General features: G+C 64.7%; 54 protein-coding genes and 1 tRNA gene (1 of these 55 only partly in view). 28 read left to right on the top strand and 27 right to left on the bottom strand.

Translation table 11 applies throughout. From position 1 onward, the window contains the following. Positions 1-336: 336 nt before the first annotated feature. Complete coding sequence (locus JQ617_RS34810) at positions 337-1,182, bottom strand: PDDEXK family nuclease (protein ID WP_212030310.1); 846 nt, start codon at positions 1,180-1,182, stop codon at positions 337-339. Positions 1,183-1,399: 217 nt separating this feature from the next. After that, positions 1,400-1,711 (bottom strand): 50S ribosomal protein L28, encoded by a 312-nt coding sequence (gene rpmB / locus JQ617_RS34805; RefSeq protein WP_063692908.1) that lies wholly within the window; start codon positions 1,709-1,711, stop codon positions 1,400-1,402. 484 nt (positions 1,712-2,195) lie between these two features. Here rpmB and JQ617_RS34800 point away from each other — a divergent pair, with 484 nt between their 5' ends. From JQ617_RS34800 to JQ617_RS34780, 5 genes are all read left to right on the top strand, one after another. Further along, positions 2,196-3,056 (top strand): DUF3108 domain-containing protein, encoded by an 861-nt coding sequence (locus JQ617_RS34800; RefSeq protein WP_430643687.1) that lies wholly within the window; start codon positions 2,196-2,198, stop codon positions 3,054-3,056. 837 nt (positions 3,057-3,893) lie between these two features. Then, complete coding sequence (locus JQ617_RS34795) at positions 3,894-7,283, top strand: helicase-related protein (protein WP_212030309.1); 3,390 nt, start codon at positions 3,894-3,896, stop codon at positions 7,281-7,283. A gap of 22 nt (positions 7,284-7,305) precedes the next feature. Then, on the top strand, positions 7,306-7,563 hold the full coding sequence (locus JQ617_RS34790; protein WP_212030331.1) for an RNA-binding S4 domain-containing protein: 258 nt from the start codon (positions 7,306-7,308) through the stop codon (positions 7,561-7,563). A gap of 132 nt (positions 7,564-7,695) precedes the next feature. Continuing rightward, entirely contained in the window at positions 7,696-8,034 is a 339-nt protein-coding gene (gene fdxA, locus JQ617_RS34785; protein ID WP_014490375.1) for a ferredoxin FdxA, read from the top strand. Between the two features lie 347 nt (positions 8,035-8,381). Further along, the gene (locus JQ617_RS34780; protein ID WP_212030308.1) at positions 8,382-9,179 is read left to right on the top strand and encodes a CarD family transcriptional regulator; all 798 of its coding nucleotides are present in this window, start codon (positions 8,382-8,384) and stop codon (positions 9,177-9,179) included. A gap of 97 nt (positions 9,180-9,276) precedes the next feature. Here JQ617_RS34780 and JQ617_RS34775 read toward each other — a convergent pair whose 3' ends face one another. Further along, on the bottom strand, positions 9,277-11,082 hold the full coding sequence (locus tag JQ617_RS34775; RefSeq protein ID WP_212030307.1) for a DUF4231 domain-containing protein: 1,806 nt from the start codon (positions 11,080-11,082) through the stop codon (positions 9,277-9,279). A gap of 242 nt (positions 11,083-11,324) precedes the next feature. On the opposite strand from JQ617_RS34775, the gene JQ617_RS34770 reads away from it, so the two are divergent. After that, positions 11,325-12,851, top strand: a complete 1,527-nt coding sequence (locus JQ617_RS34770) for a toll/interleukin-1 receptor domain-containing protein (RefSeq protein ID WP_212030306.1) — start codon at positions 11,325-11,327, stop codon at positions 12,849-12,851. Then, positions 12,844-15,702: an nSTAND1 domain-containing NTPase gene (locus tag JQ617_RS34765; RefSeq protein WP_349630669.1), complete on the top strand. Its 2,859-nt coding sequence runs from the start codon at positions 12,844-12,846 to the stop codon at positions 15,700-15,702. Before JQ617_RS34770 ends, JQ617_RS34765 begins: the two co-directional genes overlap by 8 nt. A gap of 9 nt (positions 15,703-15,711) precedes the next feature. Here JQ617_RS34765 and JQ617_RS34760 read toward each other — a convergent pair whose 3' ends face one another. From JQ617_RS34760 to cyoA, 7 genes are read right to left on the bottom strand one after another with little or no spacing between them, the layout of a single operon-like run. Then, a complete protein-coding gene (locus JQ617_RS34760) occupies positions 15,712-16,245 on the bottom strand; it encodes a response regulator transcription factor (protein ID WP_212030304.1) in 534 nt (177 codons plus the stop codon). Continuing rightward, positions 16,235-17,635: an ATP-binding protein gene (locus JQ617_RS34755; protein WP_212030303.1), complete on the bottom strand. Its 1,401-nt coding sequence runs from the start codon at positions 17,633-17,635 to the stop codon at positions 16,235-16,237. The genes JQ617_RS34760 and JQ617_RS34755 overlap by 11 nt, the downstream gene beginning before the upstream one ends. Then, positions 17,607-18,479 (bottom strand): SURF1 family protein, encoded by an 873-nt coding sequence (locus JQ617_RS34750; protein ID WP_212030302.1) that lies wholly within the window; start codon positions 18,477-18,479, stop codon positions 17,607-17,609. The genes JQ617_RS34755 and JQ617_RS34750 overlap by 29 nt, the downstream gene beginning before the upstream one ends. Continuing rightward, complete coding sequence (gene cyoD / locus JQ617_RS34745; RefSeq protein WP_212030301.1) at positions 18,476-18,856, bottom strand: cytochrome o ubiquinol oxidase subunit IV; 381 nt, start codon at positions 18,854-18,856, stop codon at positions 18,476-18,478. The genes JQ617_RS34750 and cyoD overlap by 4 nt, the downstream gene beginning before the upstream one ends. After that, on the bottom strand, positions 18,853-19,482 hold the full coding sequence (gene cyoC, locus JQ617_RS34740) for a cytochrome o ubiquinol oxidase subunit III (RefSeq protein ID WP_063692927.1): 630 nt from the start codon (positions 19,480-19,482) through the stop codon (positions 18,853-18,855). Before cyoC ends, cyoD begins: the two co-directional genes overlap by 4 nt. Continuing rightward, complete coding sequence (cyoB, locus tag JQ617_RS34735; protein ID WP_145669221.1) at positions 19,483-21,480, bottom strand: cytochrome o ubiquinol oxidase subunit I; 1,998 nt, start codon at positions 21,478-21,480, stop codon at positions 19,483-19,485. Positions 21,481-21,491: 11 nt separating this feature from the next. After that, positions 21,492-22,652, bottom strand: a complete 1,161-nt coding sequence (gene cyoA / locus JQ617_RS34730; RefSeq protein WP_212030300.1) for a ubiquinol oxidase subunit II — start codon at positions 22,650-22,652, stop codon at positions 21,492-21,494. Positions 22,653-22,833: 181 nt separating this feature from the next. On the opposite strand from cyoA, the gene JQ617_RS34725 reads away from it, so the two are divergent. Then, positions 22,834-24,171: an MFS transporter gene (locus tag JQ617_RS34725; RefSeq protein ID WP_063692933.1), complete on the top strand. Its 1,338-nt coding sequence runs from the start codon at positions 22,834-22,836 to the stop codon at positions 24,169-24,171. 9 nt (positions 24,172-24,180) lie between these two features. Here the strand turns inward: JQ617_RS34725 and JQ617_RS34720 are convergent, their stop codons facing one another. Further along, entirely contained in the window at positions 24,181-25,035 is an 855-nt protein-coding gene (locus tag JQ617_RS34720) for a LysR family transcriptional regulator (RefSeq protein ID WP_283842103.1), read from the bottom strand. Between the two features lie 298 nt (positions 25,036-25,333). On the opposite strand from JQ617_RS34720, the gene JQ617_RS34715 reads away from it, so the two are divergent. Both JQ617_RS34715 and JQ617_RS34710 read left to right on the top strand, forming a co-directional pair. Then, complete coding sequence (locus JQ617_RS34715; RefSeq protein WP_212030298.1) at positions 25,334-25,744, top strand: TadE/TadG family type IV pilus assembly protein; 411 nt, start codon at positions 25,334-25,336, stop codon at positions 25,742-25,744. 1 nt (position 25,745) lies between these two features. Continuing rightward, positions 25,746-27,407, top strand: coding sequence for a pilus assembly protein TadG-related protein (locus JQ617_RS34710; RefSeq protein WP_212030297.1), 1,662 nt, complete (start codon positions 25,746-25,748; stop codon positions 27,405-27,407). A gap of 58 nt (positions 27,408-27,465) precedes the next feature. On the opposite strand, the gene JQ617_RS34705 is transcribed toward JQ617_RS34710, so the two are convergent. Genes JQ617_RS34705 through JQ617_RS34695 form a run of 3 tightly spaced genes read right to left on the bottom strand, consistent with a single transcriptional unit; the run spans position 27,466 to position 30,099 of the window. Beyond that, complete coding sequence (locus tag JQ617_RS34705; RefSeq protein ID WP_063692940.1) at positions 27,466-28,956, bottom strand: M48 family metalloprotease; 1,491 nt, start codon at positions 28,954-28,956, stop codon at positions 27,466-27,468. Between the two features lie 32 nt (positions 28,957-28,988). Further along, entirely contained in the window at positions 28,989-29,840 is an 852-nt protein-coding gene (locus tag JQ617_RS34700; RefSeq protein ID WP_212030296.1) for a thermonuclease family protein, read from the bottom strand. Then, positions 29,827-30,099 carry a hypothetical protein gene (locus tag JQ617_RS34695; RefSeq protein ID WP_212030295.1) on the bottom strand — a complete coding sequence of 91 codons (273 nt, stop codon included), beginning with the start codon at positions 30,097-30,099 and terminating at the stop codon, positions 29,827-29,829. Before JQ617_RS34695 ends, JQ617_RS34700 begins: the two co-directional genes overlap by 14 nt. On the opposite strand from JQ617_RS34695, the gene JQ617_RS34690 reads away from it, so the two are divergent. The 3 genes from JQ617_RS34690 (at position 30,098) to JQ617_RS34680 (ending at position 32,980) form a co-directional block, all read left to right on the top strand. Continuing rightward, positions 30,098-31,306, top strand: coding sequence for an ABC transporter substrate-binding protein (locus tag JQ617_RS34690; protein WP_212030294.1), 1,209 nt, complete (start codon positions 30,098-30,100; stop codon positions 31,304-31,306). The two genes, JQ617_RS34695 and JQ617_RS34690, sit on opposite strands and share 2 nt — an antisense overlap. A 136-nt stretch (positions 31,307-31,442) precedes the next feature. Beyond that, positions 31,443-32,231: an enoyl-CoA hydratase gene (locus tag JQ617_RS34685; protein ID WP_212030293.1), complete on the top strand. Its 789-nt coding sequence runs from the start codon at positions 31,443-31,445 to the stop codon at positions 32,229-32,231. Positions 32,232-32,233: 2 nt separating this feature from the next. Beyond that, a complete protein-coding gene (locus tag JQ617_RS34680) occupies positions 32,234-32,980 on the top strand; it encodes a VOC family protein (protein WP_212030292.1) in 747 nt (248 codons plus the stop codon). Positions 32,981-33,167: 187 nt separating this feature from the next. On the opposite strand, the gene JQ617_RS34675 is transcribed toward JQ617_RS34680, so the two are convergent. The 3 genes from JQ617_RS34675 to JQ617_RS34665 are packed head-to-tail and all read right to left on the bottom strand — an operon-like array spanning position 33,168 to position 36,236. After that, complete coding sequence (locus tag JQ617_RS34675) at positions 33,168-33,980, bottom strand: enoyl-CoA hydratase/isomerase family protein (RefSeq protein ID WP_212030291.1); 813 nt, start codon at positions 33,978-33,980, stop codon at positions 33,168-33,170. A gap of 15 nt (positions 33,981-33,995) precedes the next feature. Beyond that, positions 33,996-35,156, bottom strand: coding sequence for an acyl-CoA dehydrogenase family protein (locus JQ617_RS34670; protein WP_018316466.1), 1,161 nt, complete (start codon positions 35,154-35,156; stop codon positions 33,996-33,998). A gap of 15 nt (positions 35,157-35,171) precedes the next feature. Further along, positions 35,172-36,236 carry an acyl-CoA dehydrogenase family protein gene (locus tag JQ617_RS34665; protein WP_212030290.1) on the bottom strand — a complete coding sequence of 355 codons (1,065 nt, stop codon included), beginning with the start codon at positions 36,234-36,236 and terminating at the stop codon, positions 35,172-35,174. A gap of 248 nt (positions 36,237-36,484) precedes the next feature. On the opposite strand from JQ617_RS34665, the gene JQ617_RS34660 reads away from it, so the two are divergent. Beyond that, positions 36,485-37,270, top strand: coding sequence for an SDR family NAD(P)-dependent oxidoreductase (locus tag JQ617_RS34660; RefSeq protein ID WP_063692951.1), 786 nt, complete (start codon positions 36,485-36,487; stop codon positions 37,268-37,270). Positions 37,271-37,360: 90 nt separating this feature from the next. Here JQ617_RS34660 and JQ617_RS34655 read toward each other — a convergent pair whose 3' ends face one another. After that, the gene (locus tag JQ617_RS34655; protein WP_212030289.1) at positions 37,361-37,633 is read right to left on the bottom strand and encodes a GlsB/YeaQ/YmgE family stress response membrane protein; all 273 of its coding nucleotides are present in this window, start codon (positions 37,631-37,633) and stop codon (positions 37,361-37,363) included. A 42-nt stretch (positions 37,634-37,675) separates the two neighbouring features. Continuing rightward, positions 37,676-38,278, bottom strand: coding sequence for a YidB family protein (locus JQ617_RS34650; protein ID WP_212030288.1), 603 nt, complete (start codon positions 38,276-38,278; stop codon positions 37,676-37,678). A 162-nt stretch (positions 38,279-38,440) separates the two neighbouring features. On the opposite strand from JQ617_RS34650, the gene JQ617_RS34645 reads away from it, so the two are divergent. Further along, a complete protein-coding gene (locus JQ617_RS34645) occupies positions 38,441-39,448 on the top strand; it encodes a 2-dehydropantoate 2-reductase (protein WP_212030330.1) in 1,008 nt (335 codons plus the stop codon). 17 nt (positions 39,449-39,465) lie between these two features. Continuing rightward, positions 39,466-39,678, top strand: coding sequence for a hypothetical protein (locus JQ617_RS34640; RefSeq protein WP_212030287.1), 213 nt, complete (start codon positions 39,466-39,468; stop codon positions 39,676-39,678). A gap of 175 nt (positions 39,679-39,853) precedes the next feature. On the opposite strand, the gene JQ617_RS34635 is transcribed toward JQ617_RS34640, so the two are convergent. Then, a complete protein-coding gene (locus JQ617_RS34635; RefSeq protein ID WP_063692957.1) occupies positions 39,854-40,471 on the bottom strand; it encodes a hypothetical protein in 618 nt (205 codons plus the stop codon). Between the two features lie 209 nt (positions 40,472-40,680). On the opposite strand from JQ617_RS34635, the gene JQ617_RS34630 reads away from it, so the two are divergent. The 7 genes from JQ617_RS34630 to JQ617_RS34600 all read left to right on the top strand — a co-directional run bounded on the left by JQ617_RS34630 (position 40,681) and on the right by JQ617_RS34600 (position 46,523). Next, positions 40,681-41,709, top strand: coding sequence for an alpha/beta hydrolase (locus JQ617_RS34630; RefSeq protein ID WP_063692963.1), 1,029 nt, complete (start codon positions 40,681-40,683; stop codon positions 41,707-41,709). Between the two features lie 90 nt (positions 41,710-41,799). After that, complete coding sequence (locus JQ617_RS34625; protein ID WP_212030286.1) at positions 41,800-43,317, top strand: AMP-binding protein; 1,518 nt, start codon at positions 41,800-41,802, stop codon at positions 43,315-43,317. A gap of 27 nt (positions 43,318-43,344) precedes the next feature. Next, complete coding sequence (locus JQ617_RS34620; protein ID WP_212030285.1) at positions 43,345-43,983, top strand: RraA family protein; 639 nt, start codon at positions 43,345-43,347, stop codon at positions 43,981-43,983. A gap of 103 nt (positions 43,984-44,086) precedes the next feature. Further along, positions 44,087-44,944: a hypothetical protein gene (locus JQ617_RS34615; RefSeq protein ID WP_212030284.1), complete on the top strand. Its 858-nt coding sequence runs from the start codon at positions 44,087-44,089 to the stop codon at positions 44,942-44,944. A gap of 21 nt (positions 44,945-44,965) precedes the next feature. Next, positions 44,966-45,337: a dimethylsulfonioproprionate lyase family protein gene (locus JQ617_RS34610; RefSeq protein ID WP_063692969.1), complete on the top strand. Its 372-nt coding sequence runs from the start codon at positions 44,966-44,968 to the stop codon at positions 45,335-45,337. A gap of 50 nt (positions 45,338-45,387) precedes the next feature. Further along, positions 45,388-46,344 (top strand): tripartite tricarboxylate transporter substrate-binding protein, encoded by a 957-nt coding sequence (locus JQ617_RS34605; RefSeq protein ID WP_145667456.1) that lies wholly within the window; start codon positions 45,388-45,390, stop codon positions 46,342-46,344. A 102-nt stretch (positions 46,345-46,446) separates the two neighbouring features. Beyond that, positions 46,447-46,523, top strand: a tRNA-Arg gene (locus JQ617_RS34600). Positions 46,524-46,548: 25 nt separating this feature from the next. Here the strand turns inward: JQ617_RS34600 and JQ617_RS34595 are convergent. Next, the gene (locus JQ617_RS34595) at positions 46,549-47,565 is read right to left on the bottom strand and encodes a TRM11 family methyltransferase (RefSeq protein WP_212030283.1); all 1,017 of its coding nucleotides are present in this window, start codon (positions 47,563-47,565) and stop codon (positions 46,549-46,551) included. A gap of 228 nt (positions 47,566-47,793) precedes the next feature. Next, positions 47,794-48,786, bottom strand: a complete 993-nt coding sequence (locus JQ617_RS34590) for a GlxA family transcriptional regulator (protein ID WP_212030282.1) — start codon at positions 48,784-48,786, stop codon at positions 47,794-47,796. 118 nt (positions 48,787-48,904) lie between these two features. On the opposite strand from JQ617_RS34590, the gene JQ617_RS34585 reads away from it, so the two are divergent. From JQ617_RS34585 to JQ617_RS34575, 3 genes are all read left to right on the top strand, one after another. Further along, a complete protein-coding gene (locus JQ617_RS34585; protein WP_212030281.1) occupies positions 48,905-49,546 on the top strand; it encodes an HD domain-containing protein in 642 nt (213 codons plus the stop codon). A gap of 111 nt (positions 49,547-49,657) precedes the next feature. Next, a complete protein-coding gene (locus JQ617_RS34580) occupies positions 49,658-50,356 on the top strand; it encodes a DUF2569 family protein (protein ID WP_212030280.1) in 699 nt (232 codons plus the stop codon). A gap of 248 nt (positions 50,357-50,604) precedes the next feature. After that, positions 50,605-51,744, top strand: coding sequence for an amidohydrolase/deacetylase family metallohydrolase (locus tag JQ617_RS34575; protein WP_212030279.1), 1,140 nt, complete (start codon positions 50,605-50,607; stop codon positions 51,742-51,744). A gap of 1 nt (position 51,745) precedes the next feature. On the opposite strand, the gene JQ617_RS34570 is transcribed toward JQ617_RS34575, so the two are convergent. Genes JQ617_RS34570 through JQ617_RS34560 form a run of 3 tightly spaced genes read right to left on the bottom strand, consistent with a single transcriptional unit; the run spans position 51,746 to position 53,243 of the window. Beyond that, positions 51,746-52,339: a TlpA family protein disulfide reductase gene (locus JQ617_RS34570; RefSeq protein WP_212030278.1), complete on the bottom strand. Its 594-nt coding sequence runs from the start codon at positions 52,337-52,339 to the stop codon at positions 51,746-51,748. Continuing rightward, positions 52,332-52,793 carry a DsrE family protein gene (locus JQ617_RS34565; protein ID WP_212030277.1) on the bottom strand — a complete coding sequence of 154 codons (462 nt, stop codon included), beginning with the start codon at positions 52,791-52,793 and terminating at the stop codon, positions 52,332-52,334. Before JQ617_RS34565 ends, JQ617_RS34570 begins: the two co-directional genes overlap by 8 nt. 21 nt (positions 52,794-52,814) lie before the next feature. After that, positions 52,815-53,243: a DoxX family protein gene (locus JQ617_RS34560; RefSeq protein WP_212030276.1), complete on the bottom strand. Its 429-nt coding sequence runs from the start codon at positions 53,241-53,243 to the stop codon at positions 52,815-52,817. Positions 53,244-53,347: 104 nt separating this feature from the next. Here JQ617_RS34560 and JQ617_RS34555 point away from each other — a divergent pair, with 104 nt between their 5' ends. Further along, a complete protein-coding gene (locus tag JQ617_RS34555; protein WP_212030275.1) occupies positions 53,348-54,232 on the top strand; it encodes a LysR family transcriptional regulator in 885 nt (294 codons plus the stop codon). Positions 54,233-54,236: 4 nt separating this feature from the next. Here the strand turns inward: JQ617_RS34555 and JQ617_RS34550 are convergent, their stop codons facing one another. After that, the gene (locus JQ617_RS34550; RefSeq protein WP_212030274.1) at positions 54,237-55,382 is read right to left on the bottom strand and encodes an acyl-CoA dehydrogenase family protein; all 1,146 of its coding nucleotides are present in this window, start codon (positions 55,380-55,382) and stop codon (positions 54,237-54,239) included. Between the two features lie 126 nt (positions 55,383-55,508). On the opposite strand from JQ617_RS34550, the gene JQ617_RS34545 reads away from it, so the two are divergent. After that, entirely contained in the window at positions 55,509-56,186 is a 678-nt protein-coding gene (locus tag JQ617_RS34545) for an alpha/beta hydrolase family protein (RefSeq protein ID WP_212030273.1), read from the top strand. Between the two features lie 3 nt (positions 56,187-56,189). Here JQ617_RS34545 and JQ617_RS34540 read toward each other — a convergent pair whose 3' ends face one another. After that, positions 56,190-56,228, bottom strand: partial view of a ketopantoate reductase family protein gene (locus JQ617_RS34540; RefSeq protein ID WP_063692997.1) — the 3' portion only. 936 nt of this gene lie beyond the right edge of the window; only the last 39 of its 975 coding nucleotides appear in the window; its start codon lies off the right edge, out of view; its stop codon occupies positions 56,190-56,192.

Genomic DNA, 56,228 nt, shown 5'->3' with positions numbered 1-56,228 from the left:
CGGGTGATGCTACCGGGGCGAGTATAGCGGAATTGGAGCGCGATTAACCAGTTTGCTTAGGGAATCCCTTTCGCAGCTTAAGCGTGGCGGGGGACTGGGAGGGTTTAGTCGTTATTGCTTCGCGCCGTTCCGCTTGGAGCGAATTCCTTTCAGCTGAGTGATCCGACAAAACTTGCGACAGTTTAGAAATTGCTTCATCGAGCCTATCGATTGTCTGATCGTCTTCGCTTGAGCTCCGCTCTTGTAGTCGATTTTCAATCGGAGCTAATAAGTCGGAGATGAGACCTAGGCGGGCGCCCAAGCGAGCCTTTGCTATGTCTTTCCTCTCGGCGGCGACTATATGCGCGAGCGATCAAATAGGCGTGTGTAGCTCGCATGATCTGCGAAATCTGAAGCACTAGCGACCTTTGCGCCTAGTGCTTCGCCGATTACCTCGTAAAGTTGGGTAACGTACTCTGTTTCACCAGCGGCAACAGCGGATGGTGGCGCTGGTGGAGGAGGTCGTTCGATGAGTGGAGCGCCGAAGACGGTTAGATGATATCGTGTCTGCGAATGCTCTTTGATCAAATCCAGTGGTTGTTTTGCGCGAAAGATTGAGAAATCGAACGCATCAATGTGCTGCTTGAACGCGTCATCGAGAGGCACTTTCTGCTTTCCGATTTTATTGGCGCACCGCTCGTTCCAATTCGTCAGGATATACTCGCGCAGCCGAGAAGGATCGTCGAGCATGTCTTGGAAGTCAGAAGTCACTCCAAGATGGGTCACAAACCAATATTCTACGGGCGCGGTGTAATCTCCAATGTAAGTGTAATGAAGGACTTTCCCGATCTCCGCCGCCGCCGTGCCGGCTCCGAGGCGGGTTTCATAGTGCTTACATTGGTAGAGTGACCATCGTCGTGGTTTCACCGACGGAGGGTCGAACCACACGATGACATCGCGTCCCTTGTCGCCTGCTCCGCCGCGCTGCTGGGCTTCATAGAACCCTTGTACCTTCGGTAGAAAGTCCGAAGCCCACTCCAAAGTGAACCGCTCAAATTCTTTCGGGCTGAATTGAGCTAAACGATCCAGCGGTTGGACCGGAAGGCCAACGCCCAGTCCTAAAAGTCGAGCGTTTGCATTCGGCCAAGGCGTTGGCGCGGACAAGTTCTCGATGGTTTGGTGTTTGACTGTTACTTTGGTCACGTCTCCCCCGAGGGGACATTATGGCAATCTTGGGATGCGCAGCAAATGCAATGCGCGTCTATGCGCTTATCATGTAGTCGAATGGGTGCTGCTCAGCGCAACCACGCCCCACAACAAAAACGGCCGGATCTTCCGATCCGGCCGTTGACGCAAAACTCTACTGGCTAAGCCTACGCCACGCGACGCAACCTAGCCCCCGCCCAACTCTTCAAATTCTTTAGCTGGCCTTCTTCGCCGGCGCCGTGGTCGGGCCGACCTTCTTCTGGATGGCGCGCTTCAGCTCGAGGGCGCGCGGCGACAGGGCGTCGGCGTTGGCCTTGAGCAGGAAGGCGTCCAGGCCGCCGTTGTGGTCCACGCTCTTGACCGCGTTGGTCGAGACGCGCAGGCGCACGTTGCGCTCCAGGGCTTCCGAGATGAACGTCACGTTGACGAGGTTCGGCAGGAAGCGGCGCTTGGTCTTGATGTTGGAGTGGCTGACCTTGTGGCCGACGAGGGGGCCCTTGGCCGTCAGTTCGCAGCGGCGAGACATGGTATCAATCCTTTAGTTCGAACCCCCAACGAGTGCGGCCGCCATTCTGGGCGCCACGGGGGCAAATTCATTGTCCTTGCAGGGAGCGGGCGGACGTATAGGGGGGAAGGGGCGGGACGTCAAGGTTTTGGGTGGGGTTTCATGCCCGCCCAGACGGTGCTGTGCTCGCTCCCCCGCCTGCGGGGGAGGGGTGGGGAGAGGGTGTCTCTACGGTAGGGCGCTCGTTAGCACGGAAGATGCCTCCCAGCGGAGAAAGCCCTTACCCGCGCCTTCGGCGCGACCTCTCCCGCATGCGGAGAGGTAACGGAGCCCGCGGGCCCCCGATCACCAAAACGGCAATGTTTGTCGCGCCTTACCATCACATAAAGGGCGCATTCACCGCCGAAATATCAGGGGGAGTTCCGCTGCCTTGCGGCCCGGACACATTGTTTGCTGCGGTTTTTGGCTTAAGTAACAACCGTTCGCGCCCCGATTGGACCGTTTCGTGCTCAAAACCTCCCGACGACTGCCCCGGCTTCGCGCCGGCCGGCTGGCCTTCGCCGCCTGTTGCGGCCTGGCGCTGGCGTGGGGGGCCGATCCCGTGGCGGCGCAGGGCAAGCTCGAGGCGCAGTATGAGGCGACGCTGGCGGGCATTCCCGTCGGCCGGGGCGCCTGGAACATCGACATCCAGGACGACGTGTTCGCAGCCGCAGCCTCCGGCGGCACCACGGGGCTGCTGAAATCCTTCGCGGGCGGGTCCGGCACCGGCGCCAGCCAGGGGCGCGTCGTCAACGGCGCGCTGGTTGCGACCGGCTACCAGGCCTCCACCACCACCTCGAAGAAGACGGAAAACATCCACATCACCCTCGACAAGGGCAATGTGAAGGAGTTCGGCATCGAGCCGGAGCCGCCGGTCGATCCTGACCGCATCGTCGTCACCGACGCGCATCGCCGCGGCGTGTTCGACCCGATGACGGCCTCGCTGCTGCGCGTGCCCGGCACCGGCGATCCGCTCACCGCGGACGCCTGCCACGCCAGCGCGCCGGTGTTCGACGGCCGCATGCGCTACGAGCTCAAGCTCGATTTCAAGCGCATGGAGACGGTGAAGGCCGAGAAGGGCTATCACGGCCCCGTCGTGGTCTGCGCGCTCTATTTCGTGCCTGTGGCCGGCTACATCCCCGACCGCCCCGTGATCAAATACCTCGCCGCCCAGCGCAACATCGAGATCGCCTTCGCCCCGGTCGCCGGCACGCGCATCCTGGTTCCGTTCTGGCTGAAGGTCCCGACGCCCTTGGGGCCGGCGATGCTGGAAGCGACGAGCTTCATCACCGCCCCCCAGCCGCCACGCGTGGCGAAGACGCAGTAGGGGCTTGGGCCGCAGACCCTCCTCTCAAACCGTCACCCCCGCGCAACGGCGAAGCCGTTGTCGCTGGAGGCGGCCGCTCCTTCAGCGGCCCTCGAAGGGCGACAGCCCCGCTGTTCCCGCGAGGATGGCCGCTACATCCGGGCCGTTCATCCTTCGAGGCTCCCGGCGCGATGCGCAGCATCGCGCCACTCGCACCTCAGGATGACGGGTTTGTAGATTTATGCTCGTTATATCAATGTCTTATGTAGCATGTGCACGTCATTCCCCCACCACCCACCTCTACTGTGCATGGGGTTGTTTTCGCACTTTTTGTTTTGGCGCTCGCAATCCGGGAATCCATTTGACTCCTCCCCGATTCTGATTCGACTCCGCGCCGTCCCCAATTTTAAGGAACGCGCCATCGAAACGTCGCTTGTGCGGCAGTCCAAAACTCCATCTAGTGCGAGTGAAAACGGACTCCCGCGACATGTTGCGTGAACGTAACAGGACTCAACGGGGAGTCAGCGATTCGGCCGCGATTCGTTCTAGAGTCGTTCCGAAGCTTAAAGAGAACGGGAAAAGCGTCGCAAAGTGAGACAGTTGCGCGGGATTTTTGGGGACGCCTCCACACACTCCGCTGTCATGCCCCGGCTTGACCGGGGCATCCAGTACGCCGCGGCTTCTCGGCCCTGCCACAACTGCCGCGGCATACTGGATCGCCCGGTCAAGCCGGGCGATGACAGCAGTGGCTGCGGCTGCCCTGGAGCATTAGGAGACATGGCCGACACCTCCGAGCCCCGGCCCCGCCCCATCCGGCACTGACATTCGCCCAAATCGCCATTACCTAATCCGATAGACATGGCCTTCTCTTCCTCCCCCTTCGCTTCCGAGCGCGCCGTTCACGACCGAGTGCCTGGCGCGGGCGTCACTGCGGTGCTCGGGCCGACCAACACCGGCAAGACCCATCTCGCCATCGAGCGGATGCTGGCGCATCCCTCGGGGATGATCGGGCTGCCGCTGCGCCTGCTGGCGCGCGAGGTCTACAACAAGATCGCCGACCGCGCGGGCGTCGAGAGCGTTGCGCTGGTCACCGGCGAGGAGAAGATCAAGCCGAGAAACCCGCGCTACTGGGTCTCCACCGTCGAGGCGATGCCGAGGGATCTCGACGTTTCCTTCCTCGCCGTGGACGAGATCCAGATCGCCAGCGATCTCGAGCGCGGTCACGTCTTCACCGACCGCATCCTTAACCGCCGCGGCCGCGACGAGACGCTGCTGCTGGGCGCCGCCACGATGCGCCCGATCATCGAGCGCCTGTTGCCGGGCGTGTCCATGATCACGCGGCCACGGCTGTCGCAGCTGGAATTTGCCGGCGACCGCAAGATCACGCGCCAGCCGCGCCGCACCGCCATCGTCGCGTTCTCCGCCGACGAGGTCTACGCCATCGCCGAGCTGATCCGCCGCCAGCATGGCGGCGCTGCCGTCGTGCTCGGCTCGCTGTCGCCGCGCACGCGTAATGCGCAAGTGGCGATGTTCCAGAACGGCGACGTCGATTACCTCGTCGCCACCGACGCCGTCGGCATGGGCCTCAACCTCGACGTCGACCACGTCGCGTTCGCCTCCGACCGCAAGTTCGACGGCTACCAGTTCCGCCGCCTGACGCCGGCCGAATTCGCGCAAGTCGCGGGCCGCGCCGGCCGTGCCACGCGCAACGGCACCTTCGGCACCACGGGCCGCTGCGCGCCGTTCGAGCCCGAGCTCGTCAACGCGCTGCAGAACCACACCTTCGATCCCGTGAAGATGCTGCAATGGCGCAACACGAAGCTGGATTTCTCCTCGCTCGGTGCGCTCCAGGTGTCCCTGAACCTCGCCCCCGGCCATGAGGCGCTGACGCGCGCGCCCGTTGCCGAGGACATGCGCGTGCTCGACCACGCCGCCCGCGACGGCGAGGTGCGCGATATCGCGCATGGCAAGGCCGCCGTGGAACGGCTCTGGGAGGCCTGCCAGGTCCCCGATTACCGAAAGCTGTCGCCGGCCGCCCATGCCGAGCTGGTGACCACGCTGTACGGCTTCCTGATGCAGAAGGGCTGCATCCCCGATTCCTGGTTCGAGGCCCAGATCACACAGGCCGACCGCATCGACGGCGATATCGACACGCTGTCGGCCCGGATCGCGCAGATCCGCACCTGGACCTTCGTCGCCAACCGCCCGGACTGGCTGAGAGACCCGGAACGCTGGCAGGGGATCGCGCGGGAGGTCGAAAATAAATTATCGGATGCGCTCCACGAACGCTTGACTGAGCGTTTCGTTGATCGCCGGACCAGTGTATTGATGCGCCGCCTGCGGGAGAACACGAGCTTGAATACTGAAATCGGCAAGACCGGCGAAGTCATCGTCGAAGGCCATGTCATCGGCCGCCTCGACGGCTTCACCTTTGCACCGGATGCGGCGGAGGCCGGCTCCGATGCGAAAGCCTTGCAGGCTGCGGCGCAAGCGGTGCTCGCCGGCGAGATCAACGCGCGCGCCGAAAAGCTGGGCAATGCGCCGGACGACCAGTTCGTGCTGACCTCGGAAGGCATCATCCGCTGGACCGGCGATGCCGTGGCGCGGCTGTCTGCCGCAGACGACGCGCTGCATCCGCGCATCCGCATCATCTCCGACGAGCGCCTGACCGGGGCGCCGCGCGAGAAGGTGCAGGCGCGGCTCGAGCTCTGGCTCAAGACCCACATCGAAAAGCTGCTCGGGCCGATGTTCGAGCTGTCGAAGGCCGAGGACGTCACCGGCATTGCCCGCGGCATCGCCTATCAGCTGGTCGAGGCGCTCGGCGTTCTGGAGCGGCCGAAGATCGCCAACGAGCTGAAGGATCTCGACCAGCCCTCGCGCGCGACGCTGCGCAAATACGGCGTCCGCTTCGGCGCCTACCACATCTATTTCCCCGGCCTGCTCAAGCCCGCCGCGCGTGCGCTCGCCGCGCTGCTCTGGGCGCTGAAGCAGGACAATGTCGATCTGTCCTCGCTCTCGGGCGCGCAGCATCTGGCATCGTCGGGCCGCACCTCGTTCCCGGTCGACAAGGCGCTGCCGCGCGATGCCTATCGCGTGCTCGGCTACAAGCAGGCCGGCGAGCGCGCCGTGCGCGTCGACATCCTGGAGCGCCTGGCCGACCTGATCCGCCCGGCGCTGGCCTGGCGCGAGAACTCGCCCGGCGAAAAGCCCGCCGGCGCCTTCGACGGCCGCAGCTTCGTGGTGACGCAGGCGATGACCTCGCTGACCGGCTCGGCCGGCGAGGACTTTGCCTCGGTGCTGCGCGCGCTCGGCTATCGCATGGAGAAGCGTCCGCCGCGTCCGGCGAAGCCCGCCGCGCCTGCCGCCGAGACGCCGGCCGCTGAGGCTTCCGCCGATACGCCCGCCTCCGACGAGGCTGTTGCCTCCGCAGAGACGGCGATCGAAGCCGCCGGCGAGCCTGTCACCGTCGAAGACGCGCCCGGCATGGAGCAGCACGACGAGGGCGCGCAGGAAGAGCCGGCGCTCGAGGCCTCGCCCGAAGCGCCCGTTACGCCCGAGGATGCCCCCGGCATCGCGCCGCCGGCCGAAGAGCCCGCTGCGCCCGCGGAGGCTGCTGTTGAAGCTGCTCCCGCCGAGACGGCTGCGACTGAAGCTGCTGCATCGCCCGATGCGGCTGCACCTGTCGAAGCTGCGGCAGCGCCCGCTGAGCCGGAACTCGTCGAGGTCTGGCGTCCCGGCGGCCGTCACGAGGACCGCAAGCCGCGCCACGAGCGCCATCGTCACCAGCGTCACAACAACCAGCCGCGTCCGCAGGCCGGTGCGGAAGCGGGCGCTGCGCCCGCCGAGGGCGAGGCCGCGCAGTCCGCCGACGGCGAGAAGCGCGGTGAGCGTCATCGCCATGGCGGCGGTCATCGCCGCGACGGCGGCCGCGACTTCCGCAAGCCGCGTGAAGGCGGCGAGGGCGGTGAGCGACGCGACGACCGCAATCGCAGCTTCCAGGGCAAGGGAGACCGCGACAAGGATCGCGATCGCAACCGCGATAACAAGAAGTTCGGCGGAGATCGCGACAAGGGCCGCGACAATCGTGGCCGCGACCGCGACAAGGGCCGTGACCGCCAGGGCGGTCCGTCGCTGCGTCCGTACGCATCGAGTGCGAACCCGCGCGAGCGCGATCGTCCCGCCGATCCGAACTCGCCCTTCGCCAAGCTCGCGGCGCTGAAGGAACAGCTGTCCGGTCGGAAGGAGTGATCCCACGACCGAGCGGCAGCGCATCGACAAATGGCTGTGGCACGCGCGGGTGGTGAAGGCGCGCACCTCCGCGGCCGAGCTCGTCGAGTCCGGCCATGTCCGCGTCAACGGCACGCGTGAGAAATCGCCGGGCCATGCGATCAAGATCGGCGACGTTATCACCGTCGCGCTCGATCGCACCGTGCGGGTGCTGAAAGTGACCGGCTTCAACGAGCGCCGCGGCGATGCTGCCTCGGCCCGCGTGCTCTACGAGGAGCTCAGCGAAGCAAATCGCAATTAATTGCGCTTCGTATTCATTTCTTGGTCGATCAAACACATAAAGCCGTCATGATCGCCCCTTCCCGACCTTGCGGCGCCGGGCCATCCGCGCTACGCAAGCCGCGACTTCTAAAAGAGCTTTTCGGAGCGTTGGATGACTTACGTCGTCACTGAAAACTGCATCAAGTGCAAGTACACCGACTGCGTCGAGGTCTGCCCGGTCGACTGCTTCTACGAGGGCGACAACATGCTCGTCATTCATCCTGACGAGTGCATCGACTGCGGCGTGTGCGAGCCGGAATGCCCCGCCGACGCCATCAAGCCGGACACGGAACCGGGCCTCGAGAAGTGGCTCCAGGTCAACGCCGACTACGCCAAGAGCTGGCCGAACATCACCCAGAAGAAAGAATCACCCCCCGACGCGAAGGAATTCGACGGTCAGGAAGGCAAGTTCGAGAAATATTTTTCTCCGAACCCCGGCTCCGGTGACTAAATTCTGGCGCAAACTTAACCCTAATACCTTCGTCAGCGCCGAAAACCAGCCCTGAAGACCCCTAAATCATTGATTTTTGCGGGAAATGTGCTATATTGGGCACATTAAGCTGAACCCCCGTCAGCCCAGTTGGCCCCGTTGGGTTCCCGTGAAACCAAATGTCGAAACAGGGGCGTGGCAGTTTCCGCGCGCAGGCTGTGTCACAGAAAACGCGTAAAAAGAGTACTTCAGCGAGGGCTTCCCATAAGGAGGCCAAAAAAGTCGCCGCGGCCAGCCGTAGCGCATCCAAGGGTCGGACCACGACTAAGGCACCGGCTGCAAAGTCCTCGAAGAACAAAAGAAGCGCAATGCCTAACAAGACTGCCAAACCGGCCGCGAAAGCGACCGTTGCCAAGCCTGTTGCTGCCAAAGCTCCTGCTGCCAAGCCCGCCGCGCCGAAGGCTCCTGTTGCTGCTGCGCCTGCCAAGACCCCTGTCGCTGCCAAGCCGGCCGCCAAGCCCGCTGCTGCGCCGAAGGTCGAGGAAAAGAAGGTCGTGACCCAGCGCCAGGGCTTCAAGGCCAACGAATTCGTCGTCTATCCCGCTCACGGCGTCGGCCAGATCCTGGCCATCGAGGAGCAGGAGATCGCCGGCGCGAAGCTCGAGCTGTTCGTCATCAACTTCATCAAGGACAAGATGACGCTGCGCGTTCCGACCGCCAAGGTCGCCAACGTCGGCATGCGCAAGCTGTCCGAGCCCGCCCTCGTCAAGAAGGCGCTCGAGACGCTGAAGGGCCGCGCCCGCGTCAAGCGCACCATGTGGTCGCGCCGCGCCCAGGAATACGAAGCGAAGATCAATTCGGGCGACATCGTCGCGATCGCCGAGGTCGTGCGCGACCTCTATCGCTCGGAGTCGCAGCCGGAGCAGTCCTACAGCGAACGCCAGCTCTATGAAGCGGCGCTCGACCGTCTGTCCCGCGAGATCGCGGTGGTGCAGCACTCGACCGAGACCGAAGCGGTCAAGGAGATCGAGGCCCAGCTCGCCAAGAGCCCGCGCCGCGCCAACGCCAAGGCGGAAGCCGCCGATGGCGAGGCCGATAGCGATGCGGACGGCGATACCGATGATACCGATGGCGACGACACCACCGTCGCCGACGAGGCCGCCTAAGCGTCTCGCCTCGATCGCAAGAGATCGAAAGCCCGGCCGTTCGGCCGGGCTTTTTGTTTGCGCGGGGAGGCGAAGCCCGAGGGCTCCCGCCCCATCGTTAGCCCGGCAGCGTCAGGGGCTTTCGGCTGTAGAGCGATGTCCAGCCACTGATGTCGGCAGCCATGATGCGGGCGCTTTCGAACAGAACGCCGGCGCTCAGATCGAAGTCGAGGCGCTCCAGAGCGATGTCGTAGGTCTCCTGCAGCAAATCGAGCTGGGCCCCCGTTCGCGCCGATCGCTCAGCCGCCCCCTCGAACTCGCCGGTAAACCTGATACCGGTCACCGCGGCTCCCAGCGAAGGAAGAAAGGCAGTGGCTGCGGCGATCCAGCGGGCCGCACTCGTGAGAAATCCGGTCCACACCGCAAATTGCTTGCCGATCAACAGAGCGACGAGAAATCCGAGCAGCAGGGCGAGCGCGAGTGCGAAGCAGACGTTGCCCGACCGGTGCAGGATGTGTTCCCAAACTCTGTGCATCCTGAGATTGGCCGCATGATACCTGATCTGGGGCTCCAGCTCGGCCGCGACGGTCGCGCTCAAGATCTTGCGCTGATATTCCGGACCGAGAGTGCCTGACGGCAGGCCGAGCTCGCGCATGGTCGCGCGGAAGTACCAGAGCAGCCAGTCGGCACCCGGTCGTGCCGCAGCCTCGACGTAGGAGCTTTTCTCGTACTGACCGACGAGGCTGAGAAAACGCAGGTGCCGAAGGATTTCCGCCAGCGCGCGATAGTCGAGCCAGCGATCGTGCCAGCGTTGCGCTTGTCCCCGCCAGACGATCGCGACGATCGAAGCGACGATCAGGAACTCGATACCAACGAGACAGAGCTCGCTCCACGGAATGTGGTCATGTGCGTTGTCGTGCAGCAGGAAGCCGGACAGTGCGACCGCGACGGCCAGCGACGACAGCAGATAGACCGACACATAGGCGAGGCGATAGCGCCGGCCGTACCGCCGTGCCAGCGCGTCGGTCGCAAGGCAGCGCGGCAACAGCACGTCGACCAGCCGCGACTTGAATTTGTTCTCGGGAAGCTCCGACAAAAAGCGATCCCAGGATTGTCTCTTCCCCTTGTCGATCGCGGGGATCGATTCCGACAGGAAATCGTTGAGCCTGTCGGCTGCATCCGAGGCGTGATGCTTGATGTCCCAGGGTTCGCGTGCGCGATGGGAGCTCTTGCTGATCGCGAGGGCCTGGCGGACGAGATCCGCGATGGGCCCGGAGGTTGCGTCTGCCATGGGTGTGTCGCGCTCGACATCGCCGACACGGCTGATGACCCAGGGCCGTTGCGGTCGATCGGCCGCAATCCAGATCACCGGGATACCGGTCTCGGTCGCATGCTCCACGGTATCGGCAGTGCCGCCCGGAAGGCCGACATGCGGGCTGCCATCCCACACCGCGACCAGCACATCAATCTGGCGCAACAGCACGTCGCGCGAGCGAACCAATCCCTTGTCGTCGTCCAAGAGCGGCCGTGGCAGGATCGTAAGCCCGCCGCAACGCCGTAACGCCTTCGCGAATTCGCCGGTCGCACGCTCCCCGCAACCCGCGGGCGCCGTGGTCTTCAGCGCGTGTTCGTACTCGTCCTGGGGGGAGGGCAGCAGACCCGCGATCGCCCAGGTTTCGGGGCACTGCTCCACCGCCAGCGCGTCGGTGCCGTCGGCAAGGCTCGACAACAGCACCATTTGCGGTCGGGTCGGTGCATAGAGATCAGGCTGCTGTTCCAGTTGCTTGCGGCACTCGTCCTCGATGGCACGAAAGACATCCGAGAGCTGATCCTGGAGGCGTTTCTTGTGCTCCTCCTTCAGGCGCGCAGAGCGATGACCAGTCACGCCGACAACGAAGGTCAGGGCCGGTCTCGCAACCGTCATGGTGCACTCTTCCCCCAATATGCGCGCCGCGCATCAGTAAAGCGGCCGTGCCCTGGATGTGCAATCGAAATCCAACACGCCGGGGTGGTGGCGGGGCCGCGCGCCCGTTGGGAGTCCAATCGGCCTCGGTGCCAGCCTGTCGCAGGCACCGATACAGCTTGACGTTGTGGCGCGTCCGCAGCTAACCTGACCACTGCCGGCCGCCTGCGGGTTACCGTGGAGATTAGCGGAGATTAATTGGCATGACGGATAATCGCGTCCAATTTTTTTTGTCATACGCCTGGAATGACAACCGGCTGCCGCCGGGTGAGCATTCTGACAAGCGACCCTTCGTATCTGCCCTGACCGGACAGATCGAGTATCACTTCAACGACGCCAAACCCAATAACCCGTCGCTCTGGTGGGACCGCGACAACATTGATGACGGGACCCAATTCCGTCCCGCGATCCGCGCCGCCATCGAGGCTTCGTCATTTCTCGTCATCGTGCTGTCCGAGCATTGGCTTGCAAGCGAATACTGCCAGCTGGAGCTGCAGATGTTTCGCGAACGCTGGCGGCACGAGGGTGACTTCGAATTCAAGCATCGCATCATCCTGGCGCACAAGAGCGAAGTGCCGAGGGAACGATGGCCTTTACTGCTGCCGGAGCAGCGCGGTTATCAGTTCTTTTCGAAGGCGGGTCCCTTCTACAGGCTTGGGCGGGTCAGCGACGAATTCTATGATGTCGCCGAGGAACTCGCCCAGGTCCTGATCCGACGTGCCAAGCATGCGGTCTTCGAACCTCCTCCTCCACCGGACCCTCCACCGCCGCCCCCCAAAGGATTGAAGGTCTATCTCGCGAAGCCCGCGCCCGACATGCGTGATCAATATTTGCGCGTGCATCGCGAATTGGTGCGTGACGGCTTCAACGTCGTTCCGGCGGTTGCCGACGAAATTCCGCTCGATGCCGGCGCGATTGGCTTCATCGATCGCGAGCTGGGGGACGCCAGGGTTTCGATCCACCTGCTGGGGCGCAGCGCAGGACCGGCGCCGACCGATCTCGAACACATCGTCAAGCTGCAGCTCAGCAAGGCCGCGGAACGTATCCCCGCAGCGGGCGCCGCAGACAACGCGGCTTTCCATCGCCTGATCTGGGCGCCAAAGAACTTCGACGATAGCTCGGGTCATGCAGCCGAGCGCGACCCGATTGATACTCTGAAGAGCTTTGGCGCTCAACGATCCGGGGATCGCACCGAAGGGAATAGTCTCAGTCCTTTCATCGACTTTCTTCGAGTCCATCTGGGGGATATCAAACCCCCGCCACCGCCAGATGAGCCAGTTTCGTTTGATCATATCTATCTGTGTCACGACGAGTCGGACACAGAATACGCGGCCGAGGTCGCGTCGCTATTCGAAGAGCATGAGATCAACTACATCATGCCGGCGTACTTCAACACGACCGATCTCGAGCGCCGACAGTTTCATCGCGAGCGTCTGGCCGAGTGTACGGCGGTGGTCATGTGCTGGGCCAAGGCCTCGGAGATGTGGGCAAGAGCGCAGTCCAAGGAACTGCGAAGCTGGCAGACGCTTGGCCGCACGCAACGGTTCGTCTGCCGGGGGCTGATCGCAGGGCCGCCGCCGCATCTTCGCAAGGATGACAACATGCTCCGTCATCTCTTCCCTTCGAAGGAAATCGATCTCGTCCTGAACTGGGCGCAGACCGAGAAACCCAGCATCGAGGCGCTGAAACGCATCTTCAACCAGAACGCCGAGCAGCGCGCCCATGAGTGAACCGGTCGCCGCAGCTCCGAACCAGCCGATCGCAATGGCTGCACCTTTTCCGGGTCTGAGACCCTTCGCCAAGCGGGATCACAAATATTTCTTCGGACGTGAAGACCAGACTTTCGCCCTCTACCGGCTGCTGCGGACCAACCATTTCATCGCGGTGGTCGGCAGCTCGGGAAGCGGCAAGTCGTCGATCGTGCGTGCCGGGTTGCTGCCGCTTCTCGAGCAGGAGAATGACGAATCAAGCCGGAAGGTGTGGCAGTACGCGGCAATGAGGCCCGGGCGGGCGCCCATCGATCGATTGGCGATCGGGCTCGCCAAGGTCGTCGGCGCCAACGACGAATTCTTCGAGGCCCGGCGCGATCGCATCGCGGCCCTGCTGTTCGCCTCCAGCCACGGCCTGACGGACGCGCTGCCCTACGTTGCCGCCGATCCCGATACGCAGCTCGTCGTGCTGGTCGACCAGTTCGAGGAGCTGTTCCGCTACATGTCGGCCGGTGCCCAGACCGACACGCGCCTCGAGCTGTCCCGGCGGCGCGAAGAGGCGATCAATTTCATTCAGCTCCTGCTCGCCGCGACCCGCAGTCACGATAGCAGGATACGCGTCGTGATCACGATGCGCTCCGATTTCATCGGCGATTGCGCCCGCTTTCAGGGGCTGCCTGAGGCCGTGTCGTCGGCGCAATTTCTCGTGCCGTCGCTATCCCGCGACCAGCGCGAGGAGGCGATCCGAGGGCCGGTCGAATTGTCGGGCGCGACCATCTCGTCCGAACTGGTGGAGCGGCTGCTCAACGACAGCAGCGAAGAGCTCGATCAGCTGCCGATCCTCCAGCATTGCCTGGCTCGGCTTTGGATCAAGGCCAGCGCAACCGCGGGAGAAGCCGTCGATGGCGGCGCCATTCCGGGACCCGCCACGCGGCATTTGACTGAGCAGGACTACAGGGACATCGGCGGGCTGTCGGGCGCCATCTCCAATCATGCGGAGGAGATATTCTCATCCCTGCCCGGCCGGGAGAAGATCGTCGAACAGGTCTTCCGTGCGCTCGCCGAGATCGACAGCGAAGGGCGGGCCGTGCGCCGCGCGCGATCGCTCGGACAGCTGATCGCGGAGACCGGCGCCACGCGCGAAGATGTCTGCGCCGTGCTCGACCAGTTTCGAGCGGACGAATGCTCGTTCCTGGTTCCGCCCCTGTCGTCGTCACCGACCACCGGCCTGCCGGATGAAACCATCATCGACGTCGGCCACGAGGCGCTGCTGCGCCGCTGGACCCGCGTTTCAGGCGACCCCGATGCGACCGGCGAACGCGGCGACAAGCGCGAAGTCGGCTGGCTGCGGCAGGAGCAGCGGGATGGCGAGCGATATCGCTTCCTCCATTCCTGCGTCGATTCCCGGAGCCTCAACGAATCCCGGCTGTCCGACGATCAGGCAAGGCGCTATTGGGGCTGGTGGGACAAGTGGAAGCCCAATGCGGCATGGGCGGCCCGGTATGGCGGCGGCTACAACGAAGTCGAGCGGCTTGTGCGCGACTCCTATGCCGCGAGCGGTCGTAGCCGAAAGCTCAAGAACGCGACATATGCGGGCGTGGGCGTCGCGTTGATCCTGCTGGCGGTCGGCGGCACGGCGCTGTACCGGGCAAGCGAGACCTTCAACCACGTGGCGCGATCTACGCAAAGTCTCTCGAGTGCGGTGCTGGAATCCTTCAACTCCGGCCAGACATCGCTCGATTCGGCGATGAAGTACCGCGACATTGTGAAGGAACTGTACGATCGTTTCGACGACCTTCCCAATACAGCGCAAGTGGCACAGCTGAAGACGTCCTGGCTGCTGACGTCGTCTGATCTGAACCTCGCGCTCGATGACAAGGCAACCGCGAGACGAGACGCGGCGAGAGCCGAGGAGATTGCGCGTTCCTATCTGAACAGCAGCGCCGACGATAAGGGATGGCTGCGCCTGCGCTATGGAGCACTCTTCAGGCTTGGCGACCTCGATCTCGAGGACTCCGCCGTTTACGACGGCGCGGGGAATGTGGTTGCACGTCGTGAGGGGCCAATCGCCGCGGCGCTGGCCAACTACAAGGAAAGCGAGCGCATTGCCGCCAGATTGCTCGACTTCGACGTTGCGAACCCGACGAGCATCAACGAGGTGAGCGTAGACCACCTCGCGCTACAGCGGTTCGAGCTGGCGTTCGCAATCAACAAGACCGGCGAGGCGCTTCAGGTCAAAAAGGACTTTGCCGGCGCTACCTCGAAGTTCACGCAAGCTTTCGAGTACGCGACCATGATCCAGGGGGCTTCGCGGATGGAATGGAAGCTCCAGGCCGCCGCTACCCAGGTCAAGATCGGGCGCGTGCTCAAGGATTCGGTCGATATCGACGGTGCGTTGCTGCGCTACTCGGATGCCGTCGATCGTCAGGAACTTCTATTCCGGGCCTATCCCGGCGACAAGATCCTCCGCGCCAACCTCGCGGCCTCCTATGAAGACCGTGGGGTCCTCTACGGCACGAAGAAGGATCACGATGCTGCGCGTCGGGAGCTCGACAAGGCCGCCCAGATCTTGACTGCGCTCAACGAGGAGGATCCGCGGAACGTGAGGATTCTGGACAGCCTCGGCAGAGTCTATGGGAGGGCCGGGGCGGTCGAGCAGGACAGGGCGGCGTCGCAAGGCCTGTCCATGGATCCGGCCATCGCGCAATACCGCAAGGAGGTGGGCGCTCGCGAGAGGCTTGCGCAGCGCCGTGCAGGCGACAAGGCCTATCAGGACCGCCTGCTTCAGAGTCAGGACAGGCTCAAGCGGGTCGAAGCGCAGGCGACAGGGTCCTTCAAGGAGGCGACCGAGAAATCGACCGAGGCGAAGTAAGGCGCCAGCCTACTTCACCGGCCGTTTCTCGAGCTTCCGCGCTAGCGTGCGCCGGTGCATCCCCAGCCGTCTTGCCGCTTCCGAGATGTTGAAATCCGTCTCGATCAGGGTCTGGTGAATGCGTTCCCATTCCAGCGTCTTGATCGAGGTCGGCCGCGCATCGAGCGCGACCTCGGCGTTGCCATCGGCCTTTTGGAAGGCGGCTTCGATGTCGTCGGTGTTCGATGGTTTCGCGAGGTAGTGGCAGGCGCCGAGCTTGATCGCCTCGACCGCGGTGGAGATGCTGGCAAAGCCGGTGAGCACCACGATCAGCATATCGGGGTCGTGCGTGTGCAGCAGCTCGACGCAGGCGAGCCCCGAGGCGCCGCCGAGCTTGAGGTCGACCACGGCGTGGCCGAAGGAGCGCCCCTCCAGGACTTGCCGGACCTCCTCGATCGAGGCGGCGAGCACGACCTCGTAGCCGCGGCGCTCGAAGGAGCGCTTCAGCGTACGTGCGAAGCCGGCATCGTCCTCGACGACGATGAGCGAACGGTCAGGCGTCAAAGCTGCCTCCGATCGCGAGCGCGGCGAGCGGCAGCGTCAGGCGCACCGTGGCGCCGCGCTTCCTGTGGTTCTCGGCGGTCACGGTGCCCCCGAGTTTTCGCACCACGTTCACCACCAGGAACAGGCCGAGCCCGCCGCCGGCGCGGCCCTTGCTGGAGTGATAGGGCTTTCCGAGCTGCGCCAGCATTTCCGGCGCAAAGCCCGGGCCGCGATCGGAGATCGACAGCACGAGATTGTCGCCTTCGCGTTCGGCCAGCAGCTCGACCCATTCGCGCGAGACTTCATAGGCGTTGTCGAGCACGTTGAAGATCACCTGCTTCAGCGCGATGTCCGAGACGATCGCGACATCCTCGCCAAACGTGTTGACGAAATAGAGCGTGCGCGCCGAACGGGCGTTGCGCCATTCGTCGACCAGGTCTGTGACGAAAGCCGTCACCGTGGTCGGCGATGAGCCCTCGCCGCGCGCTTCGCCTGCCGAGACCAGGATGCCCGTGACGATCGACTTGCAGCGCTGCAGCGAGGTCTCCATCTCTGCGAGGTCCTCGGCGAGCTCCTGATCGGCGGCGAGGTCCGGCATGCGGCGCCAGTCGCTGAGGATGACCGAGAGCGAGGCCAGCGGCGTGCCGAGCTCATGCGCCGCGCCGGAGGCGAGCAGGCCCATGCGGACGATGTGGTCCTGCTCGGCCGCATGCTGGCGCAGCGCCGCCAGATGCGCATCGCGATCGCGCAAATTCCTGTTGATGCGGGTGACGAACACGACCAGCAGCACGGCGTTGAGCGCGAAGCCCAAGAGCATGCCGGCGACGGTGAGCGTGTAGGTCTCGCTGAGCGGGTTCGGCGGCAGCTCGAGCGGGCGGTAGGCCAGTGTCAGCCAGACGAAGCAGGCGCAGGTCAGCGCCACCAGCGACCAGGTCGAGCGAGCATCGAGCAGCACGGCGGCCAGCGTCACCTGGAGCAGGAACAGCGAGGTGAAGGGATTGGTGGCGCCGCCGCTGAGGTAGAGCTGCGCGGTCAGCGCGGCGACGTCGAGCATCAGGGCGACCAGCAGCTCGTTGCTGGAGATCGCGGCGCGATGGCGCACCCAGACCAGGCTGGAGACGTTGAGCAGCACCAGCGCGCCGATCACCGCGCCCATCCGTTCCAGCGGCAAGGGGATGCCGAGCCAGAAATGCACGCCGCCGATGGTCACGATCTGGCCGACCACCGCGGTCCAGCGCAGCTGGATCAGCAGCGCCATGTTCTTGCGGTTGGTCTCGTCGTCGGTGGGGGCAGCCCCGATCAGCTCGCTGCGCGTATCCGCCTGCGATTGCAGAGTGACAGCCAGCCCGCCGCCATGGGCGAGCGTCTGTGGTCTTCCGTCGTCAGGCCTGTTCGACGATCGTTCCAGCATCTGATCCCGTCCTGCGCGCGGCGGCATCGGGGCCGCCAGCCGGTTCGTGGACGAAGCCCTTCCGGGCTTTCTTGCGGCGGAACAGCCCGCCGCCGAACGTGACGAAAAATTTACCGGCCAGCATGAAAGCCAGGGCAAACCACGTCAGCGCATAGATCAGGTGGTTATTGGGAAAGCGGATCACGGTCAATCCGCCGATGGGCCCCTGGACGGGGCCTTGGGCGCTTTGTGATCCGGCATCGGCATCGACGAAAAAGGGCGCGACATCGTGCAGGCCACGCGCCGTCGCGATCGCGGCGACGTCTCGCGAGTACCAGCGGTTGTGCTGGGGCACGTTGTTGCGGAGGAATCCGCCCTTCGGCTCGGTGATGCGCAGGAGGCCGGTGATTTCGACCTCGCCCTCGGGATTGCCGCCCTGGCGCGTCGATGCGTCGCGCCGCTCGGTCGGCACGAAGCCGCGGTTGACCAGGACCTGCGTGCCGTCACGGCGCTGAAGCGGCGTCAGCACCCAATAGCCAGGGCCTTCCTCGGTGACGGCCTGAACCAGCGTTTCCCGGTCGTGCAGGAAGCGGCCCTCGAGGCTGACATGCCTGTATTCATCGTTCGCGGCGGTCACCGCGGGCCAGGCCGCCGGCGCGGGGATCGGCTGGGCCGGGGCATGGACGCGCTGCTCGACGCGGTCGATCAGCGCCAGCTTCCAGGCGTGGCGCTCGATCTGCCAGACGCCGAGCGCGATCAGAATTGCAAAGGCGGTGAGCGAGAGGACCGTGACCCACAGGCGCGGACGCGCAGCCTTGCCGCGCGTCCGGTCTGCCTTGCTGGTCACGGTCCCGCTATCGCTCACTTCATTCCGCTCATCTGGTGGATGGGCATCATGTTGCTGTTGAGGTGGTTCATCACCCACAGCGAACCGGACAGCGCGATCACGACCATGACGATGGTGAAGATCAGCGCCATCATGCTCCAGCCGTTCTCGGACTTGGGGCTCATGTGCAGGAAGTAGATCATGTGCACGACGATCTGCACGACCGCGAAGGCCATGATGACCAGCGCAGTGATCTGCTTGCTCGGCAGCGCGCCGCTCATCACCAGCCAGAACGGGATCGCGGTGAGCACGACCGAGAGCACGAAGCCGAGCATGTAGCCCGAGAACGTGCTGTGGGCGTGGCCGTCGTCGTGATGATGGTCGTGCGCGCCGGCTGCGTGAGTATCGGTGTTCATCGCAGAACTCCCAGGAGATAGACGAAGGTGAAGACGCCGATCCAGACCACGTCGAGGAAGTGCCAGAACATCGACAGGCACATCAGGCGGCGGCGGTTGGCCTCGATCAGGCCGAATTTCCCGACCTGCACCATCAGGGTCACCAGCCAGATCAGGCCGCAGGAGACGTGCAGACCGTGGGTGCCGACCAGGGTGAAGAAGGCGGACAGGAAGGCGCTGCGCTGGGGCGTGGCGCCTTCGTGGATCATGTGGGCGAACTCGGTGAGCTCGATGCCGATGAAGGCGAGGCCGAACAGGCCGGTGATCGCCAGCCAGATCTGCGTCTGCGCGACCTTGTTCTGCTGCATCGTCAGCATCGCAAAGCCGTAGGTGATCGACGACAGCAGCAGCATCGAGGTGTTCACCGCGACCAGGTTCAGGTCGAACAGGTCCTTCGGCGCGGGACCGGCGGCGTAGTTGGCGCCGAGCACGCCGAAGGTGGCGAACAGGATCGCGAAGATGAGGCAGTCGCTCATCAGGTAGATCCAGAAGCCAAGCGAGGTGCTGTAGCCTTCCGGATGCGGGTGTTCGTCGGCGAGATAGAACAGCGGCTCGCCGGTTTGCGTGGGATTGACAGCGACAGTCATTTACTTGGCTCCGGCGAGCAGTTTGGTACGCGCGTCCTCGGTCCGGATGACGTCTTCAGCCGGAATGTCGAAGTCGCGGTGATAGTTGAAGGTGTGACCGATGCCGACGACAAGCATCGCAACGAAGCTCACGGCCGCCAGCCACCAGATGTACCAGATCAGGCCGAAACCCATCGCGGTGGCGAGGCCGGCGAGGATGACGCCGGTGCCGGTGCTGCTGGGCATGTGGATCGGCCTGAACCCGGTGAGCGGGCGCTGGTAGCCGCGCCGCTTCATGTCCCACCACGCGTCATTGTCGTGAACGACGGGGGTGAAGGCGAAGTTGTAGTCCGGCGGAGGCGAGGAGGTCGCCCATTCCAGCGTGCGCGCATCCCAGGGATCGCCGGTGACGTCCTTGAGCTGCTCGCGCTTGAGCAGGCTCACCGCGAACTGCATCAGCATCGAGAGAATGCCGATGAAGACGAACAGCGCACCGATTGCGGCGATGACGAACCAGATCTGCAGGGACGGATCGTCGAACACGCGCAGGCGGCGGGTCACGCCCATCAGGCCGAGCACGTAGAGCGGCATGAAGGCCAGGTAGAAGCCGGTGACCCAGAACCAGAACGACATCTTGCCCCAGAACGGGTCGAGCTTGAAGCCGAACGCCTTCGGGAACCAGTAGTTGATGCCGGCGAACGCGCCGAACACCACGCCGCCGATGATCACGTTGTGGAAGTGCGCGATCAGGAACAGGCTGTTGTGCAGGACGAAGTCGGCCGGTGGCACCGCGAGCAGCACGCCGGTCATGCCGCCGACCACGAAGGTCAGCATGAAGGCGATCGTCCACATCATCGGCAGCTCGTAGCGGATGCGGCCGCGATACATCGTGAACAGCCAGTTGAACATCTTCGCGCCCGTCGGGATCGAGATGATCATCGTGGTGATGCCGAAGAACGAGTTGACGCTGGCGCCCGATCCCATCGTGAAGAAGTGGTGCAGCCACACCAGGTACGACAGGATGGTGATGACGACCGTGGCGTAGACCATCGAGGTGTAGCCGAACAGCCGCTTGCCGGAGAAGGTCGAGGTGACTTCCGAGAAGATGCCGAAGGCGGGGAGAACCAGGATGTAGACCTCGGGATGGCCCCAGATCCAGATCAGGTTCACGTACATCATCGGGCTGCCGCCGAAATCGTTCGTGAAGAAGTTGGTGCCGACGTAGCGGTCGAGCGAGAGCAGCGCGAGCACGACGGTCAGGACGGGGAAGGACGCCACGATCAGGATGTTGGTGCAGAGCGAGGTCCAGGTGAACACCGGCATCTTCATCATGGTCATGCCGGGGCAGCGCAGCTTGACGATCGTGCAGATCAGGTTGATGCCGGATAACGTCGTTCCGACGCCGGCGACCTGCAGCGCCCAGATGTAATAGTCGACGCCGACGTCGGGACTGTAGCCGATGTTGGACAGCGGCGGATAAGCCAGCCAGCCGGTGCGGGCGAACTCGCCGATGAACAGCGAGGCCATCACCAGCACCGCGCCGCCGACCGTCATCCAGAAGCTGAAATTGTTCAGGAACGGGAACGACACGTCGCGGGCGCCGATCTGCAGCGGTACGACGTAGTTCATCAGGCCGGTCACCAGCGGCATCGCCACGAAGAAGATCATGATCACGCCGTGGGCGGTGAAGACCTGGTCGTAGTGATGGGCGTTGAGATAGCCTTCGGAGCCGCCAAACGCGAGCATCTGCTGGCCGCGCATCATCAGCGCGTCGGCAAAGCCGCGCAGCAGCATCACGATGCCGAGGATCATGTACATGATGCCGATGCGCTTGTGGTCCACCGTGGTGAACCATTCGCGCCAGAGGTAGCCCCAGAGGCGGAAATAGGTGAGGCCGCCGAGCAGCGCGGCGCCGCCGAGCGCCACCACTGCGAAGGTGCCGACGACGATCGGCTCGTGCAGCGGCAGCGATTCGAAGCCGAGCCGGCCGAAGATGAGCTTGAGAAGATCAGGAGACATGCGCGTTCTCTTTAGGAGTCTGACTTCGGACGCTGTCCGAGGAAGAAGGACGAGGACTTCAGCGGCGTGAAGGTCGGCCGCTTCAGGCCGGCGCCGGTGAGCGGCGCGATGTCGATCGGGGCCTTGATCGACGCGGTGGTCTGACCCTGCGGCGCATCCGGCGTGCAGGTGCCGGCGACGAAGGTCGGCTCCGGCCCGAGCGGGGTGCCGCGGCGGGCGTACTTGTCGTAGGTGAGCGGCAGGGTGTTGTTCAGGCCCTCATGGCCGCGGCCGCCCTTGGCGTCGATCGCCATCATCTCGCTCTGGCACATCTTGCCGGTCTCGACGCACATGTTGAGGATCAGGCGGTAGAGATCGGAATCGACCGTGCCGTAGCGGCGCACCGGCTCGTTCTCGCTGGGCTTCTCCAACTGGAGATATTCGGTGCGGCCGAGCGAGCCGCCGGCGGATTTGGCCTGCGCGACCCAGGCGTCAAAGCCCTTGTCGTCGAGGCCCTGGAAGTTGAAGCGCATGCCGGAGAAGCCGGCGCCGCTGTAATTGGCCGAGAAGCCCTTGTAGGTGCCGGCGTGGTTCACGACGGCGTGGAGCTTGGTCTCCATGCCCGGCATCGCATAGATCTGGCCGGCGAGCGCGGGGATGTAGAACGAGTTCATCACCGAGGAGGCGGTGATGCGGAAAGTGATCGGACGATCGACCGGCGCGGCGAGATCGTTGACGGTGGCAATGCCGTAGTCCGGATAGATAAAGAGCCATTTCCAGTCGAGCGCCACGACGTCGACCTCGAGCGGGGCCTTGGACTGGTCCACGGCATGCTCCGCCTTGATGCGGCCGAGCGTGCGGTAGGGGTCGAGCAGATGCGTGCCCATCCAGGTCAGCGCGCCGAGGCAAACGATGATGAGCAGCGGCGCCGACCAGATCACCAGCTCGAGCTTGGTCGAGTGGTCCCATTCCGGCTCGTAGCGGGCCGAGGTGTTGGACTGGCGGTAGCGCCAGGCGAACAGCACCGTCAGGGCCATCACGGGGACGACGATCAGGAGCATCAGGACGGTGGAGATGATGACGAGGTCGCGCTGCTGGGCAGCGATGTCGCCGGCTGGCGCCAGCACGACGTAGTCGCAACCGCTAAGTGCGGCAGCCAGAGGTAGTAGCGCCAGGATCTTGAGACGAGACACGGGCCGAGCCTTTGAGAATGAGTTTCCTTTGCAGGGCCAAGGGGTAGCTGCGGCGCAACAATCCGGACATTGGACAATTTGTCCAATGTTGCAGTGCGAGATGTTGGGTCAGACAGGGGCAGATTGCCTGGCGCCCCGCCGGGCGGTCGGCTTTGGTTTTCAGGACGTTAAGGGCGCACGAATGGCGACGGCACAGACCCCCGCAATGGCAGACCTCCACTCGGGCGAACACGGCCACGACCAGGCCAGTCCCGGCGAGATCGCCATCGGCGTCATCATCGGCCGCACCTCGGAATTCTTCGACTTTTTCGTCTACGCGATCGCCTCGGTGATCGTGTTCCCGCGCCTGGTGTTTCCGTTCACGAGCGAACTGACCGGCACGCTCTATTCCTTCATGATCTTCGCGCTGGCGTTCCTGGCGCGACCGATCGGCACCGTCATCTTCATGACGGTCGACCGGGAGTACGGCAAGACGGCCAAGCTGGTCTCGGCGCTGTTCCTGCTCGGCACCGCCACCGTCGCGCTCGCCTTCCTGCCCAGCTATCACGAGATCGGCGTTGCCGCGATCTGGCTGCTGGCGCTGGCGCGCATCGCGCAGGGTCTGGCCTGGGGCGGCGCCTGGGACGGCATGGCCTCACTGCTGGCGCTGAACGCGCCGGCTTCGCAGCGCGGCTGGTACGCGATGGTGCCGCAGCTCGGGGCCCCGCTCGGCCTGATCGTGGCGAGCGCGCTGTTTGCCTATTTCGCCGGCAATTTGTCGGCCGAGGACTTCTTCGACTGGGGCTGGCGCTATCCGTTCTTCGTCGCCTTCGCCATCAACGTCGTGGCGCTGTTCGCCCGCCTGCGCATGGTGACGACGGAGGAATACGCCTCGCTGTTCGAGACACGCGAATTGCAGCCCTCGCGCATCTCCGACACCGTCGCGCGCGAAGGCCACAACATCATGCTCGGCGCCTTCGCGCCGCTGGCGAGCTTCGCACTGTTCCACATGGTCACGGTGTTTCCGCTGTCCTGGGTCTTCCTGTTCACCCGCGAAAGCCCGGTGCGCTTCCTGATCATCGAGATCGTCGCCGCCGTGTTCGGCGTCGCCGCGATCGTGGCCTCCGGCGTCATCGCCGACCGCGTCGGGCGCAAGTCACTGCTGATGGGATCGGCAATCGCGATCGCGATCTACAGCGGCTTTGCTCCGCAGCTGCTCGATGCCGGTGCGTTCGGCGAGACCATCTACATGGTGATCGGCTTCATCCTGCTCGGCCTCTCGTTCGGCCAGTCCTCCGGCGCGATCGCCTCGAACTTCAAGCAGATGTACCGCTACACGGCGTCCGCGCTGACCTCCGACATGGCCTGGCTGTTCGGCGCCGGCTTTGCGCCGCTGGTCGCGCTGCTGCTCGCGACCAATCTCGGCGTCATCGCCTCGGGTGCGTATCTGCTGTCTGGCGCGTTCTGGACCCTGCTCGCACTCTGGCTCAGCGGCCAGCGCGAGGCCGGCGACCTGGACGCGGGCTCCTCCGCGAACTGAGGCGATCGATCAGCTGCGTGAAATGCGGCTCTGCGGCGAGGTCTCCTCGCCGTTGAGCTTGGCAAGGAGAGTGGACAGCCGCTTTGCCAGCTGTTTGACGTCGGCATCGACGAGCCCGTCACGGACGCAAACGACGGCGCGCGATGGCGGCAGTTTCGGCAGATAATAGTCCCTGGACTTGACGACATCCGATCCGGCGAGGACGCTCGGCATGGCGGCGACGCCGAGGCCCGCCCGTACAGCTCTGATGCGCACGGCGGAATCCGAGCTTCGCAGCACGATCCGGTAGGCAATGCCGCTGCGATCCAGCGGCCCGATCATCCAATTATCCTCGGGCAGCGTAATGATCGGGATCGGCGCGCCGGGCCGCGCGACGAAATCCCTCGACTTGACCCAGCTGGTCTCGAACTGGAATTCACCGACGATCAGATCCTCGAGATCCTGCCCGAAATTGTCGCGTACGAACAGGCAGGCCACATCAATAAATCCCTCGAGAAGGCCGCGTCGAATCTCGGTGGAGAGCTCGGCTGAGACGAAGATGTTGGAGAGGCTTTCCTTACTGAACTCGTTGAGCAGCTGCTCTGCCAGAAGCTGGCTCACGCCCAGCCGGCGTACGGCGGACTTATCCGACCCTCCCAGCCTGAGAAGCTGGTCATTCGCGTCGACGATGCGGCGAGCCTGTTGAAGCGCGAGCTTGCCAAGCTCGGTCAGAACGGTGCCATTCGCGGTCCGCGAGAACAGCTCCCCGCCGATGAGACCCTGCAGGCGCTTGATCTGCGCACTGATCGCCGGCTGGCTAAGGTTGAGCCGCTCGGCCGCTTTGGACATGCTGCCCGTCTCGGCGATCGCCACGACGGTTCGCATGGTCTCCATGGGAATATTCTGAATCTGCTGTCGAAGCACTCAGCTCCTCCGGGCAGGTGGCATCAATGAAACTTATCTCCCTATAGAATCAGTGTTCTTGTGCTTCGGCGCAGCCGCCCTACGGTTGTGCGTCAGAAGTTCGATCGCAATTGGCCTTTGGTGTCGATCACGTCACAAAAATCTATATGGCTATTTGCGTGCATAAGCACTTCAACTGCTGCGTGTGTGACTATCCATACCTTGTAAATGCGCATTCCTCAAGCTCCGTAGAAACTCGGGGCATTGAGGTTTTTGTCATATGCGTTTTGGAAAAGATCAGAACGGAGCAACGGCAGTCGAATTCGCCATCATGCTCCCGATGTTTCTCGCGCTGATATTCGGCATCGTGGTCTTCGGATCCTATCTCACCATGGTTCACGGCGTTCAGCAGCTTGCGGCCGAAGCTGCCCGGACGTCGGTTGCGGGCCTCAGCGATGGCGAACGCAACAGCCTTGCCACGTCCTACGTGACGTCCAGTGTTGGAAGCTATCCCCTGCTGGATGCGGCAAAGATCAACGTCGTGGCTGCGCCATCCAGCTCCGATCCGAATGCCTATATCGTGAAGGTCAACTACGACGCCTCCGCCAGCTTCATCTTCGCGCTCCCGTTCGTCCCTCCGCTGCCGCAGTCGATATCGAGATCGGCGGTCATTCCCAACGGAGGGTTCTGAGATGAAGCTGGCGACACTCATCTCCCGCTTCGCGGCGGATCGCTCGGGCAATTTTACCATCATGAGTGCTTGTCTGATGACGCTCGTCATCGGCTGCACCGCGCTCGGCGTCGATGTCGGCGCGATCTTCACGGACAGGCGCAAAGCCCAGAGCGCTGCCGACCTCGCTGCCATCGTCGCTGCGAGCAATCTGTCCAACGCCTACAATGCCGCCTCGGCAACCGTCGTGAAAAACAACTACCCGGCGGCGTCGCTGGTCGCCGTCGACGTCGGCACCTACACGCCCAATCCCGCGGCGGCACCACAGGCGCGGTTCGTCACGCCGTCTCCCGGGACCGCCAACGCCGCGCGCGTGACGTTGAAGACCGAAACGCCGCTGTATTTCGCCCGTTACATCACCGGCAAGGACAAGTTCGCGATCAGCACACAGGCGACCGCCTCGAGCACGGCATTCGCCTCGTTCGCGATCGGATCGCGACTGGTGTCTCTCAACGGCGGCCTGCTCAACGCCATGCTCGGCGGCATGCTCGGGACGACCGTCTCGCTGTCGGCCATGGACTACCAGGCGCTGGTCAATGCGAGGATCGACGCGTTCGACTTCCTGTCGGCCCTGGCGACGCGTCTGAGTCTCACCGGCGTGACATACAACGATCTGTTGTCTGGCAACGTCAAATTGCCGGACGCGGTTGCTGCGGCGCTCGCCGCCCAGCAGGCGACCAACGGTGCGAGCTCGGCAACCACCGCTTTGTCGGGCATATCGCAGGCGCTGTCCGGCCTCTCGACCAAGGTCAGCGTCGGCTCGGTGATCGATCTGGGGCCCTACGGCGGCATGATCGCCGGCCAGAAGCCGAAGGTTGGCGTCAGCGTCTCGGTCTTCAGCCTGCTTTCGGCGATCGCGGAGGTGGCCAACGGCACGCACCAGATCACGGCGCCCGTGAGCCTGGGGTTGCCGGGCATCACCGCCGCGAGCCTCGTCGTGACCGTCGGCGAACGGCCCGTGGGCTCGAGCTGGGTCGCGGTCGGCACGCAGGGCGCGAGCGTCCATACCGCCCAGACCCGGATCCTGCTGATGGTCCAGATCGGCGGCAGCGGAATCGTTCCGGCCATCAACCTGCCGCTCTATGTCGAGATCGCGCAAGGCACGGCCACGCTCGATGCCATTTCGTGCAGCCGTGCGAACATCACCAACTCGACGGTGACGCTGGGCGTGACGCCGGGCCTCGTGGATGCCTGGATCGGCAATGTTTCGATGGCGGACATGACGAATTTCTCGACCAAGCCAAATCCTCCTGCTGCCGTGCTCGTCAACGTCGGCGGCTTCAACGTCTCCGGCCGCGCCCATGCGGCGATCGGGAATACCTCGCCGACTTCGGTCGAGTTCACCTATGTCGACATCCAGTCGCAGTTGGCGAAGACGGTCAGCACGCGAAACTTCACCTCGTCGCTGACGTCGAGCCTGCTCGGAGATCTCTCGCTCAGCGTCAGCGGCGTCGGCCTTCCGATCCCGGGGCTAACGTCGTCCGTCAGCGGCATCCTGTCGGGATCGACCAGCTCGATCGACCAGCTCGTGGCATCGGTCCTGTCCACGCTCGGGGTCGGCGTCGGTCAGGCCGATGTGTGGGTGTCGGGTGTCCGTTGCGACGGCGCGGTGCTGGTCAATTAGCGCGGGGTGGGCAAGGGCGCGCGGCGCCGTGCCTGCCATGTGGCGGAGCTCGTCAGCCTCAATCAGCCACGATCTTCACGCGGTCGCGCACCTTCACCTGCGCGGTGCGGTCGAGGCCGTTGAGCACGCGGAAGCGCTCGGCGGGGTGATCGACGCCGGCCATGCGGTGGGACAGCGATTCCACGGTGTCGCCGGGCTGCACGGTGATGACCTTGATGCGCAGCGGGCGGGCGGCCTGGATCTCGTCGAGGGTCAGGCGGCGGAATGAGTTGACGGTCTCGCGCGCGTTGCGCTCGCTCTCGGTGGATTTCTGCCGTGTCGCGAAGATGAAGCGGTAGACGTCGCTGCCGAAGCGCAGTGCGTAGACCTTGAACTGCCACTGGTCGCCCTTGGCGGTGGCGGACGCCGCCGGGAAACCGTTGATGGTGATGTCCTCGGTGGACGCCTTCTCGACGCCTTCCATCCAGCCGGAATTGAGGTAATCGCCGAGCGACTGCTCGGCCGGCACGCGGACGACGTCGAAGCGCATCGCCTGCGAGCCGCCGTCACGCACGCCGATCACGGCCTGCGCGGTGTTGTCGAGCGTGAAATTGTCCGGCGCCTGGAAGGTGAAGCCGAGCTTCGGATGCAGGAAACGGCGGCCGCGGACGAAGCCTTCGCTCGGGTCCTCGCCGTAGACGAGATTGTCGATCGCGGCGAGATAGGTCTCGCGGTCGCGCTCGGCGCCCTCGGGCGCAGCGTATTGCCGGGCGATGGTCTGCGCGTTCTGCACGCGCTCCGGAGTTGCCGGATGCGACGAGGTGAAATCCTGCGCGCGGGGATCGAGCGAAGACTTGCCGGCCTTCAGCTCGGCATTGCGCTCCATCGCGGAGAGGAAGCGCGCGGCCCCATAGGGGTCGAAATGCGCCTTGGCGGAGATGCCGACGCCGATGCCGTCCGCCTCGAACTCCTGGTTGCGCGAGAAGCTCGCCATGGTGAGCTTGGTCTTGGCGAGCGCCAGCGCCGTGAGATCGGGATCGTTGCTCATGTCGGTGACGACACGGGTCACGATCGCGGCCTGGCGCGCCTGGTCCTCGCGCATCGCGGCGTGCTTGGACAGGACATGCGCCATCTCGTGGCTGAGCACCGAGGACAATTCCGAGGTGTCGCTCGCCAGCGCGAGCAGGCCGCGCGTGACATAGAGCTGGCCGTTCGGCAGCGCGAAGGCGTTCACCGCGCCGGAATTGAGAATGGTGACCTTGTAGCCCTGGTCGGGCCGGTCGGACGCGGCGACCAGCCGGTCCACGGTCTTGCTGACAAGCGATTCGAGCCTGGGGTCGTCATAGGTGCCGCCATAGCTCGCCAGGATGCGCTCGTGCTCCTTCTCGGTGGCGGGAGTCTGCGCGACCGCCGGCTTCGGCTTGGGCATGGCCACGGTCGGCGGGGCGGCCGCGGTCTGGAACCGGCCCATGTCGCCGCAGCCGGCGAGAAGGCTGCCCAGCGCAAGGCAAAGCGCGGCCGGCGCTGCCCGCAGGCGGCGGCAATCACCCAATCCGTGCCGTTCTAGCACCCCATTCACGTCGCTTAACCCGTGCCTGGCCCTTAAGGCCTTACCCCAGTAGGCTCGTTTGCGCCCAGCAATTCAACCTGTCCCAAGAGACGCAATTCAATACGCGGCCCCGCATTCCCCTCAACCCAGCCTCGAACTCGAACTCGTCGATTTTCCAAGGACTTAAGAGGGATCCCGGCGCCTTCGAAGGTCGCACTCACGCGCCTTGAAATAATCACGGCAAAGCCGCGTGTCCAGTTCCGTCCGAAGTTGAGGTAGGTCATTGCCCCAGCTTGCCGGACCGACAGGACTTTGCCCTCGACCACCATAAAGCGCCCGATCCCCGCCAAAATATCGTCCGCACTTTCCGCGTTTTTTATGGCCGACGGGTCAGCCCAGCTGCCCATTTTTTGCCGCCGGGCCTCGGCTTCCGACGCCATCAGGGCGGCCGCGCAGTCCTTGTCGGTGACCTCCGCGGAGACGATGGCGTCGCCCTTGGCCAAGAGCCGGGCCTGCACCGAGGTGTCGTCTTCGCCGGTGAAGATGAAGGCGCCCTGGCGGCCGTAGCGATCGGGCGTGTCGTCCGCGCTTCGCAGCGTCACGTCGCGGCCGGTGAGCTGCGACGCCAGCGCCTGCTTGGTCGTTGCCGTCGGCTCGATCCCGGTGAGGCGGATTTCGCGGCCGTCGTCGAGACGCACGCTGCGCGCATCGACGATTGCGCCGACGCGGCCCTCGCCTTGCGACTCGAACAGGCACGGCGTCGCGAACGCGGTGTGATCCGCGACGAGAAGGAATGCGACGGTGAGATGAAGCAGTCGCGTCACGTTGCTCGGAGAGGTTGCGTTACGCCCCAGCTTTAACCCAAGCGTAGCGGGTCGCGAAGAGGCTTCGTCACGCTCCGTCATTGCGAGCGGCGCGAAGCAATCCAGAATCCCTCTGCGGAAAGACTCTGGATTGTTTCGCTCCGCTCGCAATGACGATGCAGAAAATCTTGCGTCTTCCAACCATTCCGCTTTGCGGAAATCGCGCGGCGCAACATGCGGCCTGTTCGCACCTGCGCTTGCTGCGCACTTGCGCATGCGGCATGATTGCGGCAACAGCTTTTGCCAAGAGCAATAACCAAGCCGCCATCAGAGTCAGGCGATAAAGGGAGGTCTTTTCCATGAAGCATATTATGTCGGGCATTTTTGCCGCCGCGTTCGCCCTCAGTGCGAGCGCCGCCGCGCAGGCCCAGGACAAGCCGCCGCTGAAGATCGGCGGCATCCTCGACATGTCGAGCCTGTATGCCGACATCACCGGTCCCGGCAGCGAGACCGCGGCGAAGATGGCCGTGGAGGATTTCGGCGGCGAGGTGCTCGGCCGCAAGATCCAGGTTCTGGCGGCCGACCATCTCAACAAGGCGGACCTGTCCGCCAACATCGCGCGCGACATGCTCGACAATCAGGGCGTCGAGATGATCTACGACGTCGCGGCCTCCGCCACCGCGCTTGCCGCCGGCGAGATCGCGAAGGCGCGTAACAAGATCATCATGTTCAACGGCCCGGGCTCGATCCGGCTCACCAACGAAGCCTGCGGCCCCTACACCATCCACTACGTGTTCGACACCTACGGCCAGGCCAACGTCACCGGCCTTGCGGCCGTGAAGTCGGGCCTCGACACCTGGTTCTTCCTCACCGCCGACTACGCCTTCGGCCAGGATCTGGAGAAGGACACCAGCGCTGTCGTCACCAAGACCGGCGGCAAGGTGCTCGGCGGCGTGCGGCATCCGCTCAACACCTCGGACTTCTCGTCCTTCCTGCTCCAGGCGCAGGCCTCCAAGGCCAAGGTGATCGGCCTTGCCAATGCCGGCGGCGACACCGTCAACGCCATCAAGCAGGCGGCCGAGTTCGGCATCACCAAGGGCGGCCAGAAGGTCTCGCCGCTGCTCGCCTTCGTCTCCGACATCGACTCGATCGGACTGGAGACGGCGCAGGGCCTGTTGCTTGCCGAAGCATTCTACTGGGATCTCAACGACGACACGCGCGCGTTCTCCAAGCGCTTCATGGAGCGCACCAAGCGCGTGCCGACCTCGGCGCAAGCCGGCGTCTACTCGTCCGTGACGCATTACCTGAAAGCCGTGAAGGCAGCCGGCACGACCGACGCCGCCACGGTGATGAAGGTGATGAAGGAGACGCCGATCAACGACTTCTTCGCCAAGGGTGGCAAGATCCGCGAGGACGGCCGCATGATCCACGACATGTACCTGTTCGAGGTGAAGAAGCCGTCGGAGTCCAAGGGCCGCTGGGACGACTACAAGCTGCTCGCCACCGTCCCCGGCAGCGAGGCGTTCCAGTCTCTGGAGCAATCGCGCTGCCCGCTGGTGAAGAAGTGACGGCGTGACGTAAGTCACGGCGTCATCCCGGGGGCGCGAAGCGAACTATGGTGCGCACCTGAGGATCTCGAGGTTCCGGGTTCTCGCTTCGCGAGCCCCGGAACGACGGAGCCAAACAACAACAAGGGAGACGCCCGTGAACGACATGGTCCTGCAAAAGCTCGAAGGCGGGCTGCTCACCATCACCATGAACCGCCCCGAGCGGAAGAATGCGCTCAATCCCGACATGGTGCGCGGGCTGGTCGAGGCGGCGCGGCGCGCCGCTGACGATCCCGAGGTGCGCGCGGTGCTGTTCAAGGGCGCCGGCGGCTCGTTCTGCGTCGGCGGCGACGTCAAGTCGATGGCGGAGGGCCGGGCGCCGCTGCCGTTCGAGCAGAAGCTTGCGAATTTGCGCCGCGGCATGGAGGTCTCGCGCATCCTGCACCAGATGCCGAAACCCGTGGTGGCACAGCTCGACGGCGCCGCAGCCGGCGCCGGGCTGTCGATGGCGCTGTCCTGCGACCTGCGTATCGCCAGCGAGTCCTGCAAGATCACGACTGCCTTCGCCAAGGTCGGCTTCTCCGGCGATTACGGCGGGACCTATTTCCTGACCCAGCTGCTCGGCAGCGCGCGGGCGCGCGAGCTCTATCTGATGTCGCCGGTGCTGACCGCGAAGGAAGCGCATGCCATCGGCATGGTGACCAAGGTGGTGCCCGATGCCGAGATCGACGCGGCCGCGCACGAAGTTGCGCTGTCGCTGGCGCAGGGTCCCTCGATCGCACTCGGCTTCATCAAGCGCAACATCAACAATGCCGAGCATCTGGCGCTGGAGGACTGCTTCGACGGCGAAGCCATCCACCACACCCGCTGCGGCGACACCGCCGATCACAAGGAGGCCGCGAAAGCCTTCGTCGAGAAGCGCAAGCCCGCCTTCAGGGGCGAGTGACGATGACATCCTATATGCGTCTGCGGCAGATCTGCCTGGTCGCGCCGCAGCTCGAGCCCGTGATCTCCGACATCGCGGGGATCATGGGCCTCTCCGTCTGCTACCGCGACGGCAACGTTGCTAAATACGGCCTGGAGAATGCGCTGCTCCCGGTCGATACGATCCTGCTGGAGGTGGTGGCGCCGTTCAAGGACGGCACCACGGCCGGCCGCTTCATCGAGAAGACCGGCGGTCGCGGCGGCTACATGGCGATCTTCTGCTGCGCTGATCCGGACGAGCGCGGCCGCAATGCCAATGCGCTCGGTGTGCGCACCGCCAACGTCATCGACCACGCGCCCTATCACGGCGTGCAGCTCCACCCGCGCGACTGCCGTGCCGCCTTCATCGAGTTCAACCACACCGAAGGCAGCGACGACATTCTGGGCCCGTATCCGCCGGCAGGGCCGGACTGGCAAAAGTTCATTCGCAAGGACGTGACGCAGGCCCTGACGGTCGTGGAGATGCAGAGCCCGGATCCGCAAGGGCTGGCAGAGCATTGGGGCAGGATCATCGGTGTTGCGAGCCGCGATGCCGAATTGAAGCTGCCCAACGCCACCTTCCGCTTCGTGAAGGGCGCGAGCGAGATCATGAGCGCGCTGGAGTTTAGGGTAGCCGATCCCGCGAGCGTGCTGCATGCCGCCAAGGCCAAGGGGCTTGCGGTCGCGGGGAATGAGTTTTTGCTGGGTGGCGTGACGTTTCGCGTCAGCTGACTGCCAACCGGCCTTTCCCCTCTCCCCTTGCGGGAGAGGGTGGCTCGCCGCATAGCGGCGAGACGGGTGAGGGGTTTTTGTCCTCACGAGTGGTCTTGCAAGCGGGGAGATACCCCTCATCCGGCGCTTCGCGCCACCTTCTCCCGCAAGGGGAGAAGGAAGAAAGAAGCGACCGCTTTGTAAGACGCTACCTTCCCCTAAAATTCGCCGCGCGGCGCTCTTCGGTGGCTTTCACGCCTTCCTTGAAATCCTCCGTCGCGCGCAGGCGGGTCTGCTCGGCGAGCTCGTGATTGGTCGCGGCCATCACGCGGTCGGCGAGGCCGTTGCGCATCGTGGCGCGGGTTGAGAGCAGGCCGAGCGGGGAGCATTCGGCGATCTCGCCTGCGAGCTTCATCGCTTCCGCCTTCACCTGGTCCTGCGGCACCAGCACGTTGGCAAGGCCCCATTTGACCGCCTCTTCGCCGGTGACGCGGCGGCTGGTGTAGAACATCAGCTCGGCGTTGTTCTTGCCGATCAGCTCCGGCAGCGTCACGGTGAGGCCGAAACCGGGATGGAAGCCGAGCTTGGTGAAATTCGCGGAGAAGCGCGCTTCGGGGCAGGTGACGCGGAAATCCGCTGAGACCGCGAGGCCGAGGCCGCCGCCGATGGCCGCACCCTGCACCGCCGCGACGATCGGCTTCTTGGCGCGGAAGATGCGCACGGCCTGGATGTAGAGATGGTTGATCGGCCCGAGATTGTCGGCCGGATCGCCCTTCTTCTCGGCTTCGCGCGCTTCCTGCGCCTGCCGGGCCGGATCGCCGAAATTCGCGCCGGCGCAGAACGCCTTGCCCTGTGCCGAGAGGACCGAGGCGCGAATCTCGATGTCGCGGTCGAACTCGTCGAGCGCATCCGCGATCTGGTTGATCAGCGAGATGTCGAAGAAGTTCAGCGGGGGCCTGCGGATCTCGATGGTGCCGACGTGGCCGACCTTCTCAACGGCGATATCTTTGTAGGTGCTCATGATGTCCTCGAAGCGTTAGCGCAAACCAAGTCCGCGCGCGATGATGCCGCGCAGCACCTCGGTGGTGCCGCCCTGGATGGTGAGTTTCGGTGCGGTCTTGATGGCGAAGTCGAGCTGCCGCTCCAGCGTCTCGCGATTGGTCGCGGTCTCCTCAACAAAGGCGGCGAGATCGCGGACGCGGTGCGGAAGCTGCTGCTCCCAGACCGTGCCGATGTCCTTGACGATGGACGCCTCCACCACCGGCTCCTTGCCGGCCTGCAGCATGCCGGCCACCGAGACCGACATGCGCCGCATGGTATGGAGCTGGGCGACGAGCCGGCCGATGCCTTCGGCGCTGCGCGTGTCGGGATTGGGCCCGACCGCGCGGACCAGCTCGGTCAGCACGTAATAGGTCTCGAGGAAACGCTCGGGGCCCGAGCGCTCATAGGCGAGCTCGCTCGTTGCCTGCTTCCAGGCGCCGTCGACCTCGCCGAGCACATGATCATCAGGGACGAAGAAATCGGTGAACACGACTTCGTTGAACTCGTACTGGCCGGTGATCTGGCCGATCGGATTCACCTTGATGCCCGGCTGCTTCATCTTGACCAGAAACTGGGTCAGGCCGTGACGGCGGTTTTCCTTGGTCGGCTGTGACGTGCGGAAGATCGCGATCATGTAGTCGGCGATATGCGCCGACGAGGTCCAGATCTTGGTGCCGTTGATGAGATAGCCGCCGTCGGTCTTGGTCGCGCGCGTCTTCGCCGCGAACAGATCCGAGCCCGAGTTCGGCTCGCTCATGCCGATCGCGAAGCAGATCTCGCCGCGGCAGATGCGCGGCAGGATGTCCATCTTGATGTGCTCCGGCGCGTATTTCAGCAGCACCGGCCCGCTCTGGCGGTCGGCGACGAAGAAGCGCCGCGTCGGCGCATTGGCGACGCGCATCTCCTCGGTGACGACGTAACGTTCGAGGAAGGAGCGCTCCTGGCCGCCATATTTCTTTGGCCAGGTCATGCCGAGCCAGCCCTTGGCGCCGACCCGGCGGGAAAATTCCGGCGCGTCGGTGTCCTCGCGGTTGGGCTTGTGCGGATCGAAGGTGCCGGCGGCGATCTCCTCGGCGAGGAACGCGCGCACTTCCTTGCGCAGTTGCTCGCACTTTTCGGGCAGGCGGATCGGATCGAAACGAAGGGCTGCGGTCATCTGTTCTCTCCCCGATCAGCGCGACGCCACGAGCGGCCACAATTCGTCGGCGCCGCGCTTGGCGACGAGCTTGCCGAGCTCGACGGCCCAGTGGCTTTCCGAACCGAAATCGTCGCGCCAGGCCAGCGCGCGCAGCGAATAGCGGTGCAGGATGTGCTCCATGGTGAAGCCGATCGCGCCATGGACCTGGTGCGCGATGCTGCCGCCTTTTTCGGCGGCCTCCGCGCAGCGGATCTTTGCCGAGGCGGCTTCGAGATAGACTTCGTCGTCGACGGCTTTTGCATTCGCGATCGCATCGGCCGCCGAGGTCGCGGCCGCGAGCGCCGCGGCGGACTCGCCGGCGAGGCGCGCGAGATTGTGCTGCACCGCCTGGAATTTCGAGATCTTCTTCTCGAAGGCGACGCGCTCGTTGGAATAGCGCACGGAGATGTCGAGCATGGATTCCAGCGCGCCGGCGATCTGGAGGCTGCGCGCGACGCCGCCCATCAGCATCAAATGGGTCTGCTCGAAGCCATCAGGTGCGGGCTTGACGGTGACCGGCTGAACCTTGTCGAGCGTCACGGTGTCGCTGTGGTCGTAGCCGACATTGAGCCCGGATTCGATCCGCGCCTTGCCCGCATCGACCAGCGCAACGACCGCGCCGTCCTTGCCCTGCGCCAGCACCGCGAAGTGCTTTGCCGCCTTGGCAAACGGCACGCCGCGGGCGCGGCCCGAGAGCGCGCCGTCGGCATCGTGGGTAATGCGGTCCTTCGGCGACGCCGGCAGGATCGTCATCTCGCCTTCGGGCGAGGCGATCTTTGCCTGCGCGAGCAGCCAGCCCGCCAGCATGGTTTCGGCGAGGGGAACCGCGACGGCGAAGCGGCCGGCGGCATTCAGCAGCGCAAAGCCGTCGGCGAGGCTCGCGCCGGAGCCGCCGAGATCATCCGGCACCCAGGCTAGCGGCAAGCCGGCTTCGCTCAGCGCCTGCCACAGCGGCGCCTGCCACGAGTCCTTCTTGTCGTTGTTGATGGTTTGCGGATCGGCGAGATCGGCGAAGATTTTTTCCGCGGTCTCGACGACGATATTGTCACTCTCCGCCACAGCGTTCCCCGTGTTTTGCCATTGGCGCGTCCGGTCTGGACCAGCCGGCGCGCAGGTTCTTCTTGCGCCCGATGATCGGAAAAAGCCATGGCCCTGACAAGCGTTGATCGCAAGCCCATCTGCGGCGGCGGCATGGGGGCGCAAGCCGGTCTGGATTAATTCCGCTTAGCGGAGTTTGCTCGATTTGCAGGGCGCGGCAAACTCGCTAAACAGGGCGCCTGTAATTTACAAAGGGAAGGAAATACCGGATGGCAAAGGACGGCTTGTGCGCAATCGTGACGGGGTCCGCATCCGGCCTCGGTGCAGCCACCGCGGAAATTCTCGCGCGGAGCGGGGCGCGCCTCGTCATCAACTACTCGTCGAGCAAGACCGAGGCCGAGGCCACGGCAGAGCTCTGCCGCAAGGCCGGCGCGCCGGAAGTGCTGGTCGCGCAGGGCGACGTTTCCAAGGATGAGGATTGCCGCAAGATCGTCGCGGCGGCGAGCGGCTGGGGCCGGCTCGACGTTCTCGTCAACAATGCCGGCACCACCAAGCATGTCGCCCATGCCGATCTCGACGGATTGTCGGCGGAAGATTTCCAGCGCCTCTACGGCGTCAACACCATCGGCCCGTTCCAGATGGTGCGCGCCGCGCGCAGCCTGCTCGAGGCCGGAGCGAAAGCTTCGGGGCGTCCGTCGGCGGTGGTGAACGTGTCTTCGGTCGCCGGCATCAGCGGCGTCGGCTCGTCGATCGCCTATGCCGCGAGCAAGGGCGCGCTGAACACGATGACCCTGTCGCTGTCGCGCGCGCTGGCGCCGCTGATCCGCGTCAACACGGTGTGCCCCGGCTATATCGACACGCCCTGGTTCACCAAGGGCCGCGGCGAGGCCGGTGCCAAGCAGGTGCGCGACAGCGTGATAGCGAAGGTGCCGCTCAAGGTCGCCTCATCCGCGGAAGACATCGCGCAGCTCGTCTGCTTCCTCGCGATGCCGGCGTCCAGCAACATGACCGGCGAGGTCGTGCGCATGGATGCGGGGATGCATTTGATTACGTGAGATCGCGCGCCACTGTCTCCACGTCATGGCCGGGTCAAGCCCGGCCATGACGATGAGGAGGCAGTGTGCCTCTTTCAGCGTGAGGAAGCGCTACCCTTTTATCACGCCGCTGGCCACCAGCCGGTGCCAGATGAACAGCACCACCACCGCGCCGATCGTGGCCATGATGAAACCGGCGCCCTGGTCGGGACTGTAATGGCCGATGGCCTGGCCGACGAAGGTCGCCAGAAACGCGCCGGCAATGCCGAGGATGGTGGTGAGGATGAAGCCGCTCGGATTGTTCGGCCCCGGCGCGAGCCAGCGCGCGATGAGGCCGGCGATGAAGCCGACGATGATGATCCACAACAGGCCGCCGAAACTCATGACAGTGCTCCCCTTGCCTCGAAGATGTCGATCGGACTTTGACTAAATCCTGTCGGATAGCTCGTTCTCGGTCGGCAGCCGCCCATCCGGCGTCAGGTGATCGATCACCTGCGGCAGATACTGGCTGAGGCCGGAGAGTAGCTCTTGCCGCGACAGCCCGCTTTGGGCGGACAGGCTCTCGATCTGGTCGGCCCCGAGCGCATTGGCGAGATCGCCGGGCGCGATCGCCTTGTTCTCGCCCTTGCCGACCCAGGAATTCGCGGCATCGCCGTGGCCGCCCTGCTGGAGCTGGTTGAGGAGATCGCCGAGCCCGCCGCTCAGCACGGTGCCGGCCGCGCCGCCCGCGAGCAGGCCGCCGAGGCCGCCCTTGAGCAGATCGCTGAGACCGCCACTGCCACCGGGGCCGCCGGCAAGCACGTTGCCGCCCGTGTTCGCAGGTGTCGGAGGCGGCAGCGGTGAGCGCTGCTGCGGGGCCGGAGCTGCGTCAGGCTGTCCGGCGGTCAGATGCTTGAATGCCTTCCAGGCGAGCAGGCCGAGCAGTGCCATGGTCATCGGCGACATGCCGCCGGAGGATTGCTCGGAGTTCGGCGTGCTTGAGCCGCGGGGGCCATTCTGCATGCCGTTGAGGACGTCGAGTAGACCCATGGTGCTCTCCTTTGGCGTCTCGTTCGGCGAATTCTCGCCGCTGACTGCCCCCGGGGCGAAAACATATGGGGCTCTCATGACGGTTACAAGGCGGATGCGGCGCAACCAATGGGCAGGCGGCGCTGCCTCTGCTATCGAAGGCGGGGCGTTAAGGAGAAAATGGTGGTTACGGATCGACCCATCGTGGTGGCCGGCGCGGGCGCCATCGGCTGTTTCGTCGGCGGCATGCTGGCATCCGCCGGCCGCCGCGTCGCGCTGCTGGTGCGGCCGCGGGTGAAGACCGAGATCGAGCGGTTCGGCCTGCTTCTGACCGATTTCGACGGCTCCGAGACGAAGCTCGGTGCCGGCCAGCTCGCGCTCTCGGAAGACCCTTCGATCTTCCACAGCGCCGGTATCGTGCTGGTGACGGTGAAGAGCGCCGACACCGCCGCCGTCGCGGACCAGATCGCGCAGCATGCGCCGGAGGATGCCGTCATCGTCTCGCTTCAGAACGGGATCGGCAATGTCGCCGTCCTGCGCGAACGCCTCGGCGGCCGGCGCGTGCTCGCCGGCATGGTGCCGTTCAACGTGGTGGCGATGGGCGAGGGGCGCTTCCACCGCTCGAGCTCCGGCGACATCCATGTCGGGCAAGACGAGGCGAACACCGCCGCGGCGCTTTCGGTGCCCGGCCTGAACGTGCGCGCAAGCGCGGACATCACCGGCGTGCAATGGGGCAAGCTGATCATCAATCTGAACAATGCGCTCAGCGCACTGTCGGACATGCCGCTCGCCGCGCAACTGGCCAATCGCGACTGGCGCAGGCTGTTCGCCGACCAGATGGCGGAAGGACTGGCCGCGCTGCAGGCCGCCGGCATCGCGCCGGTCTCCTCGACGCCGATCCCGATGAACTGGTCGCCGACCCTGCTGCGGCTGCCCGACATGATCTTCAACGCGATCCTCGGACGCACGATGAAGATCGACCCAGAGGCGCGCTCCTCGATGTGGCAGGATCTGAAGCAGGGCCGCAAGACCGAGATCGACTATCTGCAGGGCGCGGTCATTGCGCTGGCCGAGCAGAACAATGTCGCCGTGCCGCTGATGCGCCGCATTGTTGCGCTGATCAGGGAGGCCGAGATCGCCGGCAAGGGCCCGCCCGGGCTCACGCCGCAGCAGATTCGCGGGACGGCCTGAGTGCAAGGAGGAGCGCGATGAGGCGTTGTTTGATGATCGGGCTCGCACTTGCCGCCGTCTGCGGCGCATCGACGCTCGCCTACGCCAGGCCCCCGACGGTCATGAACTCGCCCGGCTATGACAGGCGATTGCAGGAGAGCAGGTCGCAATTGGGTGGCTCGACGGTGACGGCGCCGGCGGATGCGCCGGTGACGAAGCCGAAGCGTACAAAGAAGAAGCACGCGAATTGAGTTGAGGCTACCGCGGCGTCCTCAGTCGTCGTCCCGGCCTGCGCTGGGACGACAGCGGGAATGTGGTGCGGATCTCTATCCATTCGCCATTGCTAGCGCAGCGAAGCAATCCAGAATCCCTCCGCGGAAAGACTCTGGATTGCTTCGCTGCGCTAGCAATGACGGCTGTGGCCGGCTAGCCCTTCTTCGCCGGCTTGCTCGGCGTCGGGTTGAACAGCTTCTTCAGATCGTTCAAGCTTTCCGACAGGCGGGGCCATTCGCAGGAGAACGAGCCCTTGGTGCATGCGCCCTTTGGTCGCTGGCCGACGCTCTGCTGCACCTTCGGCCGCTCGACCGGCACCGGCACGCGCGCGGTCTCGGTTCGCAGCGCGACCTGCTGTAGCTGCTGGACCTGTTGTTCCTGCTGCTCGCGCTGCTGACGCGCGGTGGCCTGGGCCGCTTCATTGCTGCGGCGCTGATTGGCGAGATACGCCGTGTAGGTTTCGTCGATCTTCCTCTGCTCTTCCGGCGTCGGGTTGGGGCCTGCGATGTCGAAGGTGCGATCCTGGAGGAAATCGTAATAGGTGTAGCCGCCGCCCGGCTTGCGGCGGCCGGCGAACTTGGCGTTGCAATCGGCGAGCGCGGATGTCTTCTCGGCCTTGGTTGCGGCCTTCTCTGCGGCATCGGCGCATTCCTCGAAGTCGACCGGGGCGCGCTTCCACCATTGGGCCTGGGCATGCGACGGCGTCAGCAGAAAAAATCCTGCTGCGGCAACGAGAAGCGCCGCACGACGCGATGCAACGACGACAGACATTCTACAAGAGCATTCCTTACGAGACTCAACTCGGACTGAGTCGAGCCGGATTTTTGCCCCTTTATCGCCGGCTTGTCACCCATGGAACCCGGGATTTTCATGGCTGGGATGCTGACATTTTTTGCTTGACGTGGCCCGGGAGTCACAGCCGCGCGGCACGTGTTGCGCTTAGACTTTTATCGATCTGAATCCGAGGGGGAATCTCCGTCATGCGCGCGCTGGCCCGACTTGCCGCACTCGCCCTGGTGCTGAGTTGCGGCCATGCCTTCGCAGCCGACGAGGATGCACCCAACCGCAAGCCGGTGAAGGCCATCGGCGATGCGCGGCTCTCGGTCGGCGGGCGGGGCATTTTGCCGCTTTACCTCTCCCGCGACTGGTCGATGCCGCTGCCGGCGGTCCTGCGCGCGGTCATCGTGCTGCATGGACGCCTGCGCAATGCCGACGAATATTACATATCGGCCAACAACGCGCAGGCCGCGGCGGGCGACGACGGCAAGAGCGCGCTCATGATCGTCCCCCAATTCCTGGCGGAGGTCGACATCGAGGCGCACAAGCCGCCCGCGGACACGCTGCGCTGGTCGCTGGAGGGATGGGAGGGCGGCGATGCCGCGCTCGCTCCGAATCCGGTGTCGTCCTTCGAGGCGCTCGATGCGATCCTGGCAAAGCTCTCGGACCGGCGCGTCTTCCCGAACCTGAAGCAGGTCGTGGTCGCCGGGCATTCCGGCGGCGGCCAGGTCGTGCAGCGCTATGCGATCGCGAGCAAGGGCGAGGCGCCCCTGCTGCGCCAGCACATCGACATCCGCTACGTCGTCGCCAATCCCTCGTCCTACGCCTATTTCAGCGGTGAGCGGCCCCTGCCGAAGGTTGCGGCATCCTGTCCCGGCTACGACAACTGGAAATACGGCATGGGTGGCCGTCCGCCTTATCTTGCGGACGCGACACCGGCGGCACTCGAGCAGCGCTATGTCGAGCGCGAGGTGATCTACCTGCTCGGCACGCTCGACACCAATCCGAAGCACTCAGCATTGGACAAGAGCTGCATGGCCGAGGCGCAAGGCGCCACGCGCTATGCGCGCGGCCATGCCTATGCCGATGCGATGGCGAAGCGCGATCAAGGCACGCCCAATCACCGGGTCTGGGATGTCGCCGGCGTCGGCCATGACGGCGACAGGATGCTGACCTCGAAATGCGGCCTTGCCGCGCTGTTCGACAGTCCGGGCTGCGGCGCCGAGCGTTGACGTCTTGAAGGCGCGGCTCTCGCTGTTACACTTCGTCCCGCGAGCGCCTCGCCCCGGGGCGCCGCCAAAAAGACGAAGTGGAAACGCCTGATGCTGCTACCCCTGTCCGACGTGCCGCGCTGGTACGCTCAACGCAAACCGCAAGGCACGATCGCCGTCCGCCACGGACAGGACACACTCACATGGGACGAGCTCGAGCGCGGCGCCAACCGGCGCGCGCGGGCGTTCGCGGCCAAGGGCGTCAAGCCCGGCGATTTCGTCGCGATCGGATTGCCCAACGGCAATGCCTTCTTCGAGACATCCTTTGCAGTGTGGAAGTGCGGGGCGACGCCGACCTCGCTGTCGTGGCGGCTGCCGCGCGGCGAGGCCGCCGCGGTGCTCGACATCCTCAAGCCCGCGCTGGTGGTCGGCGGCGAGGCCGACTGGAACGCGCCGAACCGTCTGCCTGCCGACTTCGTGCCGGAAGGTTTTTCGGACGAGCCGCTCAATCCGCCGGTGGCACGCTACTGGAAGGCCATGACCTCGGGCGGCTCGACCGGCCGTCCCAAGGTGATCCTCGATCACCAGCCGGCGGTCACCGACACGGTCGCAACGCCGCCGCTCAACATCCCCTTCGGCGTCTCGCTGCTCAATCCCGGCCCGCTCTACCACAATGCACCGTTCATCGTGTCGCATTATGCGCTGTTCACCGGCGGCCAGCTCACCGGGCTCGTCAAGTTCGACGCCGAGGAAACGCTGCGGCAGATCGAACGCGAGCGCGTGCAATGGGTCAATTTCGTGCCGACCATGATGCATCGGATCTGGGCGCTGCCCGAGCACGTGCGCAACGATTACGACGTCTCGAGCCTGCAGACCGTGTTTCACATGGCGGCACCCATGCCGCCCTGGCTGAAGGAGAACTGGATTTCCTGGCTCGGGCCCGAACGCGTCTGGGAGCTCTATGGCGGCACCGAGCGGCAAGGCTCCTGCATCATCTCGGGCACGGAATGGCTGGCGCACAAGGGCTCGGTCGGCAAGATCGGCGAGATGGCGAAGCTTCGCATTGTCGGCGAGGACGGCAACGACGTTGCGCCGGGCGAGACCGGCGAGATCTATTTCCTCAACAATGACGGCAAGGACGCCACCTATCACTATCTCGGCGCCGAACCGAAGCGCCGTGCGGACGGCTGGGAATCGCTCGGCGATATCGGCCGGCTGGATGCGGAAGGCTATCTCTATCTCGGCGACCGCCTCGCCGACATGGTGTTGCGCGGCGGCGCCAACATCTATCCGGCGGAGGTGGAGGCCGCGGTCTCCGAGGCGCCCGGCGTGCGCTCCTGCGTGGTGGTGGGATTGCCCGATCCGGAGCTGGGCCAGCGCGTGCATGCCATCATCGAGCCCGAGTCCGATGCGGATGGCCAGGAGATCGCCAACGGCATGGCGGACTTCCTCAAGGACCGGCTCAGCCGCTACAAGCACCCTGAGAGCTTCGAGTTCGTCGGCGCTCCGCCGCGCGATGATTCCGGAAAAGTCCGCCGCACCCTGTTGCGCGACGAGCGCGCGGCATGGATGAAGGAAGGGCGCGCCTTCCGGATCATGCCGGCGAAAGCGCGGGCGCACGCCGAATAAGAAAATCCACGAAAGGACTGTTTTGACATGACCATCACCATCGCAGCGAACAGCGTGCCCAAACCGCCGGCCGAGATCATCGAGGGCTTTCGCGGTGCGCCGACGTCGGTCATCTCCGACAATCTCGCCCGCCTGCCCGGCGCGGTCGGGCTGAAGCCCTATCACCGCGGCGGCAAGCTGGTGGGCACGGCCTTCACTGTGCGCACGCGGCCCGGCGACAATCTCGCCATCCACCGTGCGCTGGAGCTGGTCGGGCCCGGCGACGTCATCGTGGTCGATGGCGGCGGCGACGAGACGCGGGCGCTGGTCGGCGAGATCATGAAGAACATCGCGCAATGGCGCAAAGCCGAAGGCTATGTCATCGACGGCGCGATCCGCGATGTCGCGGCGTTCGCGGCCGACGACTTCCCTTGCTACGCCCGGGCGGTGATCCATCGCGGCCCCTACAAGAACGGCCCCGGCGAGATCAACGTGCCCGTCACTGTCGGCGGCAGCGTGATCTCGCCCGGCGACGTCGTGGTCGGCGACGAGGACGGCGTGGTGTCGTTTCCTGCCGCGGGTGCGGCTGCGCTGCTGGAAGCCGTCCGCGCCCAGGTCGCGCGCGAGGAGGAGACCCTGAAGGCGATCCGCGAGGGCCGCTACCAGGGATCTTACGCCAAGTCGTGATCAACGCGGCGTCGAGTGCGAATCGCAGTCGACCGCTGCTGCTTCAGGACGAGATTTCCGGACATTTGTTTCGTTATAGCGCTTTTTGCGGAGGTAACCTTAGGTGGTGCGGAATTACGCATTCGTCCTGCTTGCCGTTCTGCTTTTGCTTTTGTTTACCTCTGGTGGACCGCCGGAAATCCGGATTCCTGCCTCCGGTGGTGCGCCGACGACGTCCTACGGGCGAATGACGGAGGATGCGTACGCAAAAGAAAACGATCTTTCCGTGGATGCCGTTGGAAAGCGCTTTGCGGCAAGTGGAGTCTTGCGATGTCCTGGCGGAGCCAGCAGTGCTCAAGTCACCGGAGCGCGCGACGTGATCACGACGGTGGCTCACGCGTTTCGGGACGCGTGCAAACCCCATACGTCGCCTGACAAATGTATATTTGAGTACTATTTGGGAGCGGAGAGGCGGACCATTCCCTTGTCGGCAGACGTATGGATGGGGTCATGCGTCGACAGGGCACCGAGACAAGGCCGCGTCGACTGGGCAGTTGCAAGGCTAGCATTTCCCGCCGATGTGACGCCCTACGAAATCTACGAGCAGGCCGAAACGCTGGTGGATATGGAACGGGTGCTGGCGGTCGTGGGCTATGACATCGAAGCCGCCGGAAAGACGGACAAGGACGGGCCCTTCAACAAGACGATACAGGAGTGCCAGATCCGCAACGTGAGGGACTGGCAGACGTTTGAAACGAACTGCGAGTTCGAATTCGGAGCGTCAGGCAGCGCCCTGTTTCGTGTGTGGGGCCGACGAATGACAATGCTTGGCGTCGTTTTCGGAGACTATCATGATAAAGACTATTGCCCGCATGGCAGCTGCGAGTTCAGGAGCCGCAAATGGTCGAGCTTGTTCGTGACCTTGAGAGGCGAATTCAAGGATCGCCTCCTGGCCGCCGTGCGTCAGTCTGCACCAAGATAAGAAGTAGAAGGGGAGAATGGCGTGAGCCAGAAGGACGAATTTCACAACATCGACAATCCCGACGACGGGCTGTTCCGCGAGCTCGCGGCGGGGGTGACCACGCGCATCTTCTCCGGCGAGCAGGCGATGCTGTCCGTGGTGACGCTGGCGCCGCACGCTCAGGGCACGCTGCATCATCATCCCGAGGAGCAATGGGGCGTGCTGCTCGACGGCTCCGCCATCCGCGTGCAGGGCGACGAGGAGATCCCGGTGAAGAAGGGCGATTTCTGGCGCACGCCCGGCAACGTGCCGCACACCATGCGCGCCGGCCCCGACGGCGCCCGCGTGCTGGACATCTTCAGTCCGCCTCGGCCAGAATACAAAAAAGCGGGGTCGGGCTTCGGGACGACCTGAAGCGCTCAAAAGCAAAAAAGCAAAGCGCAAGAAACAAAAGGGAGGGGACCATGACGATCACACGACGGGCGCTGCTGGCCGCGCCCGCCATCCTGGCGATGGCACCGGCGAGCGCGCAGGCTTCGAAAATCACGCTCGTCGTGCCGTTTCCACCGGGCGGCTCGACCGACGCGATGGCCCGGCTGCTCCAGAGCAACCTGCAGACCAAGCTCAACCGCATCGTGGTGGTCGAGAACAAGTCGGGCGCGGCCGGCGCGCTCGGCGCGGCGCAGGTTGCCAAGAGCCCGGCCGACGGCTCGACCTTCCTCGTCACCTTCGATTCCCACGCAGTGATCCCCTCGATCCTCGACAAGCCGCCGGTCGACGTCGAGCGCGAGCTGATGCCGGTGCTGCTGATCGGCACCGCGCCTTACGTGATCGCGGCCGGCGCCGGCCGTCCCTACAAGAGCTTTGCCGACGTGGTCGCCGCCTGCAAGGCGACGCCCGGCGCGGTGAAATACGCCTCCGTCGGCATCGGCACGCTCGGCCATCTCGCCATGACCGTGCTCGGCAGCAAGGCCGGCGTCGAGATCATGCACGTGCCCTATCGGGGCGGCGGCCCGGCCATGAACGACGTGCTCGGCGGCCATGTCGATCTCATCGCGGGATCGGCGGCGCTGGTCGCGGCCCAGCTCGGCACCAACATGCTGCACCCGATCCTGCAGCTCGGCCGCGAGCGGCTGCCGAACCTGCCGGATACACCGACCGCGATCGAGGCCGGCTTTCCCGATTTCGAGACGCTGGCCTGGTGGGGCGTGTTCGCGCCTGCGGGCACGCCGCCCGATATCGTGTCGGCCTTGGCGACGGCCTCGAAGGAGATCCTGAGCGAGCCCGCGACCGCCGCCCAGCTCAAGGAAACGCAGCAGATGACGCTGCTGCTCCAGGACGGCCCCGCCTTCAAGACCTTCTTCGACAAGCAGGTCGCCTATTGGGGCAAGGTGGTGAAGGACAACAATATCAAGGCGTAAGGCTGCCGACGGACGTCGGTATTGGCCGCGGCGAGGGCTTCCGATTTGGCTCTCGCTTTGATATGTACAGCTCCAGGCAACCCGCCTCGCGGCGGGTTCCGCGGTCCCGTAGCTCAGCCGGATAGAGCGGCGGTTTCCTAAACCGTAGGTCGCATGTTCGAGTCATGCCGGGATCGCCAGCCTCTCCCCATCGCAGCGTCGAATTCAGCGGCGAACCCTTGCCACGATGACGTCGCGCCGCTTGATCACGCGGTCGACGCGATGCGCAAGATTGTCGTAGGGCGGGGTCTGGACGACGTCGAAAGGCGCGGTGTCCTGGACGAATGCCACCATGTCTTCGCGCGTGAAGCGCGTCGAATCCCAGGAAAAGGCCATGCAGCCGCCCGGCAGCAGCAGCTTGGCCCAGGCGGGTAGACAACCGCTCAAAAGGTCCTGCAGCGGGGCATTGTGCTGAATGCCGTAAGGCAAGTCGGCGACGATGAGGTGAGGCTGACCGAAGCCGGATGTCAGCTCCTTTGCCGCGGCTCCGCTTCCGCTCACCAGCATGCAGCGAAGAGGATCATTCCTTCCGATCTGGAAGGTCCAGCGGTGCGCATTCCCCAACTTTCGGAGGCGCTCCTGCGTCTTCGACAGCGATATCCGGTTCTCGCGACAATATTGCATGACGAAGGTGGCTGTGGACTCGATGTCGCTCTGCTCGAGTTCGACACCGGCAACACTGGCACCGAGCGACAGTCCGACGAACAGACTAGTTCCGCCGCCGCATAGCGGATCGAGCAACTTCAGTTCACGCCAGTCCAGGTCGCGGAAATCGGAAGCGTTCTTGGCGATGTTGCAGACGAATTGCGTGAAGAACTCGCTCGTCTTTCCCTTGTAGCGCCTGATGGAAGGCAGGTCCCGGGAGATGGCAAAGGGATAGCTGACCGCGACCGGCCGCAGTAACGGGCCCTGCACGGCGTCGATGGAGTCGAAAAGCTCGAAGACGTTCCCGATCATCGCCATGCTGGCGAGCTGTCTGCGATGCTGCTCCGTCAGTTCGCCGTCCGATTTCGTGAACCTGACGTAGTCCTGCCCGGCGATCTGCTCCAGCGACACATTGGACAGCGTCTGTCCCAGCGGCGACGCCAGCAGCTCGGCGGCAGCGAGGTCGCGGGCCAGATTGGAGTACTGACTGCTTCTCTGTGGCGCGACCTGCGCGACGAAGGTGTTCGTAGAGGTCATGGTCGGTACGTAAGCCACTCTTCTGCTGGATTCGAGGCCAGACGGCTGTCGGCAGGCCCGTAGGAGCGTCAGCCTCAGCCTTGCTCAGTGTGCCTCGGAGATACAAAGAGCGGGCAAATTGCCGATAAATCGGCCGAGAGCGCAAGCGCCGTTCCGGCATTTCTCCCAAAAATGCGCCGTCCGGGGCGAGCATCTATCTCTTGCCGGGATCGCGATTTCCTCCTTACTCTAGACCGTCGAGCCCGAGATCCGCGCGAAGCGCTTGCGGTATTCGGCGGGCGTCACGCCGACATGGCGGGCGAAGGCGCGGCGCAACGTGTCCGCATCCGCAAAGCCGCAATGCAAGGCGACCTGCTTGGGCGCCTCGTTGCCGAGCTCCAGCAGGCGCCTTGCCGCATTGACGCGGGCCTCCTCCACCCAGGTCGCGGGCGTGATGCCGACTTCGGCACGGAACAGTCGCGCAAAATGCCTCGGGCTGATGTCCATGCGCGCCGCGAGGCTGGCGACGCTGTGATCCAGTCCGGGATTGGCGGCGACCCAGCGCTGCAGCTCCTGCAGCGCGGCGCGGCCGGCGGGCACGGTCTCGCCCTTGCGGGTGAACTGCATCTGCCCGCCGGGGCGCTTGAAGAACATCACGAGCTGGCTTGCGACCCTCATCGCAATCTCGCGTCCGAGATCTTCCTCGACGAGAGCGAGTGCCAGATCCAGCCCGGCCGTCACGCCGGCGGCGGTGCGGAGCTTGCCGTCGGTGACATAGATCGCGTCCTTGTCGATGGTGACCGACGGGAATTTTTCGGCGAGCCGGTCCGCGACAGCCCAATGCGTCGTGACTCGCTTGCCATCGAGAAGGCCCGCCGCCGCAAGAAAGAACGCGCCCGAGCAGACCGACCCGAAACGCCGCGTCCTTCCCGCACGCCGGCGGAGCCAGTCGATCACCAGTCCGTCCGGCGGCACGTCGGCGGCGTTCGGGCATCCCGCGATCAGCAGGGTGTCGATGCTCTCCTGGAAGCCGCGATCGATGATGCGGTCGGGCATCAGGCGCACGCCTGAGGAGCTGCGGATCGGACCCGGCTCCGCGCCCGCGACGAACAGCACATAGGCCTGATGTCCGGCCTGCAGATTCGCCTCGGCGAAAACGTCGAGCGGGCCGGCGACGTCGAGAAGCTGCACCCCGGGCAGCGCGACGATCACAATTGTCCTCGATTTCGGCTTCGCGCCCATGTCCGGCTCCCGTGTCCGTCTTGGCAGGTATTTGTCTGTTTTAGACGTATTACGTCAATTGAGGACAATCTAGCCCGGGCTTACCTTCGCCGCCACCAGAGAAATTCAGGAGACCATCATGCAAGAGATCACCGGAGCCGCCGCCATTCCCGACAGCAAGCTGGCGCGCGCCATCACCGACTACATCCGCGACACCGAGACCGATCTGCTCTTCAACCATTCCAGCCGCGTGTATCATTTCGGCGCGCTGGCCGGCATCCGCCGCGGGCTGACATTCGACCGCGAGCTGCTCTACGCCGGCGCCATGTTTCACGACATCGGCCTGATGCCGGGCCATGGCAGCCGGCACGAACGGTTCGAGGTCGACGGCGCGCATGCCGCACGCGATTTCCTGCGCAGCCACGGTATCTCCGAAGCGGACGCCTATACGGTCTGGACCGCGATCGCGCTGCACACCACGCCGGGCGTGCCGCAGCACATGCATCCCGTCGTCGCGCTGGTGACCGCCGGCGTCGAGATGGACGTCCTCGGGCTCACCTACAAGGATTATCCCGACGCGGAGCGCGAGGCGGTCGTGAAGGCGTTTCCGCGCACGCCGCACTTCAAGGAAGACATCATCCAGGCGTTCTACGACGGCATCAAGCACAGGCCGGACACGACGTTCGGCAACGTCAAGGCCGACGTCATCGCCGACAAGGAGCCGCATTTCCATCGCGGCAATTTCTGCAGCGTCATCCGCGGCTCGCATTGGCACGGTTGAGCGGCGTTCGCTCCTGCCGCCATGCCCAGCCGCATGGTCCTGTCCGTTGCTTTCTATCGTGACGTGTGTTGTTACGGTTGGATAGAATGCAGCGGGTGTGAGGGCGTTGTCATGGCGAGTTTGTGGTTCTACGCGGAAGGCGGGCAGAAGCGCGGCCCGGTGACAATCTCGGAGCTCCTTCCGCTGCTGGGTCGCATTGCAGATGCGCGGCGCGTGTTGGTCTGGCGGCAGGGCCTCGGGGGCTGGAAGCCAGTCGAGGAGGTGCGCGAGATCGCGGATCAGCTATTTGGGACGACGGCGGTCGCCGCTCGGGGGCCTGCCGTGCTCGTGGAAGACGCTGCTCCATCGAGGGATGTCGATGCCGAGGAGACCGGTATCAGCGGTTGGCTCGGGCTTCTGGCGATCGGCCAGGTGCTGGGCATCCTGCGCCTGATCTTCAACGTCAGACAATATTTGCAGTCGATTTCCGAGGAGGTCTGGACGTACTTTCCGACGATTGTCTGGGGTGAAATCGCGATGCAGGCTGCCCTGATCGGCCTCGCGATCTGGACAACGGTGCTCCTGTTCCAGCATTCCCGCAGATTTCCAGCCGTCTTCATCGTGCAAACGATTTTCGCTGTGCTGATGCCGCTGGTCGATCTCCTGTGCGTCGCCGTGTTTCTCTCCGCCGCCCTGAACCGTCCGTTCAGCGATTTCTTCAACGTCGGACCCGGACAGGCCGCACAGATGGCGGTGGGTGCGTTGATCGCCGCAGCCTGGATAATTTATGTCGTTCGCTCGCGCAGGGTCGCGAATACGTTCACGAACTAAGCCGCGATACGATGCGCCTTGTCGAGCCGGGCGGCTCGCCCGGCTTCCCCGCCGCCAGCCCCCAGTGTGCTCGGGCGCATGATGCCCGAGCGACCGGAGGACGAAGGGGACCTGCGCATCGCCATTTTGTCATGGGGCATCGTCTCGGTTTGCCCGGGACTCCGGCGTAAAAATTGCTAGAAGTGGGAGGCTTCCTTCCTTTGGCTGGCCCATCGTCAGCCGCCTCATCGCGACATCCGGAGACCAGAATGCCTTTCGATTTGATCCTGCGCGGCGGGCGGGTCGTTGACCCCTCGCAGAAGCTCGATGCCGTGACGGATGTCGCCTTTTCGGGCGGCAAGGTCGCGGCGATCGGCACCGGGCTCAAGGCCGATCCCGGCACCGATGTGCGCGACGTTTCGAAATACATCGTGACACCGGGGCTGATCGATCTGCACACCCATGTCTATTGGGGCGGCACGTCGCTCGGCATCGATGCCGAGGAATTCTGCCGCCTGTCCGGCGTCACCACGGCGGTCGACACCGGCAGCGCCGGCCCCGGCAATTTCGCGGGCTTCCGCAAGCACGTGATCGAGCCGAGCCAGGTCCGCATCCTCGCTTATCTGCACGTCTCGCATGCCGGCATCTTCGGCTTCTCGCACCGGATCATGGTCGGCGAGAGCGAGGAGCTCAGGCTGATGAATCCGATCGAGGCGGCCAAGGTGGCCGATGAAAACCGCGATCTCATCGTCGGCATCAAGGTGCGCGTCGGCCTGCATTCTTCGGGAACGTCAGGCGCCGTGCCGCTCGACATCGCACTCGAGGTCGCGAGCGAGGTCGGCATGCCCTTGATGGCGCATATCGACCATCCGCCGCCGAGCTATGAGGACGTGCTCGCGCGCCTGCGTCCCGGCGACGTTCTCACCCATGCGTTCCGTCCCTTCCCCAACACGCCGGCAACCGCGCAGGGCACGGTGAAGAAGGCGGTTCTGGATGCGCGCGAGCGCGGCGTGCTGTTCGACATCGGCCACGGCAAGGGCTCGTTCGCGTTCAAGACCGCGCGTGCCATGCTCGCCAACGGCTTCTATCCGGACACCATCTCGTCCGACATCCATCAGCTCTGCATCGACGGCCCCGCGTTCGACCAGGTGACGACCATGTCGAAGTTCCTGTGCATGGGCATGGAGCTGTCCGACGTGATCGCGGCTTCGACCGTGAACGCGGCGATGGCGCTGCGCCGGCCCGAGCTCGGCAGCCTCAAGCCCGGCAGCGCCGGCGACGCCACGCTGATCAGCATCAAGCAGGGCCAGTTCGACTACGAAGACGTCGTCGGCGAGCACCTGATCGGCGATCGCAAGATCGCGTCCGAAGGCGTCGTCATTGGCGGCCGCTGGTGGCATCCGAACTAGATCAGGCTTGATCGCGGTAGAACTGCAGCAGGCGCGCGCCCGTCGGCGAGAGCCAATCGGGCGCGCCCGTGATGTAGCCTTCGACGCGACCGCTGGTGCCGACGAGATAGGTGATGGGCATGCCTGGGATGGAGAACATCGCCTTGGATGCTTCGGCCGCCGCGCCATAGGCATCGGCATAGCAGGCGAGGTCTTTCACGGCGAGGCCGCCGAGAAAGCTGCGGATCTTGCGCAAGTCATTCGTGTCCGTGCAGATCGCGACGATGTCGAGCCGGTCGGGCCGCGAGGCTTTGAGGCTTGCGAGCGTCGGCAGATCGAGCTTGCAGGCCGCGCACCAGGTCGCCCAGAAGTTCACCAGCGTGATGCGGCCCGGCTTCGCCGCCACGACCGCATCGCGGCCGTGGACGTCCTGGAGCCTGAACTGCGGCATCGATGCGTGCGGCCGCACCAGGGTGAACTGGCTGCGGCCGGCCTCGAACACCGGCGGCCAGCTCTCCTGCGCGCGGGCGGCGTGCGGGACAGCGAGAGAGGCTGCCGCGGCCATCAGGATCGATCGCCGCGACATCGCAGTGCCTTTGCGCGCGTCGTCACGCATGGATATAGGCCCAGCCCTTCAGTTGCAGATCGACGACGCGACCGATCCCGAACGGGACGAGGTTCGCGCCTGATATCAGCGGGATGGAGATCTGCTCCTTGGCTTCGGCGATGGTCTTCGACGAGGCGCACATGCTGTAGGTGAGGTTGGGCACCGACTGCCGCAGCGTCGCGAGCGGTTCGACCAGCGGCGTCTTGTCCGCGCGGAAGACGTCGATGCCCTTGCCGTTGGCGACGACCTCGATCAGCAATCGCGCGCCCCGCTCGGCAAAATGCTTTGAGAGGTTGGCCGAGTAGCTGACCGCATGACCCATGACATAGGGCTCGTTGCTGTCGATCAGGATCACGACACCGTCGGCGAGGCGATCCTCTTTGGCGGCGGCAGCGCCGCCGGCGGTGAGGATCGCGGTGCCGGCGAGCAGCCCCCTGCGGGACCATCCGTTGGCTGAGATCATGGCGGCAGGGCTCCAGCCGGGTCAGAACTGCCGCGCTGCGATCGGTGCCTTGCTGTTGCGTCCCCACAGCACGAACAGGCTGAGCGCGAGCAGGACGATGTTGAGCGGCACGACCTCGGCCTCGCCGCGCGAGATGTGGAAGACGAACGCAAACACCTGCAGCGCCGAGCAGCCGAGCGCGGCCAGCACCGTCAGCCGCGGCAGGATCCGCGTCAGGGCCGGCAGCAGAATGCCGATTCCGCCGGCGAGATCGACCAGCGCGATGGCGCGGACGAAGGTCTCGGAATATTGGCCGGCCCAGGGCATCGCCGCGGCAAGCTGGGGAATGGGGGTCAGCAGCTTATACAGCCCCGCCGAGATGAAGACGAAGGCAACGAGGGCCTGCGCGACCCAGAGGCCGATGCGAAGGGCCCGGCCGGGGGTAGCGGTCTCGAGGGTGGTGGCGGACATGGTGGTTTCTCCAAAATGTGAGGGTTGCCACCATTTGATGGTTTCTCAGTTTTTAATCATTATGCCATCCAGGATTAGTTCCTTTCTTGGATATTGATGATCTCATGGATTCTTTGGTCAGCATGAGGGTGTTTTGCCTGGTCGCCGAGCTGAAGAGCTTTGCGGCAGCGGCGCAGCGCCTGCGCATTTCGCCCGCCATGGCGAGCAAGCACGTGATGCAGCTCGAGAAGCGGCTGGGCACGCGGCTGCTCAACCGGACCAGCCGGCGCGTCAGCCTGAGCGAAAGCGGCACGCTCTATTTCGAGCAGACGCGGCAGATGCTGGATTCGCTCGACGAGGTCGAGGCCGCCGTCAGCAACGCCACCGTCGTCCCGCACGGCACGTTGCGCCTGACTGCGCCGGTGTGGATGGCGAACACGATCTTCACAGGCGTGCTGGCGGACTACCAGGCGCGCTATCCCGAGGTGCGCCTCGACATCGATCTCAGCGGGCGGCTGGTCAATCTGGTCGAGGAGGGATTCGATCTCGCCCTGCGCGCGACCGGCACACCCGACGAGGCGCTGATCGCGCGTCCCATCACGGGCGTCCCGTTCTACATGGTGGCCGCCCCCGCCTTTCTCAAACGCGCGGGCCGCCCGAAGACTTTCGCCGATCTTTCCGGCCAGGCCCTGTTGCACTACGCGCTTTATCCCGGCGAAAGCTTTTCCCTGAACAGGAACGGCGTGGTCGAGACGATCAAGCTCAATCCGGTCCTGCGCAGCGGCAACGAGACGCTGCTCCACTTGGCTGCGCTGGAAGGCATGGGCCTCGCCTTCCTGCCGAAATGGCTGGTCACCGAGGATATCGCCGCCGGACGTCTCGTGCACATTCTGCCCGACGACGTCGTCTTCGAGGGGCGCCTGTTCGCGGTCTATCCGAGCCGCAAATATCTCTCCGCGAAGGTCAGGACCTTCATCGACTTCGTCGCCGCCGACAAGCGGATGAGGTAGCCGTCTAAAGCGACCTTGCGATCAACAGCTTCATGATCTCGTTGGTGCCGCCATAGATCTTCTGGATGCGGGAATCGATGAAGATGCGGGAGATCGGGTATTCCTGCATGTAGCCGTAGCCGCCGAACAGCTGGAGGCATTCGTCGGCGGTCTGCACCTGCTTGTCCGAGCACCAGTATTTCGCCATCGACGCCGTGACGGTGTCGAGGTCCCCGGCGACGAGCCGCTCGATGCACCAGTCGACGAAGACCCGTGCGATCATCGCCTCGGTCTTGCGCTCGGCGAGCGTGAACGCGGTGTTCTGGAAATCCAGCAGCGGCTTGCCGAACGCCTTGCGCTCCTTGGTGTAGTCGACGGTGAGCTTGACGGCGCGCTCCATGGCGGCGACGGCGCCGACCGCGAGCGCGAGGCGCTCCTGCGGCAATTGCTGCATCAGCTGGACGAAGCCTTGGCCCTCCTCCTTGCCGAGCAGGTTTTCCGGCGGCACGGTCACGTTGTCGAAGAACAGCTCCGAGGTGTCGGAGGCGTGCAGGCCGATTTTGTCGAGGTTGCGCCCGCGCTTGTAGCCGTCGGCACCTTCGGTTTCGACCACGATCAGCGAAATGCCTTTCGCTCCGGCCTCTCCGGTGCGCGCGACCACGATGACGAGGTCGGCAGCCTGGCCGTTGGTAATGAACGTCTTCTGGCCGTTGATGACGTAGGAATTGCCCTGTTTCTTGGCCGTGGTCTTGACGGCCTGCAGATCCGAGCCGGTGCCGGGCTCGGTCATGGCGATGGCGCCGACCATCTCGCCCGAGGCCATCTTCGGCAGCCAGCGCTTCTTCTGCTCCTCCGAGCCGTAATTGAGGATGTAGTGCGCGACGATCGCGCTGTGCACGGAGACGCCGGTGGTCAACTCCGGCACGGTGCTTTCGAGATCGTCCAGCACGGCGGCGTCATAGGCGAAGGTGGCGCCCAGCCCGCCATATTTCTCCGGCACGCTCGCCAGCAGCGCGCCCATCTCGCCGAGCCCGCGCCAGGCGAAGCGGTCGACCATCTTCTGCTCGCGCCATTTCTCGGCGTGCGGCGCCAGGTCCTTGGCAAGATACTTCCGGAACTGGTCGCGGAAGACGTCGAGCTCTTCGGTCATCCAGGAGGAGCGGTAGGACATGGTTACCTCGGTTGATGCGCAGTTCCGGCTTGGTAAGCCAGGGCGGCGCGGCAATTATTGTGTTTTCAGGCTGCGCCGGTGACGCTACCAAGGCGGCCGTAACAGCATCTGTCGGGATGGCTGATTGTGACAACCAAAACTCAAGAGCTCAAGCTCGACATCGAACGCATTGGCGCGGTGTCGGCGATCCTGACGCAGCCGGACCAGCCGCGTGCGTGCTACGTGCTGGCGCATGGTGCGGGTGCCGACATGCGGCATGCCTTCATGGAGAAGGTGGCCGCCGGCCTCGCCGATCGCGGTATCGCGACCTTCCGCTTCAATTTCCACTACATGGAAGAGAAGAAGGGGCGCCCCGACCAGCCCGCCGTTGCGCACGCTGCCGTCCGGGCGGCCGTGGCGGAGGCAGCAAGGCTCTGCCTCGGCGTGCTGCTGGTTGCCGGCGGAAAATCGTTCGGCGGGCGCATGACCTCGCAGGCGCAGTCGAAGGCGCCGCTTCCGGGTGTGAAGGGACTGGCCTTCCTCGGCTTCCCCCTGCATGCAGCCAAGAAGCCGTCGTCCGAGCGTGCCGAGCACCTCGCCGGCATCGCCATCCCCATGCTGTTCCTGCAGGGAACGCGCGACGAGCTCGCCGATCTCGGCCATCTCAAGCCTGTGATCACCTCGCTCGGGGCAAAGGCAAGGCTGCATGAGGTCGAAGGCGGGGACCATTCGTTCGCGGTGCTGAAGAAGTCGGGCCGGACGAATGAAGAGGCGCTCACCGAAGTGCTCGATACGCTCGCGGCCTGGATCGACCAAATCGCCTGAGGCTCAGGCGGAATAGAGCCCCTTGTCGCGCGCCTTCTGGAT

It is taken from the genome of Bradyrhizobium sp. KB893862 SZCCT0404 (assembly GCF_018130885.1).
GTDB classification, from domain to species: domain Bacteria; phylum Pseudomonadota; class Alphaproteobacteria; order Rhizobiales; family Xanthobacteraceae; genus Bradyrhizobium; species Bradyrhizobium stylosanthis.
This window is presented reverse-complemented; position numbering and strand designations above follow the sequence as displayed.

What these genes read in the sequence shown, in the direction of transcription:
- JQ617_RS34660 (WP_063692951.1), top strand. Translation starts at nt 36,485, where the DNA reads ATGGCAAAGGACGGCTTGTGCGCAATCGTGACGGGGTCCGCATCCGGC.
- JQ617_RS34770 (WP_212030306.1), top strand. Translation starts at nt 11,325, where the DNA reads ATGACGGATAATCGCGTCCAATTTTTTTTGTCATACGCCTGGAATGAC.
- JQ617_RS34620 (WP_212030285.1), top strand. Translation starts at nt 43,345, where the DNA reads ATGACCATCACCATCGCAGCGAACAGCGTGCCCAAACCGCCGGCCGAG.
- JQ617_RS34640 (WP_212030287.1), top strand. Translation starts at nt 39,466, where the DNA reads ATGAGGCGTTGTTTGATGATCGGGCTCGCACTTGCCGCCGTCTGCGGC.
- JQ617_RS34715 (WP_212030298.1), top strand. Translation starts at nt 25,334, where the DNA reads ATGCGTTTTGGAAAAGATCAGAACGGAGCAACGGCAGTCGAATTCGCC.
- cyoB (WP_145669221.1), bottom strand. Translation starts at nt 21,480, where the DNA reads ATGTCTCCTGATCTTCTCAAGCTCATCTTCGGCCGGCTCGGCTTCGAA.
- fdxA (WP_014490375.1), top strand. Translation starts at nt 7,696, where the DNA reads ATGACTTACGTCGTCACTGAAAACTGCATCAAGTGCAAGTACACCGAC.
- JQ617_RS34560 (WP_212030276.1), bottom strand. Translation starts at nt 53,243, where the DNA reads ATGTCCGCCACCACCCTCGAGACCGCTACCCCCGGCCGGGCCCTTCGC.
- JQ617_RS34720 (WP_283842103.1), bottom strand. Translation starts at nt 25,035, where the DNA reads ATGCGAACCGTCGTGGCGATCGCCGAGACGGGCAGCATGTCCAAAGCG.
- JQ617_RS34780 (WP_212030308.1), top strand. Translation starts at nt 8,382, where the DNA reads ATGCCTAACAAGACTGCCAAACCGGCCGCGAAAGCGACCGTTGCCAAG.
- JQ617_RS34570 (WP_212030278.1), bottom strand. Translation starts at nt 52,339, where the DNA reads ATGCGTGACGACGCGCGCAAAGGCACTGCGATGTCGCGGCGATCGATC.
- JQ617_RS34635 (WP_063692957.1), bottom strand. Translation starts at nt 40,471, where the DNA reads ATGTCTGTCGTCGTTGCATCGCGTCGTGCGGCGCTTCTCGTTGCCGCA.
- JQ617_RS34595 (WP_212030283.1), bottom strand. Translation starts at nt 47,565, where the DNA reads ATGACCTCTACGAACACCTTCGTCGCGCAGGTCGCGCCACAGAGAAGC.
- JQ617_RS34555 (WP_212030275.1), top strand. Translation starts at nt 53,348, where the DNA reads ATGGATTCTTTGGTCAGCATGAGGGTGTTTTGCCTGGTCGCCGAGCTG.
- JQ617_RS34675 (WP_212030291.1), bottom strand. Translation starts at nt 33,980, where the DNA reads ATGAGCACCTACAAAGATATCGCCGTTGAGAAGGTCGGCCACGTCGGC.
- JQ617_RS34670 (WP_018316466.1), bottom strand. Translation starts at nt 35,156, where the DNA reads ATGACCGCAGCCCTTCGTTTCGATCCGATCCGCCTGCCCGAAAAGTGC.
- JQ617_RS34680 (WP_212030292.1), top strand. Translation starts at nt 32,234, where the DNA reads ATGACATCCTATATGCGTCTGCGGCAGATCTGCCTGGTCGCGCCGCAG.
- JQ617_RS34580 (WP_212030280.1), top strand. Translation starts at nt 49,658, where the DNA reads ATGGCGAGTTTGTGGTTCTACGCGGAAGGCGGGCAGAAGCGCGGCCCG.
- JQ617_RS34690 (WP_212030294.1), top strand. Translation starts at nt 30,098, where the DNA reads ATGAAGCATATTATGTCGGGCATTTTTGCCGCCGCGTTCGCCCTCAGT.
- JQ617_RS34565 (WP_212030277.1), bottom strand. Translation starts at nt 52,793, where the DNA reads ATGATCTCAGCCAACGGATGGTCCCGCAGGGGGCTGCTCGCCGGCACC.
- JQ617_RS34655 (WP_212030289.1), bottom strand. Translation starts at nt 37,633, where the DNA reads ATGAGTTTCGGCGGCCTGTTGTGGATCATCATCGTCGGCTTCATCGCC.
- JQ617_RS34765 (WP_349630669.1), top strand. Translation starts at nt 12,844, where the DNA reads ATGAGTGAACCGGTCGCCGCAGCTCCGAACCAGCCGATCGCAATGGCT.
- JQ617_RS34550 (WP_212030274.1), bottom strand. Translation starts at nt 55,382, where the DNA reads ATGTCCTACCGCTCCTCCTGGATGACCGAAGAGCTCGACGTCTTCCGC.
- JQ617_RS34725 (WP_063692933.1), top strand. Translation starts at nt 22,834, where the DNA reads ATGGCGACGGCACAGACCCCCGCAATGGCAGACCTCCACTCGGGCGAA.
- rpmB (WP_063692908.1), bottom strand. Translation starts at nt 1,711, where the DNA reads ATGTCTCGCCGCTGCGAACTGACGGCCAAGGGCCCCCTCGTCGGCCAC.
- JQ617_RS34625 (WP_212030286.1), top strand. Translation starts at nt 41,800, where the DNA reads ATGCTGCTACCCCTGTCCGACGTGCCGCGCTGGTACGCTCAACGCAAA.
- JQ617_RS34630 (WP_063692963.1), top strand. Translation starts at nt 40,681, where the DNA reads ATGCGCGCGCTGGCCCGACTTGCCGCACTCGCCCTGGTGCTGAGTTGC.
- JQ617_RS34795 (WP_212030309.1), top strand. Translation starts at nt 3,894, where the DNA reads ATGGCCTTCTCTTCCTCCCCCTTCGCTTCCGAGCGCGCCGTTCACGAC.
- JQ617_RS34585 (WP_212030281.1), top strand. Translation starts at nt 48,905, where the DNA reads ATGCAAGAGATCACCGGAGCCGCCGCCATTCCCGACAGCAAGCTGGCG.
- cyoD (WP_212030301.1), bottom strand. Translation starts at nt 18,856, where the DNA reads ATGAACACCGATACTCACGCAGCCGGCGCGCACGACCATCATCACGAC.
- JQ617_RS34590 (WP_212030282.1), bottom strand. Translation starts at nt 48,786, where the DNA reads ATGGGCGCGAAGCCGAAATCGAGGACAATTGTGATCGTCGCGCTGCCC.
- cyoC (WP_063692927.1), bottom strand. Translation starts at nt 19,482, where the DNA reads ATGACTGTCGCTGTCAATCCCACGCAAACCGGCGAGCCGCTGTTCTAT.
- JQ617_RS34710 (WP_212030297.1), top strand. Translation starts at nt 25,746, where the DNA reads ATGAAGCTGGCGACACTCATCTCCCGCTTCGCGGCGGATCGCTCGGGC.
- JQ617_RS34575 (WP_212030279.1), top strand. Translation starts at nt 50,605, where the DNA reads ATGCCTTTCGATTTGATCCTGCGCGGCGGGCGGGTCGTTGACCCCTCG.
- JQ617_RS34650 (WP_212030288.1), bottom strand. Translation starts at nt 38,278, where the DNA reads ATGGGTCTACTCGACGTCCTCAACGGCATGCAGAATGGCCCCCGCGGC.
- JQ617_RS34695 (WP_212030295.1), bottom strand. Translation starts at nt 30,099, where the DNA reads ATGGAAAAGACCTCCCTTTATCGCCTGACTCTGATGGCGGCTTGGTTA.
- JQ617_RS34775 (WP_212030307.1), bottom strand. Translation starts at nt 11,082, where the DNA reads ATGACGGTTGCGAGACCGGCCCTGACCTTCGTTGTCGGCGTGACTGGT.
- JQ617_RS34605 (WP_145667456.1), top strand. Translation starts at nt 45,388, where the DNA reads ATGACGATCACACGACGGGCGCTGCTGGCCGCGCCCGCCATCCTGGCG.
- JQ617_RS34700 (WP_212030296.1), bottom strand. Translation starts at nt 29,840, where the DNA reads ATGACGGAGCGTGACGAAGCCTCTTCGCGACCCGCTACGCTTGGGTTA.
- JQ617_RS34755 (WP_212030303.1), bottom strand. Translation starts at nt 17,635, where the DNA reads ATGCTGGAACGATCGTCGAACAGGCCTGACGACGGAAGACCACAGACG.